The 54,669-nt window shown below is 48.7% G+C and carries 64 protein-coding genes and 1 pseudogene (2 of these 65 cut by a window edge); 30 read left to right on the top strand and 35 right to left on the bottom strand.

Annotated features, from left to right (window positions below):
* The 3 genes in view from AC3ARB_RS10470 to AC3ARB_RS10480 are tightly spaced (at most 13 nt apart) and all read left to right on the top strand, a layout consistent with a single transcriptional unit that may run on beyond the window.
* On the top strand, positions 1–207 hold the 3' end of the coding sequence (locus tag AC3ARB_RS10470) for an N-acetyldiaminopimelate deacetylase (protein WP_488320482.1). 930 nt of this gene lie to the left of the window's left edge; 207 of the gene's 1,137 nt are visible here — the last part of the coding sequence; the start codon falls outside the window, past its left edge; it ends in the stop codon at positions 205–207.
* A complete protein-coding gene (gene pcp / locus AC3ARB_RS10475) occupies positions 204–851 on the top strand; it encodes a pyroglutamyl-peptidase I (protein ID WP_488320483.1) in 648 nt (215 codons plus the stop codon). The genes AC3ARB_RS10470 and pcp overlap by 4 nt, the downstream gene beginning before the upstream one ends.
* 13 nt (positions 852–864) lie before the next feature.
* Complete coding sequence (locus tag AC3ARB_RS10480) at positions 865–1,554, top strand: NAD(P)H-dependent oxidoreductase (RefSeq protein ID WP_488320484.1); 690 nt, start codon at positions 865–867, stop codon at positions 1,552–1,554.
* 471 nt (positions 1,555–2,025) lie between these two features.
* Here AC3ARB_RS10480 and AC3ARB_RS10485 read toward each other — a convergent pair whose 3' ends face one another.
* The 3 genes from AC3ARB_RS10485 to AC3ARB_RS10495 all read right to left on the bottom strand — a co-directional run bounded on the left by AC3ARB_RS10485 (position 2,026) and on the right by AC3ARB_RS10495 (position 5,438).
* Entirely contained in the window at positions 2,026–3,300 is a 1,275-nt protein-coding gene (locus AC3ARB_RS10485; RefSeq protein ID WP_488320485.1) for a uracil-xanthine permease family protein, read from the bottom strand.
* A gap of 358 nt (positions 3,301–3,658) precedes the next feature.
* The gene (locus tag AC3ARB_RS10490) at positions 3,659–4,903 is read right to left on the bottom strand and encodes a hypothetical protein (RefSeq protein ID WP_488320486.1); all 1,245 of its coding nucleotides are present in this window, start codon (positions 4,901–4,903) and stop codon (positions 3,659–3,661) included.
* Between the two features lie 160 nt (positions 4,904–5,063).
* Positions 5,064–5,438: a branched-chain amino acid transport system II carrier protein gene (locus AC3ARB_RS10495; RefSeq protein ID WP_488320487.1), complete on the bottom strand. Its 375-nt coding sequence runs from the start codon at positions 5,436–5,438 to the stop codon at positions 5,064–5,066.
* Between AC3ARB_RS10495 and AC3ARB_RS10500 the strand changes: the two are divergent.
* From AC3ARB_RS10500 to AC3ARB_RS10515, 4 genes and pseudogenes are all read left to right on the top strand, one after another.
* Positions 5,410–5,565, top strand: a pseudogene (locus AC3ARB_RS10500) (ISAs1 family transposase); the annotation flags it as partial. The gene AC3ARB_RS10495 and the pseudogene AC3ARB_RS10500 sit on opposite strands and share 29 nt — an antisense overlap.
* Positions 5,566–6,040: 475 nt before the next feature.
* On the top strand, positions 6,041–6,325 hold the full coding sequence (locus AC3ARB_RS10505) for a hypothetical protein (protein WP_488320488.1): 285 nt from the start codon (positions 6,041–6,043) through the stop codon (positions 6,323–6,325).
* Positions 6,318–6,875, top strand: a complete 558-nt coding sequence (locus tag AC3ARB_RS10510) for a DUF6036 family nucleotidyltransferase (RefSeq protein WP_488320489.1) — start codon at positions 6,318–6,320, stop codon at positions 6,873–6,875. Before AC3ARB_RS10505 ends, AC3ARB_RS10510 begins: the two co-directional genes overlap by 8 nt.
* Before the next feature lie 12 nt (positions 6,876–6,887).
* Positions 6,888–7,172 (top strand): type III toxin-antitoxin system ToxN/AbiQ family toxin, encoded by a 285-nt coding sequence (locus tag AC3ARB_RS10515; RefSeq protein ID WP_488320490.1) that lies wholly within the window; start codon positions 6,888–6,890, stop codon positions 7,170–7,172.
* Between the two features lie 130 nt (positions 7,173–7,302).
* Here AC3ARB_RS10515 and brnQ read toward each other — a convergent pair whose 3' ends face one another.
* Complete coding sequence (brnQ, locus tag AC3ARB_RS10520) at positions 7,303–8,628, bottom strand: branched-chain amino acid transport system II carrier protein (protein ID WP_488320491.1); 1,326 nt, start codon at positions 8,626–8,628, stop codon at positions 7,303–7,305.
* Positions 8,629–9,140: 512 nt separating this feature from the next.
* Between brnQ and AC3ARB_RS10525 the strand changes: the two genes are divergently transcribed.
* Complete coding sequence (locus AC3ARB_RS10525) at positions 9,141–9,320, top strand: hypothetical protein (protein WP_488320492.1); 180 nt, start codon at positions 9,141–9,143, stop codon at positions 9,318–9,320.
* Positions 9,321–9,431: 111 nt separating this feature from the next.
* On the opposite strand, the gene adhE is transcribed toward AC3ARB_RS10525, so the two are convergent.
* The 12 genes from adhE to AC3ARB_RS10585 form a co-directional block, all read right to left on the bottom strand.
* Complete coding sequence (gene adhE / locus AC3ARB_RS10530) at positions 9,432–12,080, bottom strand: bifunctional acetaldehyde-CoA/alcohol dehydrogenase (RefSeq protein ID WP_488320493.1); 2,649 nt, start codon at positions 12,078–12,080, stop codon at positions 9,432–9,434.
* A 254-nt stretch (positions 12,081–12,334) separates the two neighbouring features.
* Entirely contained in the window at positions 12,335–14,122 is a 1,788-nt protein-coding gene (locus AC3ARB_RS10535; RefSeq protein ID WP_488320494.1) for an acyltransferase family protein, read from the bottom strand.
* A complete protein-coding gene (locus tag AC3ARB_RS10540) occupies positions 14,119–14,517 on the bottom strand; it encodes a hypothetical protein (protein ID WP_488320495.1) in 399 nt (132 codons plus the stop codon). The genes AC3ARB_RS10535 and AC3ARB_RS10540 overlap by 4 nt, the downstream gene beginning before the upstream one ends.
* Positions 14,484–14,921: a low molecular weight protein-tyrosine-phosphatase gene (locus tag AC3ARB_RS10545; RefSeq protein WP_488320496.1), complete on the bottom strand. Its 438-nt coding sequence runs from the start codon at positions 14,919–14,921 to the stop codon at positions 14,484–14,486. The genes AC3ARB_RS10540 and AC3ARB_RS10545 overlap by 34 nt, the downstream gene beginning before the upstream one ends.
* A 21-nt stretch (positions 14,922–14,942) precedes the next feature.
* Entirely contained in the window at positions 14,943–15,764 is an 822-nt protein-coding gene (purR, locus tag AC3ARB_RS10550) for a pur operon repressor (RefSeq protein ID WP_488320497.1), read from the bottom strand.
* 94 nt (positions 15,765–15,858) lie between these two features.
* The gene (locus AC3ARB_RS10555; protein WP_488320498.1) at positions 15,859–16,806 is read right to left on the bottom strand and encodes a 3'-5' exoribonuclease YhaM family protein; all 948 of its coding nucleotides are present in this window, start codon (positions 16,804–16,806) and stop codon (positions 15,859–15,861) included.
* Entirely contained in the window at positions 16,793–18,067 is a 1,275-nt protein-coding gene (locus tag AC3ARB_RS10560; RefSeq protein ID WP_488320499.1) for a DNA recombination protein RmuC, read from the bottom strand. Before AC3ARB_RS10560 ends, AC3ARB_RS10555 begins: the two co-directional genes overlap by 14 nt.
* Before the next feature lie 2 nt (positions 18,068–18,069).
* Positions 18,070–18,702 (bottom strand): thiamine diphosphokinase, encoded by a 633-nt coding sequence (locus AC3ARB_RS10565; RefSeq protein ID WP_488320500.1) that lies wholly within the window; start codon positions 18,700–18,702, stop codon positions 18,070–18,072.
* Positions 18,695–19,354 (bottom strand): ribulose-phosphate 3-epimerase, encoded by a 660-nt coding sequence (gene rpe / locus AC3ARB_RS10570; protein WP_488320501.1) that lies wholly within the window; start codon positions 19,352–19,354, stop codon positions 18,695–18,697. Before rpe ends, AC3ARB_RS10565 begins: the two co-directional genes overlap by 8 nt.
* Positions 19,355–19,457: 103 nt before the next feature.
* A complete protein-coding gene (locus tag AC3ARB_RS10575) occupies positions 19,458–19,598 on the bottom strand; it encodes a hypothetical protein (protein WP_488320502.1) in 141 nt (46 codons plus the stop codon).
* Positions 19,599–19,609: 11 nt separating this feature from the next.
* Positions 19,610–20,482, bottom strand: coding sequence for a ribosome small subunit-dependent GTPase A (rsgA, locus tag AC3ARB_RS10580; protein WP_488320503.1), 873 nt, complete (start codon positions 20,480–20,482; stop codon positions 19,610–19,612).
* Positions 20,483–20,639: 157 nt separating this feature from the next.
* A complete protein-coding gene (locus AC3ARB_RS10585) occupies positions 20,640–21,008 on the bottom strand; it encodes a hypothetical protein (protein WP_488320504.1) in 369 nt (122 codons plus the stop codon).
* Positions 21,009–21,337: 329 nt separating this feature from the next.
* Here AC3ARB_RS10585 and rpsD point away from each other — a divergent pair, with 329 nt between their 5' ends.
* On the top strand, positions 21,338–21,949 hold the full coding sequence (rpsD, locus tag AC3ARB_RS10590) for a 30S ribosomal protein S4 (protein WP_488320505.1): 612 nt from the start codon (positions 21,338–21,340) through the stop codon (positions 21,947–21,949).
* 155 nt (positions 21,950–22,104) lie between these two features.
* Here rpsD and AC3ARB_RS10595 read toward each other — a convergent pair whose 3' ends face one another.
* Positions 22,105–23,271 (bottom strand): tyrosine-type recombinase/integrase, encoded by a 1,167-nt coding sequence (locus AC3ARB_RS10595; RefSeq protein WP_488320506.1) that lies wholly within the window; start codon positions 23,269–23,271, stop codon positions 22,105–22,107.
* Positions 23,272–24,200: 929 nt separating this feature from the next.
* Positions 24,201–24,962: a LexA family transcriptional regulator gene (locus AC3ARB_RS10600; RefSeq protein WP_488320507.1), complete on the bottom strand. Its 762-nt coding sequence runs from the start codon at positions 24,960–24,962 to the stop codon at positions 24,201–24,203.
* A 176-nt stretch (positions 24,963–25,138) separates the two neighbouring features.
* Between AC3ARB_RS10600 and AC3ARB_RS10605 the strand changes: the two genes are divergently transcribed.
* The 15 genes from AC3ARB_RS10605 to AC3ARB_RS10675 all read left to right on the top strand — a co-directional run bounded on the left by AC3ARB_RS10605 (position 25,139) and on the right by AC3ARB_RS10675 (position 33,859).
* Positions 25,139–25,336 (top strand): helix-turn-helix transcriptional regulator, encoded by a 198-nt coding sequence (locus tag AC3ARB_RS10605; RefSeq protein ID WP_488320508.1) that lies wholly within the window; start codon positions 25,139–25,141, stop codon positions 25,334–25,336.
* A 158-nt stretch (positions 25,337–25,494) separates the two neighbouring features.
* The gene (locus AC3ARB_RS10610; protein ID WP_488320509.1) at positions 25,495–25,974 is read left to right on the top strand and encodes a hypothetical protein; all 480 of its coding nucleotides are present in this window, start codon (positions 25,495–25,497) and stop codon (positions 25,972–25,974) included.
* A gap of 237 nt (positions 25,975–26,211) precedes the next feature.
* Positions 26,212–26,652 (top strand): hypothetical protein, encoded by a 441-nt coding sequence (locus AC3ARB_RS10615; RefSeq protein ID WP_488320510.1) that lies wholly within the window; start codon positions 26,212–26,214, stop codon positions 26,650–26,652.
* Between the two features lie 2 nt (positions 26,653–26,654).
* Positions 26,655–26,831, top strand: a complete 177-nt coding sequence (locus tag AC3ARB_RS10620; RefSeq protein ID WP_488320511.1) for a hypothetical protein — start codon at positions 26,655–26,657, stop codon at positions 26,829–26,831.
* Positions 26,819–27,142: a DNA-binding protein gene (locus AC3ARB_RS10625; RefSeq protein WP_488319963.1), complete on the top strand. Its 324-nt coding sequence runs from the start codon at positions 26,819–26,821 to the stop codon at positions 27,140–27,142. Before AC3ARB_RS10620 ends, AC3ARB_RS10625 begins: the two co-directional genes overlap by 13 nt.
* Before the next feature lie 3 nt (positions 27,143–27,145).
* The gene (locus tag AC3ARB_RS10630) at positions 27,146–27,418 is read left to right on the top strand and encodes a hypothetical protein (RefSeq protein ID WP_488320512.1); all 273 of its coding nucleotides are present in this window, start codon (positions 27,146–27,148) and stop codon (positions 27,416–27,418) included.
* 145 nt (positions 27,419–27,563) lie between these two features.
* Positions 27,564–27,716, top strand: a complete 153-nt coding sequence (locus tag AC3ARB_RS10635) for a hypothetical protein (RefSeq protein WP_488320513.1) — start codon at positions 27,564–27,566, stop codon at positions 27,714–27,716.
* Positions 27,713–28,222: a hypothetical protein gene (locus tag AC3ARB_RS10640; RefSeq protein ID WP_488320514.1), complete on the top strand. Its 510-nt coding sequence runs from the start codon at positions 27,713–27,715 to the stop codon at positions 28,220–28,222. Before AC3ARB_RS10635 ends, AC3ARB_RS10640 begins: the two co-directional genes overlap by 4 nt.
* A complete protein-coding gene (locus AC3ARB_RS10645) occupies positions 28,219–29,889 on the top strand; it encodes a DNA primase family protein (protein ID WP_488320515.1) in 1,671 nt (556 codons plus the stop codon). The genes AC3ARB_RS10640 and AC3ARB_RS10645 overlap by 4 nt, the downstream gene beginning before the upstream one ends.
* A gap of 225 nt (positions 29,890–30,114) precedes the next feature.
* Positions 30,115–30,633 (top strand): hypothetical protein, encoded by a 519-nt coding sequence (locus AC3ARB_RS10650; protein ID WP_488320516.1) that lies wholly within the window; start codon positions 30,115–30,117, stop codon positions 30,631–30,633.
* An 11-nt stretch (positions 30,634–30,644) separates the two neighbouring features.
* On the top strand, positions 30,645–31,088 hold the full coding sequence (locus tag AC3ARB_RS10655) for a hypothetical protein (protein ID WP_488320517.1): 444 nt from the start codon (positions 30,645–30,647) through the stop codon (positions 31,086–31,088).
* On the top strand, positions 31,085–31,300 hold the full coding sequence (locus tag AC3ARB_RS10660) for a hypothetical protein (protein WP_488320518.1): 216 nt from the start codon (positions 31,085–31,087) through the stop codon (positions 31,298–31,300). The genes AC3ARB_RS10655 and AC3ARB_RS10660 overlap by 4 nt, the downstream gene beginning before the upstream one ends.
* A gap of 1,061 nt (positions 31,301–32,361) precedes the next feature.
* A complete protein-coding gene (locus AC3ARB_RS10665; protein WP_488320519.1) occupies positions 32,362–32,724 on the top strand; it encodes a DUF1492 domain-containing protein in 363 nt (120 codons plus the stop codon).
* A 489-nt stretch (positions 32,725–33,213) separates the two neighbouring features.
* A complete protein-coding gene (locus AC3ARB_RS10670; protein WP_488320520.1) occupies positions 33,214–33,402 on the top strand; it encodes a type II toxin-antitoxin system HicA family toxin in 189 nt (62 codons plus the stop codon).
* A gap of 52 nt (positions 33,403–33,454) precedes the next feature.
* Positions 33,455–33,859 (top strand): type II toxin-antitoxin system HicB family antitoxin, encoded by a 405-nt coding sequence (locus AC3ARB_RS10675; protein WP_373658575.1) that lies wholly within the window; start codon positions 33,455–33,457, stop codon positions 33,857–33,859.
* Positions 33,860–34,428: 569 nt separating this feature from the next.
* On the opposite strand, the gene AC3ARB_RS10680 is transcribed toward AC3ARB_RS10675, so the two are convergent.
* From AC3ARB_RS10680 to AC3ARB_RS10695, 4 genes are all read right to left on the bottom strand, one after another.
* Positions 34,429–34,686, bottom strand: a complete 258-nt coding sequence (locus AC3ARB_RS10680; RefSeq protein ID WP_488320521.1) for a Veg family protein — start codon at positions 34,684–34,686, stop codon at positions 34,429–34,431.
* 12 nt (positions 34,687–34,698) lie between these two features.
* Positions 34,699–36,051 (bottom strand): replicative DNA helicase, encoded by a 1,353-nt coding sequence (dnaB, locus tag AC3ARB_RS10685; RefSeq protein WP_488321561.1) that lies wholly within the window; start codon positions 36,049–36,051, stop codon positions 34,699–34,701.
* 117 nt (positions 36,052–36,168) lie between these two features.
* Positions 36,169–36,621 (bottom strand): 50S ribosomal protein L9, encoded by a 453-nt coding sequence (gene rplI / locus AC3ARB_RS10690; protein WP_488320522.1) that lies wholly within the window; start codon positions 36,619–36,621, stop codon positions 36,169–36,171.
* Position 36,622: 1 nt separating this feature from the next.
* The gene (locus AC3ARB_RS10695) at positions 36,623–38,590 is read right to left on the bottom strand and encodes a GGDEF domain-containing protein (RefSeq protein WP_488321562.1); all 1,968 of its coding nucleotides are present in this window, start codon (positions 38,588–38,590) and stop codon (positions 36,623–36,625) included.
* A 158-nt stretch (positions 38,591–38,748) separates the two neighbouring features.
* Here AC3ARB_RS10695 and AC3ARB_RS10700 point away from each other — a divergent pair, with 158 nt between their 5' ends.
* The gene (locus AC3ARB_RS10700; protein ID WP_488321563.1) at positions 38,749–39,195 is read left to right on the top strand and encodes a hypothetical protein; all 447 of its coding nucleotides are present in this window, start codon (positions 38,749–38,751) and stop codon (positions 39,193–39,195) included.
* Between the two features lie 25 nt (positions 39,196–39,220).
* Here AC3ARB_RS10700 and mnmG read toward each other — a convergent pair whose 3' ends face one another.
* The 6 genes from mnmG to AC3ARB_RS10730 form a co-directional block, all read right to left on the bottom strand.
* Positions 39,221–41,122 (bottom strand): tRNA uridine-5-carboxymethylaminomethyl(34) synthesis enzyme MnmG, encoded by a 1,902-nt coding sequence (gene mnmG, locus AC3ARB_RS10705; protein ID WP_488320523.1) that lies wholly within the window; start codon positions 41,120–41,122, stop codon positions 39,221–39,223.
* A 48-nt stretch (positions 41,123–41,170) separates the two neighbouring features.
* Positions 41,171–41,623 (bottom strand): NUDIX hydrolase, encoded by a 453-nt coding sequence (locus AC3ARB_RS10710; RefSeq protein WP_488320524.1) that lies wholly within the window; start codon positions 41,621–41,623, stop codon positions 41,171–41,173.
* A gap of 125 nt (positions 41,624–41,748) precedes the next feature.
* The gene (locus AC3ARB_RS10715) at positions 41,749–42,120 is read right to left on the bottom strand and encodes an HIT family protein (RefSeq protein WP_488320525.1); all 372 of its coding nucleotides are present in this window, start codon (positions 42,118–42,120) and stop codon (positions 41,749–41,751) included.
* 9 nt (positions 42,121–42,129) lie between these two features.
* Positions 42,130–43,251 carry a tRNA 2-thiouridine(34) synthase MnmA gene (gene mnmA, locus AC3ARB_RS10720; RefSeq protein WP_488320526.1) on the bottom strand — a complete coding sequence of 374 codons (1,122 nt, stop codon included), beginning with the start codon at positions 43,249–43,251 and terminating at the stop codon, positions 42,130–42,132.
* A gap of 249 nt (positions 43,252–43,500) precedes the next feature.
* Complete coding sequence (locus AC3ARB_RS10725; RefSeq protein ID WP_488320527.1) at positions 43,501–43,689, bottom strand: TetR/AcrR family transcriptional regulator C-terminal domain-containing protein; 189 nt, start codon at positions 43,687–43,689, stop codon at positions 43,501–43,503.
* A 21-nt stretch (positions 43,690–43,710) separates the two neighbouring features.
* Entirely contained in the window at positions 43,711–44,007 is a 297-nt protein-coding gene (locus tag AC3ARB_RS10730; RefSeq protein ID WP_488320528.1) for a TetR/AcrR family transcriptional regulator, read from the bottom strand.
* Positions 44,008–44,141: 134 nt separating this feature from the next.
* On the opposite strand from AC3ARB_RS10730, the gene AC3ARB_RS10735 reads away from it, so the two are divergent.
* Entirely contained in the window at positions 44,142–45,284 is a 1,143-nt protein-coding gene (locus tag AC3ARB_RS10735) for a pectin acetylesterase-family hydrolase (protein ID WP_488320529.1), read from the top strand.
* Between the two features lie 14 nt (positions 45,285–45,298).
* Positions 45,299–46,357, top strand: a complete 1,059-nt coding sequence (locus AC3ARB_RS10740; RefSeq protein WP_488320530.1) for an alpha/beta hydrolase — start codon at positions 45,299–45,301, stop codon at positions 46,355–46,357.
* Between the two features lie 100 nt (positions 46,358–46,457).
* Here the strand turns inward: AC3ARB_RS10740 and AC3ARB_RS10745 are convergent, their stop codons facing one another.
* Entirely contained in the window at positions 46,458–46,838 is a 381-nt protein-coding gene (locus tag AC3ARB_RS10745) for a MerR family DNA-binding transcriptional regulator (RefSeq protein WP_488320531.1), read from the bottom strand.
* A gap of 76 nt (positions 46,839–46,914) precedes the next feature.
* Between AC3ARB_RS10745 and AC3ARB_RS10750 the strand changes: the two genes are divergently transcribed.
* The gene (locus tag AC3ARB_RS10750; RefSeq protein ID WP_488320532.1) at positions 46,915–47,535 is read left to right on the top strand and encodes an alpha/beta hydrolase fold domain-containing protein; all 621 of its coding nucleotides are present in this window, start codon (positions 46,915–46,917) and stop codon (positions 47,533–47,535) included.
* A 122-nt stretch (positions 47,536–47,657) separates the two neighbouring features.
* Here the strand turns inward: AC3ARB_RS10750 and AC3ARB_RS10755 are convergent, their stop codons facing one another.
* Entirely contained in the window at positions 47,658–49,307 is a 1,650-nt protein-coding gene (locus tag AC3ARB_RS10755; RefSeq protein ID WP_488320533.1) for a hypothetical protein, read from the bottom strand.
* A gap of 68 nt (positions 49,308–49,375) precedes the next feature.
* Positions 49,376–50,005: an endonuclease III gene (gene nth, locus AC3ARB_RS10760; protein ID WP_488320534.1), complete on the bottom strand. Its 630-nt coding sequence runs from the start codon at positions 50,003–50,005 to the stop codon at positions 49,376–49,378.
* Between the two features lie 152 nt (positions 50,006–50,157).
* On the opposite strand from nth, the gene sdaAB reads away from it, so the two are divergent.
* Both sdaAB and sdaAA read left to right on the top strand, forming a co-directional pair.
* On the top strand, positions 50,158–50,829 hold the full coding sequence (gene sdaAB, locus AC3ARB_RS10765; protein ID WP_488320535.1) for an L-serine ammonia-lyase, iron-sulfur-dependent subunit beta: 672 nt from the start codon (positions 50,158–50,160) through the stop codon (positions 50,827–50,829).
* Positions 50,830–50,865: 36 nt separating this feature from the next.
* Positions 50,866–51,738, top strand: a complete 873-nt coding sequence (gene sdaAA, locus AC3ARB_RS10770) for an L-serine ammonia-lyase, iron-sulfur-dependent, subunit alpha (RefSeq protein WP_488320536.1) — start codon at positions 50,866–50,868, stop codon at positions 51,736–51,738.
* A gap of 268 nt (positions 51,739–52,006) precedes the next feature.
* Here sdaAA and AC3ARB_RS10775 read toward each other — a convergent pair whose 3' ends face one another.
* The 4 genes from AC3ARB_RS10775 to AC3ARB_RS10790 all read right to left on the bottom strand — a co-directional run.
* Entirely contained in the window at positions 52,007–52,708 is a 702-nt protein-coding gene (locus AC3ARB_RS10775) for a transglycosylase SLT domain-containing protein (RefSeq protein WP_488320537.1), read from the bottom strand.
* Positions 52,709–52,897: 189 nt separating this feature from the next.
* Positions 52,898–53,692, bottom strand: a complete 795-nt coding sequence (locus tag AC3ARB_RS10780) for an energy-coupling factor transporter transmembrane component T family protein (protein WP_488320538.1) — start codon at positions 53,690–53,692, stop codon at positions 52,898–52,900.
* A complete protein-coding gene (locus tag AC3ARB_RS10785; protein ID WP_488320539.1) occupies positions 53,685–54,527 on the bottom strand; it encodes an energy-coupling factor transporter ATPase in 843 nt (280 codons plus the stop codon). The genes AC3ARB_RS10780 and AC3ARB_RS10785 overlap by 8 nt, the downstream gene beginning before the upstream one ends.
* Positions 54,503–54,669: the 3' end of an energy-coupling factor transporter ATPase gene (locus AC3ARB_RS10790; RefSeq protein WP_488320540.1), read on the bottom strand. 664 nt of this gene lie beyond the right edge of the window; 167 of the gene's 831 nt are visible here — the last part of the coding sequence; its start codon lies beyond the right edge, outside the window — the gene reads right to left on this strand; its stop codon occupies positions 54,503–54,505. The genes AC3ARB_RS10785 and AC3ARB_RS10790 overlap by 25 nt, the downstream gene beginning before the upstream one ends.

Genomic DNA, 54,669 nt, shown 5'->3' on the forward strand with positions numbered 1-54,669 from the left:
GTGGATATGCTGGCCTGCCCGCCTGCCATGACAGGAGAGGATTTTGGTTACCTGCTGCAACAAGTTCCCGGTGTCATGTTCTGGTTAGGGGTTGACACCCCTTACCCCCTTCACCACCCGCAAATGAGCCCTGATGAGGCCGCCATCCCCCTGGCTGTATCTGCCGTTGGTGACTTTTTGTTGAGCCGTTTAGGAGGTCAAGCATGAAGATTTTAGTCACGGGTTTTGAACCCTTTGGCGGTGAAAACCGCAACCCAGCCCTGGAAGTGATTCGACGCTTGCCGTCCAGCCTGGCTGGAGCTGAGATAAAATGTCTGGAAGTCCCTGTGACCTTCCATCAGTCGGCTACGGTAGTGGCTGAGACCATGGCGGACTACCAGCCTGATGTGGTTCTCTGTATCGGCCAGGCAGGCGGTCGTTTCGGCCTGACCCCTGAACGGGTAGCCATCAACCAAGACGATGCTAGTATCCCTGACAATGACGGTCAGCAACCCATCGATGTGACCATTCAGGCGGACGGGCCTGCTGCCTATTTTTCTACCCTGCCCATCAAGGCCATGGTGGCAGCCATTCGGGCAGCTGGCCTGCCCGCCTCGGTGTCAAATTCGGCTGGGACTTACGTCTGCAACCACCTCATGTATCAGGTCCTCTACCTGGCTGACAAATTCTATCCTGACACTCGAGCAGGTTTTCTCCACATTCCCTTCCTGCCAGAACAGGTGGTGGACAAGCCCAACACGGCTTCCATGGCCCTAGAGGACATCTGTCGAGGGGTCGAGATTGCTCTAGAAACCATCGTTACCCACAAGGGACAGGACGATAAGCACTTGGTTGCAGGAACAACCCACTAAAAGGAGGACAGACATGACAACACCCACCATCACCCAACTCTTGCAGAAAGCCAGTGCCTTTCGGACGGCCGTTCGGGTCTATGATGACCGCCAGGTGGCCCGTGAGGATATGGAACTGTTGCTAGACTTGGCCCATCAAAGCCCATCATCAGTTGGGCTTGAGGGTTGGCGATTCCTAGTGGCCGATAACAAGGCTTTGGATGCCCAGCTTAAAGCCGACCTCAAGGCGGTTTCTTGGGGTGCTCAGCCCCAGTTTGACACGGCTAGCCACATGATTTTCTTGGTGGCTGAGAAAAACGCCCGCTACGATAGCCAGAGCATCCACCAGAGCTTGATTCGCCGTGGCCTGACGTCGGAGGAAGATCTGGCCAGCCGCCTAAGCCTCTATCAAGCCTTTCAGGAGCGAGATATGGCCATAGCTGACAACCCGCGGGCTCTCCTGGACTGGACAGCCAAGCAAACCTACATCGCCATGGGAACCATGATGACTGCTGCTGCCCTGATGGGGCTGGATACCTGCCCAATCGAGGGCTTCCACTTTGACCGGCTCAACGCCATCATGGCCGAGGCAGGTTACATCGACCCAGCCAAGGAGGCGGTGGTCTGCCTGCTGTCAGTCGGTTACCGCCTGCGAGACCCCAAGCACCCAAAAACCCGCAAACCTCGCTCAGAGGTGGTCGCCTGGCTCACAGATCAGGCCTAGAAAGTGGCAATCCCTCCTCTGAACATAGACAACGATGGAAAAATAGCACACACAGCTTGTTAACCTCACCCTGCATCAACTCTTAAAACTGCTGAATTTATAGCGTTTTTAAGGGTTTTTCTGTTTTTTACAACAGAAAAAAGAGTGAAGAAAATGTCTATTTTGGACAATTTTCTTCAATCGCAGGAGCAAGCACTCCTTTTTTCTTTTGGTCATCGCTAAGCAGAGAAACAAGCTCAGCCTGATGAAACCAGCTCCTGTTGCTCTGCCATTTCCCAAAAGAAAACCCCAGCAAGGCTGGGGCAAATGTTAGAACCTGTATTCACAATCGAAGTATTTGATTGACTAGGCTAGTTTTGGTGCAATCGAGAAACATTTTTGCAGAAATACTGTCCGTATTGCCAAAAAATGTGACAAAGAGTGAGCCAAAACTAGCCTGTCAGGTGAAGGCTGAGATCTGAATACAGGTTCTTAATCTTCTTTGGGCAGGACCAGGTTGAGGAGGACACCCACCAGGGCGGACAGGGCAGTCCCTGAAATCACCAGGCTAGAGCCCAGCTGGAGGACGGCACCACCCAGACCAAGCACCAGCATGGCTGACGCGATAACCAGGTTGCGGGAAGCACCGAAGTTAACCTTAGACTTAATCAGAACCTTGAGGCCGTTGCTGGCGATAACCCCGTAGAGGAGGATGGACATGCCACCCAGAACCGCTGTCGGAATGGTCGAAATCAAAGCCGTGAACTTGGCACAGAAACTGAGGCCAATGGCGATAAAGGCCGCGTTGCGAATCACCGACACGCTGGCGATGCGGGTCATGCCGATAACACCCGTGTTCTCACCGTAGGTGGTGTTGGCAGGGCCACCGATAAAGGCCGACACGGCCGTCGCCACCCCGTCACCCACCAGGGTCCTGTTCAAACCTGGCGTTTTGAGGAAGTTGCGACCCGTAATCTCGCCCAGCACCATGTGGTCGCCGATGTGCTCAGCGATGGTGACGATGGCGATTGGGAGAATGGCTAGCGCTTCTGGACCCAAGTAGAGCTTGTACTGACCCCAACCTGCAACCCCAGTCGCAAAGGGCAGGCTGATGGTCGGCAGGGCGAACCAGGCCGCTTCCTTAACTGGCGTGAAGTCAACCAGGCCCAAGAGAGCCGCGACCACATAACCGCCCGCAATGGCAATCAGGAAGGGAATAACCTTGGCAAAGCCCTTGCCCTTGGTCTGAACCAGGACCGCAATCATAAAGCTGACCCCAGCCACCAGCATGTTACGCCAGTCGCCGTCCTTGACAAAACCAGCACTGTTAACCGCTGTGCCTGCCAGACCCAGACCGATAACGATGATCATGGGACCAATCACCACAGGTGGCAGGAGCCGGTCAATCCAGGCCGTCCCCACCTTGCCCACCAAGAGGGCCACCAAAACATAAATCAAACCAACCAGGATAATCCCTGTCTGAGCTGCCGAGATGTCACCGCCCATCTGCTCCTTGGCAAAGCCCATGGCTGAGATGTAGGCAAAGGACGAGCCCAGGTAAACTGGCACGCTAAAGCGAGTGGACACCATGTAAATCAGGGTGCCGATACCCGATGCTAAGAGGGCGGTCGATACCGACATGCCCAAGAGCAAGGGCACCAGGATGGTCGCCCCGAACATGGCAAAGACGTGCTGAACACTCAGCAACAGGCCTTTGCCCAGCTCTGGGCTCTCGTGAATATCAAACAACAATGTTTTTTCTGCCATACGGCCTCCTTTTGTCAACGGGCTCTTTTTGCAAAAAAAGAGCCTCGGTAATCTGAAACGAGACTCTGGATATTCGAGCGTGCGGAAAAACACCTTTTCCTGTTTGCCGACTTGTTCAGCTTACCTTGTGGCCATCGCCACTAGTAGGCTGGACAAATCCCTGTCGAAGTCCCTTGGAAAGCTCTCTGTCTCTCCTTAAAAGTCCTTATTTCTTGACCATTATACACAGTTTTTAGAAAAATGGCAAGGGGTTTTTGAAAAAAAGTTTGTTTTTTCCAAAAACCAAGCCACAAAAAAACCAGCTGTCCAAGGACAGCTGGATTCTTTCTCGTTAATGAGTGAAAGTCACTAGACGTGATTATTTCAATGAAGTTACGTAGTAAGCGTGACCTTCGTTGTTCCAACCTTTAGCAACAAGACCAGCAGCTTCTTCTGCATTAGCAGTAAAGTGGTGGTTACCAGTGTTAGGGTTGTAAAGACGTTTAACAGATACACCTTCTGAAGCAGTGTAGAATACAATCTCGCCTTTAGTCCAGCCTTTAGCTACAAGACCATTGATTTCTTCCATGTTGGCAGTGAAGTGGTTGTAACCTGAAGGGCTAGTTACAGCGTAAACAGGAGTACCAGTTGCAGGAGTTACGAATGCAACACCTTCAAGGTTCCAGCCAGAAGAACGCAGGCTTGATGCACGACCTGCATCTGTAGTGAACCAGTGGAAACCAGTTGATGGGTTGTAAAGACGAGTAACAGAAACTGTTTCAGCTTTTACTTCAGCTTGAGCTTGGTCAACCAATTTCTTGATTTGGTCGTTAGTCAAACCGTTTTTGATCAAAGCCAAACGAGCATCTTCAAGTTCTGCTTTCAACTGAGCTTCAGCAGTTGTCCAGTCAGCAAGAGCAGCCTTAGCATCTGCAACTTTCTTAGCAGCAGCAGCTACAGCGTCTTGAGCTGTTTTGATTTTAGCATCTTCTTCAGCAGCTGTTTTAGCCAAAGCTTCAGCTTTAGCTACTTTTGCATCTTCCAAAGCTGTGTTAGCAGTCGCCAAAGCTGTGTTGTAGGCAGCAATTTTAGCGTTAGCAGTGGCGATGTCAGCATCCAAAGCTTCGATTTGTGCACCACGTTCAACACTGTTAATACCAGAGTTCAAGTTCAAAAGACGTTTAGCATCTTCAAACTTCGCAATAGCGTCTTGCTCAGCTTTAATAGCGTCAGTAATAGTTTTTACATTAGCTTCTTTAGCTGCAATATTAGCATCTTCAGTTTCAGTTGTTGTTTTAAGTGCTTTTGTTTTAGCTTCACCAGCTGCAGTCAAGGCAGTGTTAGCAGTTTCCAAAGCAGCTTCTTCTTTTGTAAGAGCTTTTTTAGCACCAGCAACACCAAGGACATCTTGACCGTTGTTGTTAGTACCACCGTTTGCTGCCAATTTGTAAGCAGCGTCAGCTTCAACAAAGTTTTTGTTCAATACGAAAGCAGTGCTAGGTGTTTTTGGAACAACAACACTTTTCGCAAGTTCAACGTTGCTAGCTGCGTCAGCAGCAACAATCTGAGCACCAGCTGCAACAAGTGTAGCTACTGTCGCAAGAGTGATGAAAGATTTTTTCATGAAAGTTCTCCTCTATATAGAAAATATTCTGTATTATACTGCCTAAGCAATACTTACGTTTTAATTGTATCATTATCAGTTTTTGATGTCAAGAATTTTTATCACAATTTCTTGATATTTTCTTAAATTAACTGATTTTAAGGGCAAAAACTGCTCATTTTCAACTTACTTCTCGCTTAGTCATCACCAAACCGACCAAGAGACCCAGACCTGCTGGCAAGAGCCAGCCCATGCCTAGACCTGAGAAGGGCAAAAGGCCGTGACCAAAGCTGACCAGACCAGCAACCGCTGGCAGGCTAGCCCAAGGCGAGGCTGCCAGACCGTCCAAGAGGGCTGGCAGGAGGGTAAAGGCCGTCACCCAGAAGTAAATGCCCTGACGACCCACCAGAAACTTGTCACAGAGACCTAGAAGCACCAAGACGATGGCCAGCGGGTAGATGAACATGAGGACTGGGATGGAGTAGGCGATGATGTTGGTCAGGCCCACATTGGCAAAGAGGGCTGGGAAGAGGATGGCCTTTAATCTCAATGCCATTCGGAAAATCTGTCTCTATTGTTTAAAGGTCATGGCATATTCCAAGAAAGAGCTCAGTTACCGTCGCAAACAAGGCTATATTGCTGTCCATTTGGAGGATTATTTGCCCCAATTATTTGGAAAATAGAGCTTAACGAATGGACAGGCGGTATTCTCCACTTTTCAAAAATTCTTTTAGGGCTCAAAAAAGAACAGAGAAACTTTTCATGCGTACGGCGTGGATAAGTCTGGCAACTCCTTGACCTCTGGCTTTTTTTAAGGTATAATATCACTATCGAGGTGATTCACTACCTATATCCCAAATGTGAGCCTTAACTGAGGTGATTCACTGCCTATATCCCAAATGTGAGCCTTAAGGTTGGGTTCTCCAACCTTTTTCTGTTTAAGGAGTTAAGATGAACTTTTTTTACGATGACATTCGTTTTTATGAAATGAATTCAATACCTTCTTTTATAAAAAGTTTCAGTTCCGAATGCCTGAGATTCCGTTTTAGAAAGATGAGTTAGAGTTTTCCAATTTTGATTTGAAACTACAACAAGCACTAAATTATAATCCTAAAGAATATAAGAAATTAAGAAAAAGAAGGAATTGAGGAGAGCAATATGGACTGGTATGACTATATGATAAATGCATCAAAACAATCACGTTTTAATGCTAGTCACTGGTTTCGCTATTTGCGAAAAGTTATTTTTGAAGACCATTCTTATTTGACGGACGAAGATGTCGAAAAGTTATTAGCTTCTAAAGAACTAACAGATTTTCAAAAGGTTAGTTTGAAATATGCTATACAAGAGCATACACCAACTCATGAATATGTGGTTTCCTTAAATAAACCAGCCAAATTAACCAATGTTCAAAAATTGATGGAGAAATACAGACATGGATAAAATGAAACCTGTTTTTGAAGCCTTGAACCAAGAGTTGTCTCAAGCCAATCTTCATTTATCCATTATTTGTGTTGGTGGTTATGTTTTAGAGTATCATGGTTTGCGAGCTACACAAGATGTAGATGCTTTTTATGAAGAAAGTCAGAAAATCAACGAAATTATTGCTCGTGTAGGGCAACGCTTTAATTTGAATACTGACCAAGAACTATGGCTCAATAATAATGTGGCAAACATGAACAGACAGCCACCATTACATTTGTGTGAGACCCTATATTCATTCGAAAACTTAACTGTTTTAGTTGCTCCAATTGAATACGTCTTGGGTATGAAGATGGTCAGCACAAGAGAGCAGGATTTGAAAGATATTGGAGCAATCATCAAATATAAACACTTCCATTCGCCATTTAATACCTTTGATGGCTTGAAGAAAATGGGATTTGATAGCATTGATTTCTCCGTTCTCCTAGAAGGTTTCAGTTATGCCTATGGTCTGGACTGGCTAGAAGAGTTTTTCAAAGAAAATCAGGATAAACTGAGAAGATATTATTGATGGTTAGAGCAGATGAAAAGGCGATTTCCTAGTTTGGAAGTCGCCTTTTTTGATGTTGTCGAAATACTACATCTTGTGGTTAGTGTAAACAGATATATAGTTCCCATAAATTTTAGTGAATTGAACCTCAATTATCAGTTTCTTTTTTATAAACAACATCAATTTTGTAAATCTCATCAAGATAGAATTCGAAAAAACGCTGAAAGAGTTTATACCAGCACTGTCCGTAAAGGATCTAAAATTTCTCAATTTCATTGTGATTATGTTTTATTGGAGAAAGAGATGCACACCTTATAAAAGGACTTGTGAGACAAGAAGTGACAGACTTTTAAGGCCAAAGCCCTCATTAGGATGATAAACCTAGTGAGGGCTTTGGTGTTAATGGTGATATTTCCTAGGTAAAGACAAGGTCATCAAGAGGGCTGACCTAGCCTTTCTTAGTCATCGCCAAACCGACCAAGAGACCCAGACCTGCTGGCAAGAGCCAGCCCATGCCTAGACCTGAGAAGGGCAAAAGGCCGTGACCAAAGCTGACCAGACCAGCAACCGCTGGCAGGCTGGCCCAAGGCGAGGCTGCCAGGCCGTCCAAGAGGGCTGGCAGGAGGGTAAAGGCCGTCACCCAGAAATAAATGCCCTGACGACCCGCCAGAAACTTGTCACAGAGACCCAGCAGCACCAAGACGATGGCCAGCGGGTAGATGAACATGAGGACTGGGATGGAGTAGGCGATGATGTTGGTCAGACCCACATTGGCAAAGAGGGCTGGGAAGAGGGTGGCCACCGCCAGGAAGGTTTTGTAGGACACGCTTGGAAACATCTCCGCAAAGGTTTCCGCAAAGGCCGTCAAGAGACCGACAGCCGTCTTGAAACAGCCAAAGAAAACGATTAAAGCCAAAAGGACATTACCCGCTGTGCCTAGATAGTGACCAGCGATTTGAGCCAGGGCGATACCACCGTTGGCACTGAGCTCAAACTGACCCAGGCTGGTCGCCCCTGCGTAGGCCAGGAGGGCATAGATGACCGCCATAATGACCATACTGATGAGACCTGATTTGACCATGTCCTTGGCCATCTGTCGAGGCTCGGTCACACCCAAACTCTTGAGAGCTGAGATGACCAGGATGGCAAAGGCCAAGGCTGCCAGAACATCCAGGGTGTTGTAGCCCTCCAAGACCCCCTTGGCAAAGGCATTGGTGGCGTAGGCCTCTTGCACCATGCCAGCTCCGCTATTTCCCATAGGGCTAAAAACCGTAAAGGCCAAGAGGACCCCTAGGACCGTCAGGAAAATCGGGTTGAGGACCTTACCCACATAGCCCAAGAGCTTCTCAGCCTTTTGGGACAGGAGCCAGGCCAGGGCAAAGAAGGCCAGGGAGTAGAGGGCCAAGGCCAGGGTTTGCTGGCTCTCAGGCACGAAAGGCACCAGACCAATCTGAAAGGACGTGGTCGCCAGGCGTGGGATGGCGAAAAAGGGGCCAATCACCAGATAGAGCAGGACGGTGAAGAGCTTGCCGTAGCCAGGGTTAACCTTGGCAGCCAGCTGGTAAACGCTCTTGCTCTCGGACAGGGCCATAGCCACGATACCCAGGAAGGGCAGGCCGATGGCTGAGACTAAGAAGCCCAAGGTGGCTGGCCAGAGCTGGCTCCCCGCCTCCTGACCCATGTGGACAGGGAAAATCAGGTTGCCCGCCCCAAACATGATGCCGAAAAGCATGGACCCGATGGTCAAATAATCTTTTTTCTGTAAGGTTTTCATATGTTTCTCCTTTCCTATCAACCTCAAACAGATTTACCATAAGAAAAGAGCCACCCACGAGAATGGGTAGCTCACGTTCTTGTCTGTCCCATTCTCAACATGCACGAATAGGACTCTACGAAAATCGTATAGCCCTAACTTAGATGACGATGACCACCACGTGCATGTTGATTGGTTTCATGGGACGCTCCTTGCTCATAGTGTTATTATTATACCTCAAAACCAGCCCGCTGACAAGACTTTTTGTGATTTTTTTGGTTATTGTTCGGGAAATGGCAGAGCAGAACCCCTGAACCATCTTGGCCAGCTCAACCACCAAGCCAACAAGGAGCTCACACCTCCGCTGATGACCTCCGCACTATGGCCGTTAGCTAGTCCCTATTCCCTATATCATCTGATAAAAAACAGCTGCACTCAGCAATGAATCCAACCGCTAACACCGCTTTTTCTTTGATTAAAGCGATTAAATTAGCTATAATAAAATCGCAAATCAAAAAAGGGAGGTCACACTCATGAAAAAAATTAAAGTCGTCCTAGGCCTGGTTCTGGCAGAATTTCTGCTCTACTTTGCAGACATCTACCAGACCTTTGCCACCCCAGAAAACCGCCTCACGCTCCTCTTCAAGGCAGGCTTTGCCCTTCTGGGCTTTATCATCATCTTTAACTACTATTTTTTCAGGGATGGTGAGTAGCGACAGCTCATTCTGAACACGCCAGCTGAGCGTCAACTCTACACAAGCAAAAAAGCAACTGGAACACGTCCAGTTGCTTTTGCTTATCAATCAAAGGGAGACTAGTCTAAATTACTTGCGACGGCCTGGACGCTCTTTGTAGCCATAGTAGGCGTCTTCGATGATTTCTTGCATGTGGTCAACCATGGCCAAGCGTGGGTTGGCTGGGGTACATTGATCCTCGTAGGCAAGAAGGGCCAATTCACGAGAGTATTCTTTGAGTTCTTTCTCATCAACACCTTGGTCTTTGAGGCTCATCTTGATACCGATGCGTTCACCCAATTCGTAAACGGCTTTAGCGTAAGACTCAACCGCTTCTTCTGGGGTTGACGCTGGCAAGCCCAGCATGCGAGCGATGTCTTGGTACTTCTCATCTGCACGGTAGTAGTTGTACTTAGGCCATGTTGAAGTCTTGGCTGGACGGGTACCGTTGTAACGGATAACGTATGGCAAGAGGATGGCGTTGGTACGGCCGTGAACGGTGTGGAAGCGACCACCAATCTTGTGGGCCATTGAGTGGGAAATACCCAGGAAGGCGTTAGCGAAGGCCATACCAGCGATGGTTGAGGCGTTGTGCATTTTCTCGCGTGACTCAAAGTCAGCTTCTTTCACAGAACGCTCCAGGTATTCAAAGACAATCTTGATGGCTTGAAGAGCCAAACCGTCGGTGTAGTCGTTGGCAACGGTTGACACATAGGCTTCTGTCGCGTGAGTCAAGACGTCCATACCCGTATCGGCAGTAACAAAGTCTGGAACAGTCAGTACCAAAGCTGGGTCAACGATGGCCACAGTTGGGGTCAAAGCGTAGTCAGCGATTGGGTACTTGCGGTTGTTTTTCTTGTCAGAGATAACCGCGAATGGTGTCACCTCTGAACCAGTACCAGATGTGGTTGGGATGGCGATGAACTTAGCCTTGTCACCCAATGATGGGAATTTGAAGGCACGTTTGCGGATGTCAAGGAATTTCTGAACCAGGTCACGGAAGTCGATGTCTGGACGCTCATACATGAGCCACATGATTTTGGCCGCATCCATTGGTGACCCACCACCGAGGGCAATGATGGTGTCTGGCTTGAATTCACGCATCAGGCTGGCACCGCGTTCAACAGTTGTGATGTCTGGATCTGGCTCAACGTCTGAGAAGATTGAGTAGAGCACCTTGTTGCTCCGCAATTCCAATTGCTCAATGATGCGTTGAACAAAGCCAAGGCGAACCATTGCTTCGTCGGTAACGATCATGACACGCTCAACGTCACGGCATTTTTGCAGGTACTGGATAGAGTCACGCTCGAAGTAGATTTTTGATGGTACTTTGAACCATTGCATATTGTTTCTCCGTCTTCCTACTTTTTTGATGTTCAAGAGGTTCACTGCACTCACGTTGTCACCAACAGAGTTGCGACCGTAAGAACCACAGCCCAGGGTCAATGATGGCAGGAAGGAGTTGTAAACGTCACCGATACCACCGAAAGTTGATGGTGAGTTCCAGATCACACGGATGGCTTTAACACGAGTACCGAACTCTTTAGCCAGCTCAGTATTGTTGGTGTGGATGGCTGCAGAGTGACCAAGACCGTGGAATTCAACCATTTGGCGGGCAGCTTCGAGACCAGCTTCGGTGTCTTCAACCTTGAGCACCGCAATAACTGGTGAGAGTTTTTCGCGAGTGAGTGGCTCTTTTTCACCAATTTCAGACACTTCAGCCGCCAAGATGTTGGTGCCTTCTGGCACGCTGAAACCAGCTTGCTCAGCAATCCAGGCTGCTGGACGACCAACGATGTCGGCATTGAGCTTGCCTTCTGCACAGTTCTTGCTGTTAGCTTTTACGCCAAAGCAGAATTCTTCCAAGAGGGCTTTTTCTTTCTTGTTAACAAAGTAAGTGTGGTAGCTCTTGAGTTCTGACACAAACTCGTCGTAAACTTCCTTGTCAACGATGGCAGCTTGCTCAGAAGCACAGACCATCCCGTTGTCAAAGGATTTAGACATGACGATGTCATGAGCTGCCTGACGGATGTTAGCTGTTTTTTCCACATAGGCTGGCACGTTACCAGCACCTACACCCAGAGCTGGCTTACCGCATGAGTAGGCCGCACGCACCATGGCGTTACCACCGGTCGCCAAGATAGTGGCGATACCATCGTGCTTCATGAGTTCGTTGGTTGCTTCCATAGATGGTTTGGTAATCCACTGCACACAGTTTTCAGGAGCACCAGCAGCGACGGCTGCATCACGAACGATACGAGCAGCATGAGCTGATGACTCTTGGGCTGATGGGTGGAAGGCAAAAACGATTGGGTTACGGGTTTTGAGGGAAATCAAAGCCTTAAAGATGGCTGTTGATGTTGGGTTGGTTGTTGGGGTAACACCACAAACCACACCAACTGGCTCGGCGATATAGGTCAAACCAGCGACTTCATCATCTTCGATAATACCAACGGTCTTAGTGTGACGCATGTTGTTAACCACGTGCTCACAGGCAAAGAGGTTTTTAGTTGCCTTGTCTTCAAAGACACCACGTTTGGTTTCATCAACCGCGTGCTGGGCCAAGATACCGTGTGCGTCCAGGGCTGCAACTGAAGCCTTGGCCACAATGTAGTCCACCTGCTCTTGGTTGAGCTTTCTGAACTCTTCAAGAGCCACTAAACCTTTTTGCACCAACTCATCAACATGAGCACGGGCTTCGAGCAATTTGTCTTCTGGTTTAACTGATTTTTCAGCCATATTATCCTCCTATGTGCCATTAACAAGATTTGTTAATTTTTTCACAATTTTTATTACATTCTCATTATAGACTAATTTTTTGTATTTGTAAATAGTTTCACAAGAAATTTTTTACATTTTTTTCAAAAAATTTTAATCCATTCAGAAAACGGTTGCAAATCTATTTTACACCAGATGAGCAGTTTTTGCAAGAGGAATTTCAAAAAAATAAACATTTTCAAACAAGGAAACGTTAGGACTGCTGCCCTAACGTTCTAGTTTTTATCCCCTTTAGCAGGTTTTTTAGCCACTGCAACAATGGCTTCTCGAATAGTTTTGGCATAGAGCTCTGCACCCTTAGTATTGCTACTTGAGAAGTGAACGCCGTCTGTGCCAGCCCAAATCTCAGGTGTATCTGCTGCTGCACGGTACCAGTCAGCAACCTTGAGATAGGGGTAAGATTTTTCCAAACTGAGTTCATAGTCCCGCATACCAGGAACACGGCTGTCAGCTGTATTATAGGGAGTCACGATAACCAAGCGATGACCGTTTGGAAGGTCATCAATAAAAGGTTGAATTTCAGCTTCATAATTATAGACCGAATTGACCCCAACTGCTAGCACGACCGTCTTAGCCAGTGCGTCATTGTCAAGACGGTTTTGGAAGGTCTCAAAGGCAGTGATAAAGTTCCGACTAATGGCAGCATCCAATTCCGCTTCTGGTAAAAGAGTTCCCAGGGCCTGGCTCGAATTGAGGGTCACCGAATCCCCTAAAATCAAAACACTATTCACCGCATCAACATCACCGACCAAGAGATTATGGGTCTGGGTGATGCTACGATTGGCCTGATGGAGACCATTGACAAGGAGGGTTGTCTCAAATGGACTGAGACGAGGAGCCGTCACCGAAATGCCCAAGGTGATGGCAAGTAAGGTTCCTAAAATCCCAAAGGACACCCGTTTGTCCCTTGGAGCTGGCAGAACCAGCCCAAAAACTGTTGCCGTCCCTTTTTTCAACCAAGGTTCGATGAGGTAAAATGACACCGCCGCCAAAAGAACTGACAGAAAAAGGGTTAGCCCGACCGCAAGTGACTTGGGCATGAGAGGGGTAAAAATAACAAACAGGGGCCAATGAAAGAGGTAGATTCCATAACTCAAATCAGCTAGGTGACCGATGAGGGCTGGTTCACCAACCCCTGGCAGTTTATCGTGCAGAACACGCAGGCTGTAAATGAGCAAGCCTGTGAACAAACTGGTCAAAGCAAAGCCAAACAGGTAGGTCACTAACTGATCAAAAGCTAGGGACAAGGCCAGAAAGACCAGCAAACTCACACTGAGACCGAGAGTAGCTAAAACCTGTCTGAGCGGCCATTGCTGAACATTTTTCCTGAATCGCTTGACCGTGTATTCAACCCCTGTCAAGGTAGCAAAGAAACTGCCTAAAAAGAGAGAGGAACTTCTGAAAAAGCTGGAGAAGTAGAGGCTGGAATAATTAGTCGTGAAAAAAGATGTCACGAATAGACCCAAAAAGGTCAAGCCAAACAAGACCGCTGAGAGGAAAAAGATGAGGCCCCGAAACTGCCCAACGTTCAGGGGTTTCCGAGAAAAGAAGGACAACACTAGCCCCCAAACCAGGTAAAACTGCACCTCAATGGCCAAACTCCAGGTATGCAAGAACAGATGAGGGATAAACTGGCTTTCGTAGTTTCCTCCTGTCAGCAGTTCGTAGATATTAGTCGTAAAGCCGAAAACAGCGGCAATCTGATGACCAATATCCGCTACAAAATCACGTTTGACCAAGAGGGTCAGCGGCATTACCAAAAGAACCATCAAAACCAGGGGCGGTAAAATACGATAAAGACGGCGTCTAGCAAAGCTCAGCAAGTCAATCTGACCAGTTCTAGCGTATTCGTCAATAAAGAGGGCAGTCACTAGATACCCTGAAAAGGTGAAGAAAATATCAACCCCGATAAAACCACCTGGTAGGGAGGTTTTATAAAAATGGTAACACAAGACCAAGGCTAGGCCAAAGAGCCTGATTAAAGAAAACCATTTTATCTTCATTCTTGATAGACTCCTTGCTTAAATGTCCCTTGGTAGACCACCTGATTGGTTGTCACCAGTTTCCCAGTCCCATGCGGTTTACCGTCCTTGAAGTCCCCCTCATAACGCCAACCTTGATGAGAGGTAAAGGTCCCTTGACCATTGAAAACCCCGTTGACAAAGTCACCTTCATAGCGGTCACCATTGTCATAGACCAACTGGCCACGGCCCGTCATGCGGTTGCTCTTGACCGCACCTTTATAAACTAACTTACCACCATCATAGCTCAGCTGTTTGTCCTGTGGCAAAGCCACCCCAATGACGGATACCGCCAATAAGGCTACTACCGCACCAGACAAGAGTTCCAGCTGCCACCGTTCCTTTAATAAAAACGGCTGCCAATCTCGTTTAGCCACTCGTCACACCCCCTTGTTACTATCTGGTAGGTTTCTTCAAAATCCCCAGTGTACCACGGGTCGGGCACACCCCCCTCACAAAAGAGGTGGATTTTATCATCGTAACGGCCAGCAGACAGGGCTTTAAGGTCCTTGACATTCTGCTGGTCCATGCCGATAATCAGGTCAAAATCAGCCAGCTCATCGAGCTTAATCTGTTGAGAGGTTTTTGCCCCATCATAGGCCAGGCCATATTGCTTTAAGATAGCCTGAGTGCCATGATGGATTGGGTTGCCATGTTCCCAGTTTGAGGTCGCTCGGCTAACCACCTCCAGATCTTGATCCTTGGCCAAATGCCTCATGACAACCTCAGCCATTGGACTGCGGCATATGTTGCCCAAACAGACAAAAGCGATTTTAGCCATAGACTTGCCTACACTTTCTTGTTAATCTTCAAAAATATTTCCCAACTCAACCGTCACTCGGTTGGTTGCCACGTCAATCTCTGAGACATTCAAAAGGGATTTGTACTCAAAACTAGCCCGTTTGGGTTCTTGACTATTGTTGGCAAAGACAGCCACACCAACCAGGGTCGAATCAAATTCCTGCAAAAGGCTGGCCATACCAGAAATGGTGCCACCACCTTTTAAGAAGTCGTCCACAATCAGAACACGGCTGTTTGGGGCCAAGCTCCGTTTAGACAAGAACATTTTTTCGATGCGGTCACCGCTAGAACCACTGGCATAGTTGACGCTGACGGTTGATCCTTCAGTAATCTTGAGGTCACGACGAACGATGACAAAAGGCACATTAAGGACGTTGGCGACAGCATTGGCCAGAGGCACTCCCTTGGTCGCCACGGTCATGACCGCATCAATTTTCTCACCCTTGAAGGCGTGAGCGATAATCCGTCCCACGTTCTTCAACATGCGAGGGGTGCTAAGGAGGTCAGACAGGTAGAGGTAACCCCCTGGCAAAATCCGATTGCTCTCAGACAGGCGTTCGCAAAGTTCTGTCGCTGTTGCCAAGGATTCCTCTTTGGAAATGGTCGGAGTGAAAATCACGCCACCAGCTGCACCTGTTACGGTTTCAACCTCACCAACACCGCTGCTCTCAAAGGCCCGTTTGATGATGGAAATGTCCTCTGAAATAGACGATTTGGCCGCTTGGTATTGCTCAGCAAAGGTGTTAAGCCCTGTCAGCTTATAAGGGTTGTTGAGGAGGTAGTTGGAAATAACTACCATGCGTTCACTACGTTTAAGTTTCATGTGTTTACCACCTTCTTATTCTTTTCTATCATTATAGCACAGACCCAAGAAAAAAACGAACATTTATACTTAAAAAATGCTCGTTTCGCTGATTTTATTGATTAAATTTTGGCTTGTAGAAGGAACGGTTGTCCATGGCAAAGATTTTAGCTGTCATCTCGCCAGGGGCTACGCGATTGAGGGCCGTGGTCATCATCATCATCTCGGCATCAATGTTGTCAATCATGTGGAGGATTTCCGCCTCCATGATTTTGGGACGGACAGGGCTGCCATACTCCAGCTGGCCGTGGTGGCTGAGGAGGACGTGGCGGAGGACGATGACGTCTTCCTTGGTCTCGTCGATGTTGAGTTCGCTGATGATTTTAGTGATTTCTTCATTGACCAGGGCAATGTGGCCAATCAGGTTGCCTCGGATGGTGTATTCGGTGTTGTCAGGGCCTGTCAGCTCGATGACCTTGGCCAGGTCGTGCAACATGACACCCGCATAGAGCAGGCTCTTGTTGAGCTCTGGGTAAATGTCCCCAATGGCGTCAGCCAATTTCACCATAGTCGCCGTATGGTAGGCCAGGCCAGCCTCGAAGGCGTGGTGGTTGGTCTTGGCGGCCGGGAAGGTGAAGAACTCCTTGTTGTACTTGCGGTAGAGGGCTCGGACAATCCGCTGCCAGGTGGCGTTCTCAATCTTGAAGAGCATCTGCTCCAGATAGTCCTTGACGTCCGCCGCATCAACAGGCGGCTTCTCCTTGAAGTCGGCCGGGTCGTTGGGCTCCCCCTCCTGGGGTAGCCGCATGACCAGCTGGTTGACCTGGGGCGTGCCGTTGTAAACCTCACGACGACCCTTAGCCTTGACCACTCGGCCTGCGATAAAGGTCTCGATGTTATGGGGCTGGGCATCCCAGAGGTTGCCGCTGATTTCTCCCGTATCGTCTTGCAGGGTTAGGGCAATATAATCCTTGCCTGCTCTGGTTTTGCGGACTTCGGCAGATTTAAGCAGGTAAAAGCCTGCAAAAATCTCGTCCTTCTTCATTTGGTTAATCTTGGTCATGGGTGTCCTCGTCTTCTAAGGGCAAATTGAGCAGGAGCTGGGTGTCCTGGTCTTGGTAGTTTTCGATGGTTGACAGGGCTCGAACAATGGCATTGGTCCTGGTGGTCAGAACACTGTCCAGGGTTCGACTAGCCGTGTTGAGCTGCTTCTGGGCCTTGCTGAGCAGGCCAGAGAACTTGCCAAACTCGGTCTTGACATTGCCTAAAACCTTGCTGATGTCATCCGCATTTTTCTGGATGTTGAGGGTCTTAAAGCCCACCGATAGGGAATTGAGCAGGGCAGACAGGGTTGATGGCCCAGCCACCAAGACCTGTTCATCTCGCCTCAGTCCATCAAAGAAGGCTGGCTGGCGAACCACTTCAGCGTAGAGTCCTTCCGTCGGCAGGAAGAGAATCCCAAACTGGGTGGTCTCAGGCGGGTTGAGGTACTTGGTCTGAATGTCCTTGGCAAAGCGTTTGACGCTGGCCAAGAGTGCCTTGCGGTAGCGGTCAATGGCCTCTCGGTCTCCCAGCTCGTAGGCCTCCTCCAAGCGATAATAATCATCCAGCGGAAACTTGGAATCGACAGGCAGGTAGACTGGCTGGTCGGAGCTGGCTCCTGGTAGCTTGATGGCGTACTCCACCCGCTCGCTGGAGCCTGACACGGTGGCGAATTCCCGCTCATATTGGCTAGGGGCCAGCATGTCCTCGACAATCTGCCCCAGCTGCAATTCGCCCAGAATGCCTCGGGTCTTGCTGGCTGACAGGACACGGTTGAGGCTGCCCACATCACGGGCCACGGATTTCATCTCGCCAAGGCCCTGGTTGACACTCTCCAGCTGCTTAGACACCGTCTCAAAGGAGGTCTGCAAGCGTTGGTTGAGGGTCTGGTCTAATTTTTCAGCCACGGTCTGTCGCATGTCTTCCAGGCGTTTTTCATTGGAGGCCTGCATATCCTTGACGGCTGCAGCCAGGCTGCCCTGCACCGCCTCCAAGCGTTGGTCGGTCTGGTGACGGTTGGCGGTCAGGTTCTCATAAAGGACATCCCGCAGGTCGCTGGACTGGTTGTAAAACTCGGTCTGCAAACGGCTGACTTGCTCTTGCAAAGCCAGCGACTGGTTCTTACCCGCCACCTCCATCAGGTAGGTCAGCTGGTCGGATAGGGCATCAGCCTGGTCTTCCAAAGCTTGATTGAGCCTGGCCTCCTGCTGACCCTGCCGCCACAAGAGGACGACCAAGAGCACCAGACAGGCCAGAACCAACATTAAGATAAGAATCTCCATGCTTACCTCCCGTCTCTGGATTGGATGACCACCGCATAGCCCTCAGACAGGCTAAAGCTAATGGTCTGGCCCACAAACTCATTGCTGGAGTAGATTTTCTTTTGGAAAAAATTGCTGCGCGTCAAAGGGTATTTGGCGTCCAAGATGGTCAACTCCCCCTGGTCTGACGGCATAAAGGCGATATAGGTCATACCAGCTTCCTGACTGACCAGATGAGTTCCTGCTGGGAAGAATTGAACCAGGTTGGTCTCATCTCGCAGAACAAATTGGCTCATGTAGGGAGCCAGGTCTGGGTCACTAGGCAGGAAAACGTTGGACAGCTGGTGGTCTAGTCGGCCACCGAAACCGCCGTAGATGGTCACTTGGGCCTCTGGCCACCGCTCAAAAATCAATTTGAGGGCCAATTCGGCATCCGTGTCGTTCTTTTCTGGCTGGGCTTGGTGAAAGGCGCCAGCCCGGTCTCTGATGGTCGCCAGCTCCTCTGGGCTAACGGAGTCAAAATCCCCAACTGCCATGTCCAGCGCCAGCCCATGGTCCAAAAGGAAAAGGCAAGCACGGTCTACGCCCACATAATGGTCGTAGGCAGTCGCAAAGGGTTTGAGATCGCCGCCCAGGCAGACGGCCACCCTAGGCATGGAGGGCCTCACGCAGGCGGGCAACCCGCTCGGTCAGGTCTCCCTTGAAGAGGTAGGAGCCAGCCACGAAGACATTGGCCCCAGCGGCCTTGGCCTGGCCGATAGTGGTGTCGTCGATGCCCCCGTCCACCTGAATGTCGAAGGTCAAGCCACGGCGGTCCCGCTCCTGGGCCACGGCGGTCACCTTGGTCAGGGTCTCAGGGATAAAGGCCTGGCCACCGAAACCTGGGTTAACGGTCATGATCAAGACCTGGTCCACCAGCTCCAGAACAGGGTAGAGGGCCTCGACAGGGGTTCCTGGGTTGATGACCACGCCAGCCTTGAGGCCAGCGGCCTTGATTTTTTGCAGGGCCCCGTGGATGTGGGGGGTGCTCTCGGTGTGGATGGTCATCATGTCCGCCCCAGCTTGGGCATAGGCCTCCACGTACCGCTCAGGGTTAACAACCATGAGGTGGACGTCAAAGACCAGCTTGCTGTGCTTACGCAAGCTAGCCACCACATCCGCACCAAAACTGATGTTGGGCACAAACTGGCCGTCCATGATGTCAATGTGGACATACTCGGCGTCAGTCGCTTCAATCCGCTTGAGTTCGGCAGCAAAATTGGCGTAGTCAGCAGCCAGAATAGATGGAGCAATCTTATCTTGGAACATGGGGAACCTCTTTCTATAACTATTTTGTGATAAGTAGTGGCTCGCCAATGGCGGAGCGGGCAAGGTGATTTGTTTTTGATTTTCGGAAAAATTTCTGAAAAAACTAACTCAAAAAGTAATAAACAGCATAGGCTAAAACAAGCACCAGAGCCGTTTTGACAACACATCCGATGGTTTTGAAGATGGCCCTGACGGCCAATAAAGCTACTAGAGCCAACAGGATAAGCATGATATTTTCAGACATGATCAAACCTCCTATTTCTTCTTGGCCACTTTTTTATAGGTTTCTCGGCGGTTTTCGATTTCGCTGAGCAACTGCAGGTAGTTGTCATAACGGCTAGTCCAAATCTCACCCGTTTCAACAGCTGGTTTGACCGCACAGGCTGGTTCGTGAGTGTGGGTGCAGGTTCGGAACTTGCAACCTTGGCTGATCTCGGCCAATTCTGGGAAGGCCTTGTTGAGGTCTTCGCTGGTGGTGACTTGGTAGTCCAGAGATGAGAAACCTGGGGTGTCGGCAATCTTGCCGCCTTCCAGCTGGTAGAAACTGACCGCACGGGTGGTATGGCGGCCTCGGCCCAGGCTATCAGAAATCTCGCCCGTTTCCAGTTGCAGGTCCGGGGCGATTTTATTGAGCAGGGTGGACTTGCCGACCCCTGTCTGACCCATGAAAACCGTGACCTTGTCGGCTAAGAGCGGCAGCAATTCGTCCAAATCATAACAAACCTCGTAGCCGATAGCCTCGTAATGGCGACGGGTCCTGTCCATGGCCGTCCGGTCCTCCAAGAGGTCCAGCTTGCTGATGTAGATGACGGGGTGGATACTCTTGTGCTCCAAGAGGACCAGGAAGCGGTCCAGGAGGTTGGGGTTGAAATCAGGCTCCTTGGCCGACATGATGACGACAGCCTGGTCGATGTTGACGATGGGCGGCCGCACCAGGGCGTTGGTCCGCTCCTCGATGGCTAGGATGTAGCCCTCCGACTGCTCCTCAGCCGAAAACTCAACCCAGTCGCCCACATAGGGGGTCTGGCCCTTCTGACGAAAATTGCCTCTTGCCCTGGTCTGGTAAACCTGGCCGTCAGCCTCCACATAGTAAAATCCGGCCAAAGCCTTGATAATTCTGCCTCGCAAATGAACTCCTTCGGGGTGTTTTTAAGGCTATTATAGCAAAAAACGGCTCAAAAAGCCATGTTTACTTGAGAAAAGAAAGAGGTGAAGAGCAAACACCCCCCTTCTAAACAGGCTTCAGCTAAAAGCCAGCCACACAAGGCGGCTGGCTGAGCTGAAATTAGTAACCAATAAAGCTCCATTGGCTGGTCCCATAAGCATGGATTAGTCGGTCGAGCTCCTGGAGAAGTTCCTGGTCCTCTGGGCTGTAAAGGTCATAAAAACCCTGAACACGCAAGCGGGCAACTAAGTCCCGACAAACGTTTTTCACTTCGATACCCTGACAACTCGGAGCTGTTAGGTCAACGACCGCCCTATCAAGGAGGGGCAGCAAGTTTGGCTGATCTGGAAGCTTGTCCTTGAGTTTTTCCAAGCCTAAAATCAATTCCGCCTTGAGGGCATCTTCTGGCAGAAGCCCATCCTTAGATTTGAGGCCAAGCAGGTTTCGCAACCAGGCAAACACTGACAAGTTTTTTTCATCGAATGACATGACGAACCTTTATTTTTACAATAATATTCTATATTTTCAAGGATAAAAAGCCAAGTAAAACCTATACTGCTAAACTAGATTCAAATAAGCTATCCAGCTCTGCTATTTTCCAAGAAACCAGTCGGCTATTTCCCAAGAAAAAAACCTTGCCAAATCAAGATGGGCGTGCTATAATGGGGTTTGTGTGAAATAAGAGCAGGGCAAAATAAAGCTCGTCAACAGGCTGTCGCAACACCAGTAGCCTTAGCTGTTTGGGCGAAGGCAGTCTGCACGAATTAGGTTTGCTCAGAATTATTTCCATAAATATTATTTTTATGGAGGACATTGATATGTCACGTTATACAGGACCATCTTGGAAACAAGCCCGTCGCTTGGGTCTTTCACTTACAGGTACAGGTAAAGAGCTTGCTCGCCGTAACTACGTTCCAGGCCAACACGGCCCTAACAACCGTTCTAAACTTTCTGAGTACGGTTTGCAGTTGGCTGAAAAGCAAAAACTGCGTTTCACTTACGGTATGGGTGAGAAGCAATTCCGTAACCTCTTTGTACAAGCAACTAAAATCAAACAAGGTACCGTTGGTTTCAACTTCATGCTCTTGCTTGAGCGTCGTTTGGACAACGTTGTTTACCGCCTTGGTTTGGCGACTACTCGTCGTCAGGCTCGTCAGTTCGTCAACCACGGCCACATCTTGGTTGATGGCAAACGTGTTGACATCCCATCATTCCGCGTTGAAGTTGGTCAAGTGATCTCAGTTCGTGAGAAATCATTGAAAGTTCCAGCGATTTTGGAAGCTGTTGAAGCCACTCTTGGCCGTCCAGCTTTCGTGTCATTCGACGCTGAAAAATTGGAAGGTTCACTCACTCGCTTGCCAGAGCGTGATGAAATCCACCCAGAAATCAACGAAGCCCTTATCGTTGAATTCTACAACAAAATGTTGTAATACTTTTTTGGAAGTATGGGGCAGAAATGCCTTTATATCAAGCACTTTGGGGCTCTATCCCAAGGTGCTTTTTGGTTTTACTACCCTTTTTACTACCCCTGGGAGAAATTGGGTTAAGTAAGAGGGTGGCCCCAAATCGGGGCACCCTTGTTTTTTTATAGATTGCTGATAGCTACCTCAAAGATTGAGACGGCTTTTTTAGCCCCCTCTTGGGTGGCGTGGACATAGGTGTTTAAGGTCATGGCTATATTAGAATGACCCAGCCTATATTGGAGGTCTTTAGGCTCAATCCCAGCGTATAGCATGATAGTGGCGTGGGTATGGCGGAAACCATGGAAACCAATATCAGGAACGTTAGCCGCTTTGAAATGGTCCTGAAGCCGTCGCCTCAAATTGCAAGCATAGGCGTACTCGGTCGTGAATGGGCTAAAGACTACTGTTTCAGTTCGTCCCAGTTGCCAGCTTTGAACTTGCTGGCGGTTTTTGTACTGCTGGAGCAGTAGGACCGTGGCCCTGTCTATCTCAATATCACGCACCCCAGCTTTCGATTTTGGGGTGTTGGTCTCTTGGTATCGGTTGAGGGTCTTGGTCACTTTAACAGTCCCAGCTTCCAGGTCAATATCTGACCAGGTAAGGGCTAAAGCCTCACCGATACGGCAACCAGTAGCCAGTAGGAACTTGTATAGAGTGACCTCGTACAAGTAGCGGTAGCGGGTCAGGTCAAGAGTGCCTAGATAGTCTAAAAAGGTCTTTAGCTGGTCATTTTCCCAGTGCTTGACGGTTTGGCGGTCAGCCTTGGCCGTGTTGCGTGGCAGGATAACCTCACGAGCTGGGTTATAAGGCAGGGCTTGCAAGATGACCCCATACTGTAAAATCCGCTTGTTGAGGCCGTGGATTTTGTCATAGTGGAGATAAGCCCCCGGCTGGCCCTCGTTGGCCGCCTTGGCTATCTTGTTGATAATACCCTGGATAAGTGGAGGGGTCAGCTTAGCGAGCTTATAAGACCCAAATGCTGGCAAAACATGGTTATCAAGTAGCTTTCTAACGTTATCTTGCGTGTTTGATTTGACCGTATGCTGGTAGCTTTCCCACCAGAGTTCGGCCAGTTCCCGATAGGTGGCGACTGTCCCGCCTTGTTGACGGGTTGAACCGCTTTGTCTGAACTGATTTTCGGCCTGTTTGGCTTTTAGTCTAACCTCTTTCTTGGTGCGTGCTGACACGGTGGTCTTGACTTGTTTGCCTGTTACGCTGTCAATGCCTAGATAGACTTTGCAGCGATAAACGATAGTACCATCTTGTTTCTTGTGTTCTGTAATTGTCATGTTCTAACCTCTTTCCTAACTATCAGCAGGCAAGCCGTTATCAAAGGTTATTAGATTGAGTTAGTTCATGAAATGGGGTATAATAGATTTAGCAAACATACCCAAGGAGTCAGCGGCAGCTGGCTTTTTTTGGTATAATAGTATCGAGGGCGTGGCTAGTCCTCAAAAAATAAAAATTAGAAAATATGGTATAATAGTTTTTATTTTGAGGCCTGACCGTTAGCCAGCGGTGAAGTCTTTTCTTTTTGCCTAGAATGCTCCCAGAATTGATGAGACCGCCCCTATTTTCGCTTGTTTTGAGGCAGTCGGCAAAATCATAGGGCAAGGGCTAAAAGCTCGCTATGGGGCTTTTACGGGCTTTTATCACGCACCCCACAAGCGGACCTATACAAGTCCGTTTTTTCTTTTGGATTTGTGGTAGGTATGAACAAGTATGAACATATCCCGCCTCTTAATCATGGATATGGCCCAGCGTTGGGTCTGAAAAGTTCCTATATCATTGGCTAGTATAGACAAATATAGATAAAAGTAGATACTTTTCTGACTTATAGGTATGAGAAAGTATGAGGATATCCCGCCTAGTTAGTATGGAAAAGTATGTACATATCCGCTTATTGGTACCGAAAAGTACCGACATATTCCGTATATAGGGAAAAGTAGGAAAAAGTAGGTAAAAGTAGGTAGAACCAAGATGGCTAATAACGCCTAGAATAGCCTTTTATCCATGTTAATAGAGCGTGATTACTAAGAAATCCTAAGGTAAAAACCTATATAGGGCAACCGTCAGCTATTAGTTGATAGTTGGTGAATGTTAACCCACCAAGCCTATATAGACAGGCTGGCGGTGCGTGATGGCTATGATTTGCTAAGGTTATGGGCTTATAGGTACTTGAAAAAACTTGAAAAAATCTTTTATATGGCAGAGTGGCCTAGTTTTCCACAACCTGGGCAGACCCAACGACTGAAAAAATCTTGATATGGGTATCGCCTGAGGGTGGGAAGTCAATAAACCTATCTGGGTAAGCTGGGTTTATGCTGACCAGTCGCAGGCCGTTAGGTTCGGTATAGACTTTCTTGATAAAGGTTTCATCATCAACGACAACGGCACAGACCTGGCCAGAAAAGCGAGAGAAACCACGGTCAACCAAATAGACCACGTTGCCATGCTCATAGTCTGGGGTCATACTATCGCCCTCTACAAGGCTTGCCACGTCATGCCGTGGGGGTTCGTCCTCAACATAGACGGTTTTTGTGTCGTGATCATCGTAGCCATAGCCAAAGCCAGCAGCAAGGCGAGACACGGCCCGCACATCGTAGAGGGCTTGAGGCTCTTCTACGGTGGGTTGGGATTGCTGGTCTAGCAGGTTGATAGCATAGCTTTCTACTTTTTGGCGGTTACTGTCTGTTAGTTTGTCAATGGTGGCCGTTAATTCGTCATTTTTTGAGGGGTCGGCTGGGGTAGGTTGGCTTTGGGGTCGGTATTCTTCTACCAGGTCGGATTTTGACACGTTGAAGAAGTTGGCCATCAGTTCGATTTTATCTATACGGGGGTAGGTTTTTGCATTTACCCAGTCAAGGACGGTAGTATATTTGAAATCTAATTGTAAAGCCATTTGTCGGGGATTTAACCCTTTTTGTTCTAACAGTCTCCTGATGTTGTTGGCCATTATCTCTTTGTTTCCAAGTGACATAATCGGACCACCTTTCTGCTTTGTTTCTTAATTCAATTATACGGTTAAAACATACAAAAGGCAAGTAAAACGAAAAAAAAGCAAAAAATAATTAAAAAGGGGTTGGCATGAACGGTATAACCGTGTAGAATAAAGGTACGGTTAAGCCGTACACGACAAAAAAAGGAGGTAACTAGATGAACCGTTACACGCTAAAGGCGTTAAGAGCTAACGCTAACTTGAAGCAGTCCGAGGCTGCTCAAAAAGTGGGGGTTTCTACGACAACGTGGAGCAAATGGGAAAACCAGAAACGTTTCCCAACTGTAAAACAAGTAGAAAAAATCTCCGAGGTTTTTGGGGTATCTTACAACGATATTATTTTTTTACCAGAATAGACGGTTTAACCGCTTAGGGATAGACAGGAGGCCACACCATCGGACTACTTACGGCACTTTTACACTTGCTAGGCTGGGCATTTGGTAGCCCAACGGTAGAGCAAGATGACGACTAAAAAAGCACCCGATGGGGTGCGTGATACAGGAGACTAGAAACAATGAACAAACGACCAAAGAAAACACCTTTTACTCTTGAGGGGCTGAAAGAGTTACACCAGAGCAAGGACAGGTTAGACATCGCCACCTTGAGAGAGCACTTGCCAGACTGGAGCAGGGAAGACATTGTTTACCGTTTGGGGAAATGGCGGTATAAAGGCAATATCCGCTTTAAGCTGGTAGATGATGACCTAGTAGAGTTTGAGATTATTAGGATAGGGCGTAGAAGCCACCAGCCACAGACCAGCCCAGAGGAAACGGCACAGCTAACCCAGCTAAGAACATGGTTAGCCGTTGAAAACTTGTACGAGCTACGCCAGCTTATCAAGAGCGGAACGCTCAAGGACAAGGAAAAGTTAGAAGCTATCAAGGAGCTTGGCAGGATTGAGCGAGGGCTGACCAGTCCCAAGGCTACCGACTACGCCAAACAGATTGAAAGCCAGCTAGGGGTTATCAACCTATGGCAGGACATCACAGACTAAACAAAAAAGCCTGAAGCAAACGACCAAATCCGCTAGGCTTTCGCTAAAAAAACTAAAACACAATAACAAGCAGGCAAGCCGTTATCAAGGGTTTTAGTAAGTTTTCTAGCTAGATTATATCATAATCGGCTAGGATTGACCAGACGGAGAGCGGGAACTCTTAAAACTAGCCCCTTCCCCGACCATCAAAAGCAGGGGCAACCTGTATAGTAAAGACAAACCAAGAGAGGTAAAAACATGGAACAATTTTTTAAAGATTTTGAAGCAAAGTTACAAGTGACTGATGCAAAGCTGGATATTCTGAGCGAGTGGCATATAGCAAAGGGGCATGCTGGAGCTACTGAAATCGCCGAAGAATGCAGAACAGCTATAACGTCTTTATGGATTGAATTTTACAGGCTATCAGAGACTTATAAACAGCGTGAAGCCAGCCATGAGGCGTTTTATCAAGCTAATGTAGAAACAGTGATCAATGAACTACGCCAACAGGACGAGCGAGAAGCAAGGGTTAACAGATTGGTGGATAGAAACCGTCCGAACTGTTTACTTTTTGATTTACTAGCAAAAGAGATGGAAACTTTTAGAACGGAAGGCCAAGGAGAAGTGTCCTCATATTCTATCTGGTACTATCTACGCCGTCTAGTCAAAAAAGATTTAAAAGCAAGGGGAGTTATCTAATCATGAATGAACTTGACTTTACCATGCCCCAGCTTTTGGTTTTCATAGCTATCATGCTCCCCCTGGTGGCCGTTTTATGGGGCGAATTGCTGACGGTAAGGCCAGAGGAGAGACAAGCCTTATGTGAGCTATTAGAGGCCCTAGAACGAGGGCAGGAGGAAACAGAATGGAACACTTAGAAAAAAGGGTCTTGGAATTGATACCCACAGGCCGACAACGCCCCAAACCAGCCAAGGAGATAGCCCAGGCGGTGAGTATCTCAGAACGGTCAGTTATGGACATCATCGCCCGACTGATAAGCAAGTACCGAGTTCCCATTATTGGGGAGCGTGGCGATAATCACGGCTACTATATCCCAGCCGATGAGACAGAACGTTTGGAGGGGTTGCAGGCTCTACGCAACCAAACCACAGAGCAGACCAACCGCTTGAACGTGGTTACCTATTGCAGTTTGACCGAGTGGCGGACATTACTAGAAAGCGAGGGTTAGGCTATGGCGTTATTATCACAGGAGGCGGAGCGTGAGCTTTTGGGCATTGTTGACCGCCGTTTCAGCGAGTTGGTGGCTTTCCAGCAGGCTAACGCTGACCCATTGGATTTAATCCCCCGTGAGGTTTTGCTGGAGAAGTTGGAAATATCCAGCCAAACCTTGAGGAATTGGGAAAAGCTGGGAGGCTTGCAGCGTTACCAGCCACCGCTGGAGGATAGCAAGAAAATCTATTACCGTAAGACTGACATTTACAAGTTTTTGGCGGTGGGTCTATGAGTAAGTTTAGCACGCACCCAGCAGAGCAAAAGCTCAAAAATCAGCGAGACTATACCACCAAAGACCGTCAAACACCACTAGAGGAGTTGAACCGTCAAAGGCTGGCCAAGAAACTCAAAAAGAAACGACAGCGAGGAGGGAAATGATGACCTATTTTGACACCTACCCACCAAGGGACAAGAAACGGCTGGGCAGGGAGGACAGGACAAAAGACCGCCAGCTATCCCAAGCCGAGGTAGAGCGGAGACAACGGCAGAAACGGCTTAAAAAACTAAGAAAGAGAGGGGGTAAGTCATGAGGTATCTGACCCTAACCATGCACAAGGATTTTTTAGGGCTATTCTCTTTCCTAGAGACTAACCCCACACGAGCCGAACGCAAGGGCGATTATTACCGCTTTATCTATCGTGAGCCACTAAGCCACTACCTAACACCTTTTAGGCTTAACAAGCTATGGCTGGAGGTCAGCGAGGACAAGCCCAAACCGTGGGAACTGGTGCGTGACCATATCCCAGCCTATGCAGGGGAAAAGTTACTGGCTGAACTGACTGACCTAGAGCAGCATAGCTTGACCCAGCAACGCCAAGGGGTGGGTCTGGTCTTAACCGATTGGCTTTTAGAGGCGGTTTGCTATGGCATTGCCACCAAGCAGGACACGGCTAGGCTGGTGCGTGCTATGTTTGTGACCGGCTACGATATGGAGCAGGTTATAGGGGTATTTTCAACCCTTACCCAACGGCTGGACCTATCTGGCTACTTTTTACAGGAGCTAGGGCGATTTTATGGGAAGGAGGTGGCCGCTTGAGCGAGTTGACAGATAAGATTTTAGAAGATGACCGCAAGGCTACGGGAGCGGAACAACCAGCACCCAAACCACGACCGCCAAAGGTTGATAAAAAGCACGCACCCAAACCTAAAGACCGCTTTTTCATGACCTTTTTAGGGGTTAAGGGTCAGCTAGCTCATGAGTGCCAACTCATTAGACAAGAGGCCTACGACAAGAAAAAGGCAGAGCTAGAGGCAACCATGAACTGGAGCGATGACCCAGAGACAAGGGAGAAGCAAGAGCAGGGGATAGAGGACAAAGCACGCACCGCTTACGCCCAGGCTATCCCAGAAAAGCCCCTGGCAGTCTCAAAAATCCTTTACGAGCGTATCCATTTTGTGAGGGTCAAGCCAGCAGGTAACAACCAAAAAGCCCCACTATACTTTTACAATCCAGATAAAGGGGTTTATGTTGAGAACACCGAGTTCTTGCAAGATTTAATCTTTATCATTGCCCCCAACTTTACCGAGCGACAAGCCCAGGACACCATCTATAAAGTCGCTAGACAAAGCCCAGAACGTGACAATCAACCCCACTATACGGCATTAGGCAACCAGCTTTACAACGCCAAGACAGGCAAGCTAGAAGACTTTACGCCTAAGGTGGTGACTATCAGGAAAATCAACACCGAATACAACCCAACCGCTAAAGAGCCAAACATCAAGGGCTGGAGGGTGACCGAGTGGCTGCGTGAGTTGTTTGGTGGTGATGATGAACTGTATAGGCTAGCTATCCAGATTATTAGGGCGTGCGTGACCGGGCAGAGCCTGGAAAAACTATTCTGGCTTTATGGCCGAGGCGGTACAGGTAAAGGGACTTTTCAGCAGTTGATTATTAACTTGGTTGGCCTTGATAACGTGGCGAGTTTGCGGATAACAGGGCTAGGTAAAAGCCAGTTTACCACCTCTATTCTGCTAGGTAAGTCCGTTGTCATCGGTGACGACGTGCAGGCTGGGGCAGTCATCAAGGACACATCGGACCTTTTTAGCCTGGTTACTGGCGACCTCTTGACCATCGAGGAAAAGGGCAAGAAACCTTATAGCTTGACCCTATCCATGACCGTTATACAATCATCAAACGGCTTGCCCACAATGGAGGGCGATAGTGAGGCCATCGGCAGGCGTTTCCGCATTCTCCCCTTTACTGGGGAATTTGTGGGGAGACCAGACAAAGCCATCAAGCAAGACTATATCCACCGTTCCGAGGTGCTGGAGTTTTTGCTTAAACTGGCCCTAGAAACGCCCCTGGAGGACATCAACCCCAAAGCCAGCCAAGAGGAGCTGGCCAAGTATCAAGCGGACATTAACCCCGTCTTGGCGTTTGTGGAAGACTTTTTCACCGATGACTTGGAAAGTGAGTTCTTACCTAACTCGTTTGTCTGGTGGGTTTGGCGTGACTACCTAGACTATACTGGTCACACAAGCCCCTTGAAAGACAACGCCTTTCACAGGGAAGTAGGTAAGCACTTGCCCCCTAACTTCTCAAAGGGGGAGAAAGTGACCCCAGCAGGCAGACATCTCGCCCCAGGGTTTAACCCAAAGGCGGATTTACCCCACTATGCAAGGAGCTATTACACCAACGGCAGGGAGACCCCAGAGAAGCAAGCAAAGAAGACCAGAGACAGAGGATATATTAAAAATCGCTAAATTTTCCACGGTTATTGATTAACTTTCCACAGTTAAAAAAATAACCGTTCCCAATTTAGCCCAGTCATATCAAGGGGTTTCCACAGATACTACAGTTTCCACAGTTATTTTAGAAGTAGATATAAAAAGGCCTCTAAAGCTCCTGTTAGCTCTTATAAAAAAGCAACATCAGAGAGGAAAAACCGTGGAAACCGTGGAAAGCCTTGTGGCTCTAAGAGAAAAACCGTGGAAATAACCGTATCCTATCCGTGGAAACCGTGGAACATTGACACGACAAAAGAAAGGCATATCATGACCAAGAACAACATCGCAGACAACACCCAAGACATCAAAGAGCTAGACCTTGACCAGTGCTATATCATCGGCGAACATGGCGAACAAGTCACGTTTCAGCAGTTAACCGACTTTTACCGTGGCACGGCCGAGATTTTGAACTGGTGGCGTGCTGACAACATTGGCAGCAACCTGGCTACCTTACACATCGCAAACGGCTTTTTTAACATTTTTGAGCGACCAAGCGACCCTGGGGAGGAAACAGACAAGCAGACCGACACCGTGGCGGAGCGTGAACCGTTTGACCTGGGCGACTGGTTGGCTGACCAACACCACAAAGCCCAGCTACTGGCTGACAGTATCGATGAGGGAGACACCGAGGAAACGGCGGCCCTCTTGGAGCAACAAGCCCAAGCCTGGGTTATGTTGCAAGAAATGGCCCAGAGCGGTGAGCTAGTACATCAGAGCTAGGAGGTGAGACGATGACAGAGACAGATTTTTTTGACCAAGAGCTGGAGAACATGAAACGCCATCGGCTCATTTATATGGCCGACGACACCCCAGTTACTGATGAGGATATTCCCAAACTGTTAGAGATTGGGGCAAAGTTGCGAGAGGCAGACCCCAGCTTAAACGTGTATGAACTTTATAAGCACCCAGAGGCCAGGGCCAAACTCTTTGCCCAAATTACTGAGGCTTGCTATATGGCTTTAGGCAAAACACCGACACAAGCCCAGCGGTTAATCTTTGGTGAGTACCTGGAGGGGCAATTTAAGACAACTATGCAGAAACTCATCAACCAAACCGATACCCAAGCCCTAGGTGAGCTTATCGAAGTTCTGGAACTTGACGGGACCCAGCGGGAACAGTTTGCAAAAGATATGGCGGTAAGTGGGCTATTAGCTAGAAATGAGGTGGACGAATGACCCAGCAAACCTTTAGCTATACCTTTGCCTATCGCCCTGACATGCTGGCCTTTAAGAATGGCCTGGTTGGCTATTTTGTGGGCAGTCACGAGGGTCTGGCCTATGCCATTGACTACGGCAAGGGTACAGTATCGGCGACCTATGAGCATGACCAAGACCTATCAAGCGACCTGGAGCGAATTGCCAAGGCTTTTGATAGCAAGCAGAAGTAACCCAGCACAGGGTGCGTGATGAAGTGGTCACGCACCTTTTGGCGTGTCTTATCCGAGCGTTTGGGGATTTTTCAAAACGACGAATAGGCGAGCGTTTGTAGTATTTTGTAGTACTTTTTGGATTTTACAAAACAAACAAATCCGCTCCGATGGAATAAAGGGAGGAGGTAAAACCCTTGATATAACGGACTTTTAAGGAGTTCTTGACTGCACCCCTTTAGCACTTTTAGGGTGCAAAATACGGAGCGTTTTAGGTTTTTACAAAACCGACAAATAGCCCGACCAAACCATAAGGTAACCATAAGGTGGCCAAGTTTTGCTACCCTAAGATTACCCTAAGATTACCCTAAGATTACCCTAAGGTGGGAGACCTAAGAAGTATAAGGTTAGTACAAGGTGGGGGCAGTAAAACCACCCCAAGGTTACCACAAGGTAAGGGCTGAAAAATACTAAGGTTTTAGGCTTTTTGGTACGGTAAGGTTACGGTAAGGTAGGCCAACTTTTTAGGTGGCCAAAGTAGCAAGGTTTTAGCAAGGTTAGAGTGTAAAGGTTATGTAAAGGTTAGGCAGTTCTGATAATGACAAAACGGCAAGATTAGGGCTAGGTATCAATACCGAAAAGTAGTAAGGTTTTAGTAAGGTACAAGGGGGAGATTAGGGGGAGGTTTAGGGGAGGTGGTGCGTGTTGGATTGAGTACTTGAACTCCGAGCGAACTCCGAGAAATGACACATGAACAGAGAGCGAACAGAGAAGATTTTATAGTTTGAACCTAGAGCGAACCAAGAGACTTTACTTAATCGAACAACGGGCGAACAACGAAAAAAACTATTTGAACACAGAAGATTTTATAGCTTGAAGCTAGAGCGAAGCTAGAGAATTTACCCCATCGAACAAAAGATGAACAAAAGAACACGCACCAAAATAGGCCGCCATCGAGACACAAAAAAAGCCCCACGGTTTGGCCGTGAGACTTTGACCTGGTTTGCCCAAGCCCTGAATGGAAATACCGCTGAAATGGTATTGTGGTAGTATCAAAGACATTATACCACAGGAGGTAAAACATGACCGTCAAGGAGCAACTAAACGAGCTGAAAGACCTAGCCCCACTTATCCAAAGCCTAGAGGAGGAGCTGGAGCATGACCGCCCCCTATACGCCCGTTTTCCTGATAGGCTGGCAGAGTGGGAGAAGCAGACCCTAGACAGTATCAACCAGCTCAAAGCTAAGAGGCAGGCCGTGCTTGACCTTATTGGCCGACTAGATGACCCTTTACACCGTGAAATTTTGCTTGTTAGGTATAGAGACGGCACAAAGTGGAAAGACATACCCCAGCGTTTCCAACAGTCACAGGCCAACACTTATAGGCTGCATAAGCAGGCCATCGAGGAACTGGAGAGGGTGGAGCGTGACCTTAAAAAGGGCTAAGATTAGGCTAAGGTTACCACAGGCCACACAGACTAACGAGAACAGGGCAAATCAGGCGACTAGCTACCCAGTCAGAGAAATAGGCACGCACCGCCTAAAATCGCTCTACGGCCTTTATATGGCGTTTGAGAGGGTGGCGGATTTTAGGGAAATTTTTCCCCTTGATTTTTTGCGACCTTTTGCGAATGATTAGGCAGGAGGTACTAAAGGCATGACCCTAGATGATTTTTTAGACTGGATAGCAAAGCACCCCAAAGAATGGGCAGAGTATCAAGAAAAAAACTGGTGGCTATTCTGACTTATGCTATAATGGTCTTACAGCTGGAGGCTGGCATAGTCTGGCCGATTAAGGGAGGGCATGACCCACGAACAGGAGGGGGAGCTTTCCCTTTTTTGTATAAAAACATTTGTAAAAAACAAGTGTTTTATATTGACAAGTGTTCCAAACAAGTGTATAATGGTATTAAAGATAAGGAAAGGAGGTAGCCGATGACCACACGACGAGAACTTGAGAAACTAGCCAAGGCCAAGGGGTTCTATCCCACGGATAAAGGCAAGGGGTCTCATACGCTTTGGGAGCATGACGACGGCAGAACAGTCTTAATCAGTAACCCAAAGCAGAAAGACTATAAGCCCAAGACCCTAAACAATGTTTTGAAAGTCTTAAACGAGAAATAGGGGTAAGCTCTACCCCTTGCCCTTTTGGGCGGTCATCGGCTAACCAAAGATTATGAAGTACACTTATTTAGCTATTTTTGAGGCAGACCACGAAAACGGCGGTTATACCATCACGTTCCCAGACTTTCCAGGGGCGATTAGTGAGGCAGACACCTTGAGCGAGGCGGTTTATAATGCCCGTGAGGTGCTGGAGATTTACGCCCTTATGTTTGAAGATGAGGGCAAGGAGTTCCCAGCGGTATCATCTTTCAAAGCTCTTGCGGATAAGCTGACCAGCGATGATGACATTATCCAAGCGGTAACGGTGGATAGTGAGCTGGTGCGTGAACGTGAGCGGTCAAAAATCGTCAATAAGACAGTAACCTTGCCTAGCTGGTTGGTCGAGATTGGCAAAGAAAGAAAGGTCAATTTTTCCCAGCTCTTGCAAAAGGCCATCCGTGAGGAATTGCAAGTATAAGCCTAGCCCCTAGCTGGGCTCTTCTGCTGCTCTCAAGCAACCCATGAGGCGATACTATCAGGATACACTAGGAAACAGTAAAACACAGTAGCAAGCGGTGCGTGATATGGTATAATAGGGCAAAAGAAAAGGCACGGCTGACCGTGCTTTCCCTTGCCTGCTGAACTCGTGAAAAATGTTCCCTCATTTGTTCCCTATCGGTTTTGGGGAACTTTGCTATTTGGGGGTGTTAAGCCAATGAATATCACATTTTTTAGCGTGTTTTAGGCTGATTTTGCGTGTATTTTCGCTTAAAATTACCTTACAACAAAATGCTTTAATCTGATATTGAAGTTCTTGAAAAGCCCGTAGTTGCGGGCTTTTTGTTTTATAAGAAATTCTCTTATTTTCCTAGTTCAGTCAGCAAGAGGCTGGGACAAAAAGATTTTGAGTTTTCGAAGTCTCATACAATCCCCCCTGATGAAACCAAAAGGCTGAAAAAAAAGCGAACAAAGAAAGGTTCTGGTTTTCAGAAATTCTTCTTTGTTCGTTTTTAATATTGAGGTTTGGACTTTTGTCCCAGCCTCTGACTAATCCAAGTAACGGATCAGGGTTTTCTCGGTCAAAATGTCCGAGTAGGTATAGGATTCCACATAGGTCTGGCCGTTCATCTCATTGGTAAATTCGATGATGAAGAGGGATTGGTAAACCTCGATCAAGCGTCCCTGCTTGTTGTTCTCCCGTTTGCGGCCATTTTCCAGGGTCAATTCGACAATCTGGCCCTCATGGGCTTTGATGTCCTCTTTGATTTTCTTCATCTTGGCCACATCGGTAAATGCGTCACTCATAGTCCTTCCTTTCTATCTGCCCTCTTCAAAAGGGGCAATGCTTGAAAACTTGTTGTATTCCTTCTGGAAAATCAGCTGGACAGTCCCTCTGGCACCGGCCCTGTTCTTCTCCAAAATCACTTCGATAATGTTATTGGGCAATTTCTCATTGCCGTCCTCGTCCTTGTTATCCCGGTCATAGTAGTCATCCCGATAGAGGAAGGCCACGATGTCCGCGTCCTGCTCAATGGACCCCGATTCTCGAATATCCGAGAGTACTGGCCGCTTATCCTGACGCTGCTCGACCCCACGGGAGAGCTGACTGAGGGCGATAACGGGGACTTTCAGCTCCTTGGCCAGGATTTTCAGCTGGCGGGAGATGTCTGAGACCTCCTGCTGGCGGTTTTCGGGTCGGGTACCTGTAATCAACTGCAGGTAGTCAATCACAATCAGGCCCAAATCCTCACCCAGCTCCTTGGCCAGTTTTCGCGACCGAGCCCGAATCTCGGTAATCTTGATGCCCGGCGTGTCATCGATAAAAATCGGTGCCTTGGCCAGATTTCCCATAGCAATGGTCACATTCTGCCAGTCCTGGTCGGTCAACTGCCCCGTCCGCAGGCGGTGGCTATCCACCACGCCCTCAGCAGCCACCATCCTGTCCACCAAACTCTCCGCCCCCATCTCCAAGCTGAAGATGGCCACCGGTCGCCCTTGCTTGGTGCCGACATTCTGGGCGATGTTGAGGACAAAGGCGGTCTTACCGACCGCCGGCCGAGCTGCCAAGATGATGAGCTGGTCAGGGTGCAGGCCTGTCGTGATCTTATCCAGTTCACGGAAACCTGTCGGTAGCCCTGTCACATCCGTTGTCTGACTGGCTCGAACTTCCAAATTGGCATAGTTTTCAGATAAAACATCCGCAATCCGCTTGAAGCCGCTGCGGTGGCTGTTTTCGCCCACATCGACCAGGGACTTTTCAGCCCGAGCCAAAATCTCATCCGCAGACAGGCTGCCCTCGTAGGCCTGGTTGACCGATTCGGTCAAACGGTTAATGAGCTGCCGCAACATGGCCTTCTCAGCCACGATTTGAGCATAGTACTCCGCATTGGCCGAGGTTGGCACGCTGTTGACCAGCTCCGCCAGGTAGCTCAGCCCTCCCACCTGTTGCAGGTCGCCCTGGCTGTCCAGAATAGACCGAATGGTGGTCGCATCAATGGCCTCATTGCGGTCAGACAAATCCACCATGGCCTTGAAAATGATGCGGTGAGCATGCTTGTAAAAGTCCTCAGGGCTGATAAACTCCCGAACGCTGATTAGCTTGTCTGGAGCGATAAAGACCGACCCCAAGACAGATTGCTCTGCCAGAAGGTCTTGGGGTTGAACCCGCATTTCTTGAAATTCTGTCAATCTATGCTCCTTTCTTGGGGCTAAACAGGCCAGACAAGCCACTCCCTGGTTTCACATGAAACCAGCTGACCTGCTCTGCCATGGTCCAAAACCAAAAAACTAGGCTTCTTTGACTTGCAACTTGATTTGGCCGTCAACTTCCTTATGGAGCTTGATAGGCACTTCAATGAGGCCGATGGCACGAATCGGATGGTCCAGCTGGATGCCTCGTTTGTCAACAACGAGACCAAACTGCTTTTTGAGTTCTTCGGCGATTTTCTTGCCGGTGATGGAGCCAAAGGTCCGACCATCTGGACCAACCTTCTCGACAAACTGGACGCGGTGTTCTTCCTTGGCCAGCTCTTCTTTGAGGCGTTTGGCTTCCGCCAAAACTTCAGCAGCGTGTTTGGCTTCAGATTTTTGCTTACCAGCCAACTCACCGATGGCTTGACTGGTCGCTTCCTTGGCCAGGCCCTTCTTGATCAAAAAGTTTTGAGCGTAGCCTGTCGGCACTTCCTTAACTTCGCCTTTTTTACCCTTACCCTTAACGTCTTGCAAAAAAATAACTTTCATCTTACGACTCCTTTGTTGGTTTGATTTCTTCTCGGATAGCCTCTAGCAACAGGTTTCTCACCTCCTCAACTGAGGAGAGGTCTAGCTGTGTAGCGGCTAAGTTAAAGTGGCCACCGCCACCCAAACGTTCCATAATTCGTTGGACATTGATGGTCTGACGACTTCTAGCAGAGATGGCAATCCGTCCCTTAGCCGTCTTGATGATGACAAAGCTGGCTTCAACGCCTGCCATATCCAGCAGGGTATCCGCAGCCTTACTGGCCACAACGTGGCTATAAATCTGATTATCTGGCCCCATCACCACCATCACCTGGTCTTCCAAGGCTTGGGCAGTGACCACTAGGCTATTAACCTGACGGTAGTCCTCAAAATTCTGGGCCGACATGGCTTTGATTTCCAGGTTATCACTCCCTTGACGGCGGAGATAAGAGGCCACATCAAAGGTTCTGCTGGTAACACGAGTGGAGAATTGATTGGTGTCCAGCATAATGCCCGCCATCAGGACACTGGCCTGCAAACGGCTGATTCGTTTTTTAGCATTTTGGAATTGAAGCAATTCCGTCACCAGCTCACTGGCAGAACTAGCCCCACTTTCGATAAAACTCAGGCTGGCGTTAGCTGGAAAATCATCATCCCTACGGTGATGGTCAACGATGATAACCTCGTCAAATTGACTATAAAACGGTTCAGACAAGGTCAGGGCCAATTTGGAGTGATCCACCATGATTAAGAGGGATTTGGGCGTCACCAACTGCCTAGCCTCAGGCAAGGAAGTTAGGGGACTTTGTCCCTCTTCCAAGAGGCGACCGATTGCCCTCGTCACATCCTCTGTCATGCTGGTCATATCATAAACCGCATGAGCTTGTGCACCCACTTGTTGGGCAAAGAAAGCCATACCGATGCTAGACGCCAAAGCGTCCATATCGGTCATCTTGTGTCCAACCACAAAGACCCGATCCGCCAGCTTGATTTTCTCCGAAATAGCCGACATCATGGCTCTGGTACGGGTCCGAGACCGTTTGACCGTTGAGGTTGAACCGCCCCCAAAGTACTGGTAAGGCTTGTTGGGATCAATTTCCCTAAGCACCAGCTGATCTCCCCCACGCACCAGGGCCAAGTTCAAGTTGGATTGGGCCACACGGCCAATTTCCTCATGGTCGTGACTGCCGTAGGAAACCCCAATACTCAAGGTTAAGCTCAACTCACGTTCCTTGGCCGCCTGACGAAAGGCATCTAGGACTGAAAACTTATCCGACAGGAGTTGACCCAAAACAAAGTAATCCGTAAACAGGTAGAAACGATCCATGGCCGTTCGTCGATAAAAAATCTTCTTGGTTCGGGCAAAATCCGCAATAAAATTAGCCACAAAACCGTTAATATCAGAGACCTCCGCATCGGGCAGACTATCCGTAATGTCATCGTAGTTATCCACCGACACCACCATAATAACAGGACTAAAATCCGTCAAGCCCTGCAATTCCCTCACAAAAGAATGGGTATCCCAAAAGTAAAGCAGTTCCTTTTTGCGGTCCACCGACACCGTCAACTTGAGGTTACCGATGGTCAAAAAATTGCTCGTGACCGTCTCCTGACTATCTGCCACGACCCCAAGAACTCGTGAGGCATCGAACTCACCATCTTCCTTGGTCAATAGCAGAGCAGCATAGGGATTGTACCAGATCACCGCTTTTTTAGCTAAGCTAAACTGAACCACTCCCACAGGCATGTGTTCTAAAACATGGGCCAGGTTATGTTCTGTTTTTTGGGTCAACTGAGCCAACTCCTCGGCCTGAGCCGACCTCGTCGCCGTCAGTTCGTGATAGACTAAAAAGACCCACCCCACCAAGATAAAACCAGCTAAAAGCATATAAAGGGGAGCAGGAAAGAGCCAGTAGCCCAACATCAGAGTAACTAGACTAATCGCTCCCAGAAGAATCAACTGATTCTTCTCCAATCGAAATACGTTCATCATTTAACCTCTTATCAAGCCATTATACCATAAAAAAGCTCCAAAGGATAGGCTTTTAGAGCTTTTGTCACGCCGTACGCATGAAAAGTTTCTCTGTTTCTTTTTGAGCCCTAAAAGAATTTTTTAAAAGTTGAGAATACCGCCTGCAGTTTGAGACAATCCTTGGCATGAAACAGACAACCAAGCTCTCTGTCCTGATTGACATCGCCAGCCAGTTTGGACTTGACCCCCAGGAATTTGAAACCACCTACCATAGCCAAGCAGCCAAACAAGCTCTGGAAAAGGATTGGCAAGAGTTGACCAGCCTAAACAGCCGAGGCCTGCCCCTCTACCGCTTGACCTACAAGGAAAAGAGGGTCGCGTTTAGTGGGGTTCTCAATACCGCACAGTTTCTAAACCTCATCGACCAGCTAACAACTGGCGACCTAAAACCTCAGCCAGTCTCAGCTAGCCTAGACCACCTTAACCAACTTATCCAAAAACACCCCCTCATCTCACCCCAAGAACTCATGGCCGTCTATGACCTCGCTCATCCAGCTGATGTCCAAACATTCATCCAGATAAAACCAGTTTACCACGGCTGGTTCATTGAAAAAACAAGTTGACAGCTGCCGTCAACTTGTTTTTGGTTTATTTATGCTTCGCAATCGACCGTCCCTTGCCCTCGATGTAAACCATGAGGATAGAGATGTCGGCTGGGTTAACCCCTGAAATCCGGCTGGCTTGTCCGATGGTTTCAGGGCTGATTTTCTTGAATTTCTGGCGGGCCTCTGTGGCGATGCTGTCAATGTCATCCCAGTCGATGTCAGCTGGAATCCGTTTTTCTTCCATCCGTTTCATCTTGGCCACCTGGTCAAGGGCCTTGGCGATGTAACCCTCATACTTGATTTCCGTCTCGATCAGCTCGATGACCTTGCTGTCCAGGTCTTGGTCAGCTGGGCCGATGATGTTGATGACATCGGCGTAGCTGACTTCTGGCCGTCGCATGAATTCCTTGGCGGTCATGGCATCAGCCAAAGGTTTGAAGCCCAGAGCTTGAACCTGGTCGTTGGTTTCCTTGATTGGTTTGAGCTTGATGCCTTCCAAACGAGCCATTTCCTGGTCGAACTGGGCTTTCTTGGCGGTGAAAACCTCCCAGCGGTGGTCGTCAACCAAGCCCACTCGACGGCCGATGTCGGTCAGGCGCATGTCAGCATTGTCATGGCGGAGGATGAGGCGGTACTCGGCACGAGAAGTCAGGAGACGATAAGGTTCAAGTGTCCCCTTGGTCACCAGGTCATCAATCATCACCCCGATGTAGCCATCACTCCGTCCCAAAATCAATTCAGGCTTGCCTTGGACTTTGAGGGCTGCGTTGATACCAGCCACCAAGCCTTGAGCGGCCGCTTCTTCGTAACCTGAAGTACCATTGGTCTGACCAGCGGTAAAGAGGCCAGAAATGGACTTGGTTTCCAGAGTGGCACGGAGCTGGTGAGGCAGGACGATGTCGTACTCGATGGCATAGCCTGTCCGCATGAGTTCAGCCTTTTCCAGACCCTTGATGGAGTGCAGGAGCTCTTTCTGAACGTCTTCTGGCAGGCTGGTTGACAGGCCTTGGACATAGATTTCCTCGGTGTGGCGACCTTCTGGCTCCAAGAAGAGCTGGTGGCGGTCCTTGTCGGCAAAGCGGACAATCTTATCTTCAATTGACGGGCAGTAGCGTGGGCCGACCCCCTTGACAATCCCAGAGAACATGGGTGCTCGGTGGAGGTTGTCGTTGATGATTTGGTGGCTGCTTTCGTTGGTGTAGGTCAACCAGCAAGGGATTTGGTCGGTCAAGTAGTCCTCGTCCTTGGACAGGAAGGAGAAGTGGTTGGGCTTCTCGTCACCTGGCTGGATTTCGGTCACCGAGTAGTCAATGGAGCTGGCCTTGATGCGAGGCGGTGTTCCTGTTTTGAAACGACCGATTTCCAGACCTAACTCTTTCAAATTATCTGCTAGCTTGACCGAGGCCAGGCTATTATTTGGTCCAGAGGAGTACTTGAGCTCACCCAGGATAATCTCTCCCCGCAAGGCTGTCCCCGTTGTCACAACGACGGCTGCTGCCGAAAAGGCCTGACCTGTAGCTGTTTTGACACCAATCACTCGCCCATTGTCCACCAAAACCTCATCAATCATGGACTGACGCAGGGTCAGGTTGTCCTGACGCTCCACGGTTTGCTTCATGGTGCGGGCGTAGAGGTCCTTGTCGGCCTGGGCACGGAGGGCACGGACCGCCGGCCCCTTGCCGGTGTTGAGCATCTTCATCTGGATGTAGGACTTGTCGATGTTGACGCCCATCTCGCCGCCCAGAGCGTCAATCTCGCGGACCACGATGCCCTTGGCCGAACCGCCAACCGACGGGTTGCAGGGCATAAAGGCCAGCATGTCGATGTTGATAGTGGCAAGCAGAGTCTTGGCCCCCATGCGGCTGGCAGCCAGGGCAGCCTCAACGCCAGCATGCCCCGCCCCGATAACGATAATGTCGTAGTGTTCTGTGAAATTATGGGTCATTTTTTTTGAAAATAGCAGAGCTGCTATCTTGTTCCTTTCTCTATGTTGTTAGTTTTCGATGTTCACGATATGCTTGATCTGCCCATCCCAATCTCTCAAAGCAGTTTTGAGAAAAGGTGGGTTGAGATTGAGGTTTGGTAGGTGATCAATCGAAACCCACTCGCAGGTTCGGGTCCGACCGCCCTCAACCATGACTGCTTGTGGCTCAGTTACTGGTGTGACCAGGTAATGAAATTCCATTTGGTGGTATTTCGTGCCGTAAAGCTCAAACTGATTTTCCACCACAAAGACTAGCTGGTCAACGGTCACGTCGCAACCGACTTCCTCACGCACCTCACGCTGGACAGCATCCTCAGTCGCCTCACCGACGGCAATAGCTCCGCCGATGCAATAATACTTGTCTTCAGGTGATTTGGCCAGATAAATCTTATCGTCTCGAACCATCAAAGCCGTCGCCCGAACGCCAAACATCTGATTATCAATCTTGGTTCTAAAGTCCATCTCTCCTCCTCAGGTCACAAAAAAGCCAAAACTCCCAGAATTGCACGTCAAAAAACGCACAAGACAATGAGCTTTGACTTTCATCGTGTTGTTAAGGCTATTTTATCAGAAAAAAGTGACTGCTGTCAACTCTCATAAGCTTGCTTGTCAGGAATAACACCTCGAACACCACCTGTGGGGTTTGAAACATCACCTTTGTAGCGAGGGATAAGATGAAGATGGCAATGAAAGATGGTCTGCCCAGCGACTTGTCCGCAATTAGCACCAATGTTATAGGCATCTGGTTGGTAGCGGCCATCTAATAACTGCTTCCCCGCAACCAATAAGTCATCAATCGCCTCTTTTTCTTCTGCTGTCAATCCAAAATAATCAGGCACATGCCGTTTGGGGATGATCAGCAAGTGACCTTGGCTAACAGGATTTTTGTCGTAAAAAGCTCGGGCCAGATGGTTTTCCAGTACCGTTGGTAAATCGCTGCAAAATAAACAGGTTTCCATATGATTCCCCTAAATATACTGACAAACTTCTCCATCCCGATAAGCCTGGTCAATCATACCGCCGCCCAGACACTCATCGCCGTTGTAGAAAACAACTGCCTGACCTGGGGTGATGGCCCTCTGAAGCTCATCAAAGACAACCTCAGCCTTATCGCCCTTGACATGGACGGTCACCTTGCTATCAGGCTGGCGGTAGCGGAACTTGGCCGTGCATTCCAGAGTAAACTCCTCTGGCCGCTCAGTCGTAAAGTGGACCTGACTGGCTGTCAAACGGTCTGACATGAGGCTGTCGTGATAGAAGCCTTGCCCCACATAGAGGATGTTCTGGCTCAGGTCCTTGCCGACCACAAACCAAGGCTCGTTATCGCCGCCGATTTGGCCGCCGATGCCAAGCCCCCCCCGCTGACCGATGGTGTAGTACATAAGCCCCGCATGTGGCCCCATGTCTCGCCCATCCACCGTCATCATGCGACCCGGCGTCGCTGGCAGGTAGTTGCTGAGAAACTCCTTGAAATTCTTCTCGCCGATAAAGCAAATCCCCGTCGAGTCCTTCTTCTTGGCCGTCGCAAGCCCTGCCTTCTCGGCTAGCTCACGCACCTCTTTCTTTTGTAAATGGCCGAGCGGAAAGAGGGTTTTGCTCAGCTGTTCTTGACTCAGCTGGCTGAGGAAGTAGGTCTGGTCCTTGCCATTGTCCGCCCCGCGGAGCATATGGGAAATCCCATTCTCATCACGCACCACCTGGGCGTAGTGACCAGTCGCCACATAATCTGCGCCCAGGCTCAGGGCGTAGTCCAAGAAAGCCTTGAACTTGATTTCCTTGTTGCACATGACATCAGGGTTGGGTGTCCGACCCGCCCGGTATTCTGCCAAAAAATACTCGAACACCCGGTCCCAGTACTCTTTTTCAAAGTTAACCGAGTAATAAGGAATGCCCAGCTGGTCAGCCACCGCAGCCACGTCCTTGTAGTCCTCGGTTGCCGTGCAGACCCCGAACTCGTCGGTGTCATCCCAGTTCTTCATAAAAATGCCGACAACGTCATAGCCCTGCTCCTTGAGCAAAAGAGCCGTTACAGACGAGTCAACGCCACCACTCATGCCGACAACGACACGTGTTTTTGAATTATCCGTCATGATAATCCTCCCATCAAATAGTTTCTAACATAGACTTGAAGGGTCTAGTTTGTCAACGGTCGATTTGAAGGTCGATGTTGAGCCTCTATTATAGCAAGAAAGCTGATTTTCAACAAGAAAAGAGGGCGATACCCCTCCAATAATGACGCTTGAATGAAACAATAAGGAACAAAGGGGTATATCAAAGGGGGCTCATACCTAGATTGTGTGTTATGACAATAAACTGATTCGTTTACCTTGACAAACCGATTAACTTTTCAGTAACGCCATAATCTCATCAGGGCTCTCCTGACACCCCTTGGCCACCCAAGTCCGTAGGACCCTGAAAAAGCCACCGACAATAAATTGCAGGTGAAAATCATCCGTCAGATGGCCTAGCCGTTCTTGAAAATACCGATTTAATTCTTCTTCCAGCAAGTAATCCAAGCGATTGGCCATGAGCAAGCGAATCGGCTCCTGCTACCCGTACCAAAAATCAAAAAACTGCTGCAGGGCCAGCATCAAATGGGCATCCGACCAATCCGACAAATCTATCTCCCGCCTTGCCAACCAGGCCTGCATCTCCTGATGAAGGGAGCGGGCCAGCACCTCCTCCTTACTGGCAAAATTACGGTAAAAGGTCACTCGCCCCACACCAGCCCGTGCCACCAGTTCGGACACGCTAATCTTCTCAAAGGGCTTGACCGCAAGTAGCTCCCACATCGCCCCAATCACGCTCTCCACAAACAGCGATTCCTGCCGCTTAACCTTGTCCATGCGAAACACTTCCTTTCGTTTGTTTCCTTTTGGAGCAATAGCAGAGCTAGCACTAGTTTTCCAGCCCGTCATCTGCTATACTAGCAAAACAGAAACACTTGTTTCTAAAATTATACCATAAGAGGAACTCATCAGTGACCAAACAACCCTTCTACAAGAAAAAATTTTTTAAAGTTTTTACAGTTATCCTAGCTAGCCTTGCCTTAATTGGTTTCGTCGTCTACAAACAGACCTTTGGCTGGTCAGCCCCTGAACTCAGACAAGAAAGACCTGATGTGGGGAAATGGTACCGCCTCAGTCCGGAGGGAGTGGTTGATTCGACTGGTCAACCAGCCCACGGTTTGCTGAGGATTGGTAAGGACAAAAACAAGGTCATGGTCTATTTCTTTGGCGGTGGTGCCAGTATCAATGCTGAAACAGCTGCAGCTGGTAAGGCCTTCTACGCCACCTCAACCAAGCAACAAGATTTTGTCGCCACTTGGGGGATCGCTAGTTCCCAGGAAGATAACCCTTTTAAGGACTGGACCATTCTAGCCCTGCCTTACAGTACCGGTGATTTTCATGCTGGGACAGGCGAATTTGCCTACACCGACAAAAACGGCCAACAAAAAATCCTCCATCACAAGGGTTACCAGAACCTGATGGCTCTGATGGCTGAAGCCAAAACCTATATGGGCAATCCTGATACCCTTCTGGTCACAGGCTTTTCAGCTGGTGGCTTTGCCACATCCCTCCTTGCTGATGATGTGATTGACCAGTTTCCAACCGCAAAAAATATCACTGTGGCAGTTGATAGCTCCCTCTTGTTGCATGAGGATTGGAAGGGCATTGCCGAAAAGGTTTGGCAAACGCCTGACCATATCAGCAACCGCCTGACCTCTAACAATCTGGTCCTGGATAGCCTGGTCGCCCTCCATGATAAGCGAGGCGATACCGTCAAAATCCTCTTTGACAGCTCCTATCGTGACGGCATTCTCCAACAATACCAAAATTATATCGACAAGGGACAACTGGCTGACCCGACACCTGAGACTAGCCAGCAATTTCAAGCCGAGCTGAAAACCATGGTTGACAGCCTGCAAAGCCGTATCGACGGCGTTGGTATCTATGTCTGGAACCACGGTCAAGATGACAAGACAACCGCTACTCAACACACAACCATCAACTACAAAACCTTTTTCACTCCCATGAGCGATGATAAAAGCATTGCCGACTGGATGGCTGATGCCGTCAATGGCGACGTGAAGAGCTACGGCTTAGACTTATTGGACAAATAGAAAGGACATCCCTAATGACACAGAAGAAAAAATCAAAACAACTCTGGAAGATTTTAGGGCTTACCCTAGCCAGTCTAATCGGCCTATTTATCCTCCTAGCGGGAGCTATTGCCCTCAAACCTCAACTCGTCATTAGCGTCATTCAGTCAGCTATGTATCCGAATGGCAAGGCCATTAATCCGACAGAACCGCTCAATCCCCCTTCACAACAGGTCAAGGAGAACGGGATTTATTACCGCAATGATATTCAATATGGGACAACCTATCCCAACTCTTTCTTGGATATTTCCTATCCGTCTGAGGATACCAGTGTTGATAGGCCAACTATTATCTATTTCCATGGTGGGGGATTTTTCGGTGGCGACAAGGCCATGGGGGACCCTTTAGCTGCCAACGACGATAGCAACTACCTCTTTGACAAGCTGGTCCAGGAAGGCTATAATCTGGTCAATGTCAACTATGTTCTCGTGCCTGACTACCACTTCCCAGATCCCATCATTCAGATGAACGAGGCGGTCAACTATCTGGTGGACCATCAAAAAGAGCTTGGCCTCAACATGAACAAGGTCATTTTCTTTGGTCAATCGGCTGGCGCTATCATGGTTGGTCAGTACGGCACCATTCTGTCAAACCCTGACTACCGAGCCCTCTACGAGCTGACCCAAGAGCCCAAACTCACCAGCTCTCAAGTCCAAGCCATGGTCATTGATGATGCACCCTTTCAAATCCCCAGCAGCAATCTGGCACTAGACCTGATGATATCAAACTATCTGGATGATAACCTTTTATGGAGAAAATCCAACCTCCTAGAACAGTATAACCCCATCCCTTACCTGACAGCTGACTACCCACCTTCAATCATGCTGGCAGGCACAGCTGACGGTTTCCCAGAAGATATGAGAGCCTTCAGCGACAAACTCAGTCAGCTTGGGGTGACCAATACTTACTTTCACACGGACGAGGAGACCTATGGCTTAACTGCCCACGGCTACCTGTCCAACCTCAAATACGATAAAACCGGAGCAGCTCAGGCTGCTTATGAGATGATTTTAGACTTTATCAGTCAACCATAGTGTTTATGTAGCTTCTCTAACCAATCATAAAACAGCTGCTCCTTTAGCTAGCCTGAGCTTGAGGAACAGCTGTTTTTGTTTTTTCAACTTGGCTAAGAAGTCACAACTGGTCCTGCAAGGCTGCCAGCAGGGAAACTAGTTCACTCTGGGATTCAAGCAGATCAGATAAAATAGCTTTGAGCTGACCCAGTTGCTCAATCTGCTGGTCAATTTCCAGCAGGCGGTCACGCAGGTTGGCCTTGGCCACGTCGGTCAGGTCGTGTTTCTGTTGTAGGTCTTCTAAAAAGACCCCGATGTCCTTGAGGGAAAAGCCACTCAAGCTCATGTCCTTGATAAATCGGGCAAGGATGAGGTGCCGCTCTTCGTAAGAGCGGTAGTTGTTATTCCCACGGACAGGGACTGGCAGGAGGCCGATTTTTTCATAATAACGGACGGTGGAAATGGCCAGACCACTACGGGCGACAAATTCTTTGCTGTTCATGGAACGTTCTCCTTGACTATAAAGTTACTTCATAGTTTATACTAAATAAGTCCAAAACACAAGAAGGAGAAAAACCATGACAAAACACCTGAAACGAGCAGGCCTGGTCCTACTCACCATCACCGCTCTGCTATGGGGCTATGCCCGCCTCATCCAACAACGGTCTCTAGCCAGCTGGGTGGTGGAAGGCTACTTTTGGTTGAACGGCACCAAGAAGGGGCTAGAGGAGCAGCCAGAAGAGCAATTTGAAGCCTTTCTGGCTGAGCAGCAGGCCATCAGCGACCAGCCCTTTGCCAAACCCAAGCTTTCCCAAGAGGTAACAGAAACCAGGGTGGACGGCATGCAGGTCTTCACCTGGAACGACAAGCAGGACCCCAACCAAAAGGTGCTCTTTTACATCCACGGCGGTGCCTATGTGGCCCAACCAACCCCCTTCCATTTTCCAGCCCTGGATAACCTCTCAAAGGCCTTGGACGCCAAGGTGGTCTTCCCCATCTACCCCAAGGCGCCTGCCTACACCCATGAGGACGCCTTCCCCAAGATGGAGGCTCTCTACAAGCAGATCCTTGCAGAGACGGCAAACCCGCTCAACATCACCCTTATGGGCGACTCGGCTGGCGGTGGCTTTAGCCTGGGCTTTGCCATGTACGCCCGCGACCACAAGCTCCGCATGACTATTTCTTATAGTATATCATGAAAGGCCTTGAAAAAACTAAAAAGACCGCAATTTTAGCGGTCTTTACACAATCTTTACAATCCTGTCAAGTTATTTATCAGTTCTAACTCAAGCATCAAAGTCAGAGAGAGCACCCCTGTTCATCAATTCGCTGACTTTTCTGGAACGGCTAATTGAATTGGTGTCATTTTCCCATCTTTGACAAAGATGACCACGTTGTTTAAAGTAGCCAAGTGCAAACTTGTCGGGTCCGTAATGCGATAAGGACCTGTCATAAGATTTCTCACATCGCTGGTAGAGATAAGATAGCCCCTATCATAAACTTCATCACGGAAAGTAACATCACCTTTTTCGAATGCCGCTTGCGAAATCTGGAGAACAGTTAGGAGGTTGGCTTTTTTACCAGCTGTCAAGAGCTTAAAGAGCTGCTCCAAGGTTTCCTCTTCCTCAATCTCTAGTATGGTGTCATAATAATAATACGGAACAGGCAAGATTTTACTATCATAACCAATCACTTCTTTAGGATTGTCTATCAGTTCCGTATAGGTTGTCAAATCAGAACGACCAATAAGTAAGTCTTCATAATAGTGTCGCCCCTTTCTCTCCATCTGGATAGCCTTAAAAATAGCGAAATCAAAGTAGTCATCATTGATAATGTATAGACTGTCTCTATCCGCCAAGTCAATCGTAAACACAGAGTTATCTAGAAGATTGATCCCCAGCGGAAAACGCGAAGACTTTTCATCCTGTAAAATGGCCCGAACATCTTCTCTGGCCAAAAAATCAGCCATTGGTAGTTCTTGACGGTGGTACACATAACGATTGTAGTCCTCAAAGGATTTGAGCACATGAGCTTGATTATCGAGGGTGACGACCCTCCTAAAGTAGCCATCCCCATTCAAGTTGCCCTGACTAGGGTCGGCTAGCAAGCCATCCATAAAATTAGCCTGCTCCTTGCGTTTCAACAAATCCAAGAACTGGTGGCTCTGCTCCAAGGTCCAGTCCATGTCTTCATCCCCCCAAAACCTAATATCTTGATTTACTGATACGAGATGAGGGTAGCGTTCTCCCAAGGTCAGATGAGGAAGCACGTCCTCGTCAATAGACACCATAAAACGACGACCTGGAGAAAGCCCTTCAATAGGTAAGCCAGAGCGTCCTAAAATGGTTGACCAGTAAGTAGGGGTTCGTTCCCGCCAACCACCATCTTTAGTTGAACTAGCCCAATCCAAATCGCTAAAATTAGGTTTGGAGTCATCAGACAGGAGTTTCTTTGCTTCCAAATCATAGAAGTAGGACTTAAATGTTGAGGCATCAGATTTCTTATCACTATCGTGTCTAACATTTATCTCAACATAGGATTTATCCCGATTTGAATCTTTATACAAGTCAGTCCAGATATACTTAGGGCGATCTCGTCTTAATTGTTTCTCAGACAGAAGGTCGAAGAGGTCAACCACCTCAGGTTCTTTTTCTGGCGACTGGCGATCAAAAATATACAGCTGATAATATTCTTTTTTAGGATTTTTCAAACGATAAAAATCCGAGTGCACCAAAAAGTTAACCCCCATAATATAGTCGTCAGTATACCAAAGGTCTGCCCCTAATGGACTAGCAAAATAATCTGGAAACACTTGAATACTATCGGGATTAAAGCGTTCAAAACCATCATAGTAGACACGACTCTCGCTATCAGTATAAGGCATATAAAACCGTGTGTAATACTCTACCGTCATGAAAATTGCCAAAGAAAGTAGCAAAATCAACAGAAGCTTATTCTTAAAAACTTTCATCCATTCTTCTCCGTTGTCTTATTCTAAAAACCAGGCACACTACAAGTTTAATTGACTCTCCTGTCAGCCTAGTCCTCAAAGGTGTAAAGTTGTGGGTACTGGTCACAGTCTGGGTTCTTGGGATGACAGATGGCCCGGCCAAAGTAAATCATGGCCTGGTGAGCTGGTAGCCAGAGTTCGGGCGGTAAAACGTCCATGACGCGTTTTTCGATTTCTAGCGGAGTGGCCGTGCTCTTGGCAATCTTGTGATGCTTGCAAATGCGTGACACATGGGTATCAACAGCAAAGGCTGGTATACCAAAACCGACAGACAAGACAACATTGGCAGTCTTGCGGCCTATGCCTGGCAGGCTCTCCAGTTCTTCTCTGGTCTGGGGCACCTGGCCGTCAAAGCGTTCAAGAAGCTGGATGGACAACTCATGCATAAACTTGGCCTTGTTGCGGTAGAGGCCCAGCCGAGCGATGTAGGGAGCAATCTCATCAGGTGTCGCCAGAGCCGCCTCCTGAGGGGTCGGAAATCGCTCAAAAAGGGCTGGGGTGGCCTTGTTGACGGCCGCATCGGTGGTCTGGGCAGACAGCATGACGGCAATCAGGAGCTCGTAGTGGTTGCGGAAGTCCAGACTGGGCTGGGCATCTGGAAAGAGGGCAATGATTTCTTCAATGACCTTGCGGGCTTTTTTCTTGGATAAGAGGGGCATAGCGGAGCCTTTCTAGGGAAAATCAAGTGCTTCTATGATACCAAAAATTAGCTGAAAAATCTCCTGGTCAGCTCTGCTATTGGCCAAAAAAAAGAGGAGAAAAAGTTCGGAAATCGTGTTATAATAAAAGGACAAGTAATAAGGAGCGAGCCATGAAAACACTTCGATTTCAGTCTGTTTTTGATATTATTGGGCCGGTCATGATTGGCCCCTCGTCCAGCCATACGGCGGGGGCTGTGCGGATTGGCAAGATTGTCCATTCCATTTTTGGAGAAGTGCCTGATGAGGTAACCTTCCACCTCCACAACTCCTTTGCCAAGACCTACAAGGGCCACGGGACCGACCTGGCTCTGGTCGCAGGCATCTTGGGCATGGACACGGACAATCCTGACATTAAAAACTCCCTGGAAATCGCCCACCAGCAAGGGGTGCGGATCTACTGGAACATCATCAAGGACAGCAATGCCCCCCACCCCAACACGGCCAAAATCACGGTCAAAAAGGGCGATAAGAACATGAGCATCACAGGCATTTCTATCGGTGGGGGCAATATCGAGGTGACCGAGCTCAACGGCTTCTCGGTCTCCCTCAAGATGAACACGCCGACCTTTATCATCGTCCACCAGGACATTCCTGGCATGATTGCCAAGGTGACCAATATCCTGTCCAACTATGGCATCAACATTTCCCAGATGACCGTGACCCGTGAGAGTGCTGGCGAAAAAGCCATCATGATTATTGAGGTAGATTCCCGCAACTGTCAAGAAGCTGTCAAGGAGATTATCAACATCCCGCATCTCCATAATGTCAATTTCTTTGACTAGGTTGACAAAACTGTAAACCTTTAGAAAGGACCCGCCATGTTTTACACCATTAAAGAACTTGTTGAACAGGCCGACCATGATTTTGGGGGCAATGTGGCCAAGCTCATGCTGGCCACCGAGACTGAATTAACTGGCCGAACCGAGGACGAAAGCCGCTTTATCATGCAGCGAAACCTGGAAGTCATGAAATCTTCCGTTGTCAACGGCCTGACCGAAAGCAAGTCCATCAGCGGCTTGACGGGTGGCGATGCCGTCCTCATGGACAAGTACATCGCCGCAGGCAAGACCCTGGCTGACAGTAGCGTCCTCTACGCTGTCCGCAACGCCATGGCTGTCAACGAGCTCAACGCCAAGATGGGCCTGGTCTGTGCCACACCGACCGCTGGGTCAGCTGGCTGTCTCCCTGCCGTCCTTAATGTCGCCATTGACAAGCTAGGTCTGGACAATGACCAGCAGCTGGACTTTCTCTTTACCGCAGGGGCTTTTGGCCTGGTCATCGCCAACAACGCCTCCATTTCAGGAGCGGAGGGTGGCTGTCAAGCAGAGGTTGGCTCAGCCTCTGCCATGTCCGCAGCTGCCCTAGTCATGGCCTCAGGCGGCACAGCCTTTCAGGCCAGCCAGGCCGTGGCCTTCGTCATCAAAAACATGCTAGGCCTGATTTGTGACCCCGTGGCTGGCCTGGTTGAGGTCCCTTGCGTTAAGCGGAATGCCCTGGGGGCTTCCTTCGCCATGATTGCGGCTGACATGGCCCTGGCTGGCATCCGATCCCAGATTCCTGTAGACGAGGTGGTTGACGCCATGTACCAGGTCGGCAAGGCCATGCCGACAGCCTTCAAGGAAACTGCTGAGGGTGGTCTCGCTGCCACACCGACTGGTAAATTTTACAGTAAGGAGATTTTTGGAGAATAGCTGAGCTCCTAAGCCAGTACCAGGTTGACAAATCTGTCAACCCAAATAAGTTGTATTCAAATTTTAACAAGGAAGAAAGCTCCTGAAAAAGCCAAAAAGATTACTAGGCTCCCGTAAGCTGTCAACTTGAACAAGGAATTGATTGACAAGTCATTGACAGATTAAGCTCTCTGTTTTGAGCTCTATCAGCTCAATCCTAGACGATAAGCTGATTGCTCTGCCATTCTCATGACAAGAAAAAAGGAACTCACTCGAGTTCCTTTTACAATTAAAAACCCCAAGCTGCCAAACCTTGGTTATTATAGGCGTTAAGAGCAGCATCAATTTGGTCATCAACAGTTGCTGTCGATCCCCATCCTGGCATAGTCTGGAAAAGACCTGAGGCTCCTGATGAGTTAGCAACATTAGGATCTCCATTAGATTCACGAGCGATGATGTACTCCCAAGTTTCCTGAGGAACACCAGTAGCCGCAGCCATACGGGCTGCCGCTTCTGTCCCAATAGCACCTGCTGTGTTACCATTTGACAAGACCACTGGATAAGAGGTCGTCGCGGGAGCTGACGTCTGGGTATAAACAACCGTTTCTTCTACAACTGGCTCAGTGTAATAAGCGACAGCTTCCTCTACGTGAACGACTTCTTCCATGACTGGTTCCGTTTTTTCCACTTGTTGAGAAACTGAGGCAGCCTGCTCTGAGCCAGATGGTTCTTGAATTTGACGAGAAGAACTAGGTACTGACTCAGAAGTCTCAATCTTCGCTGAAAGGTTAACCACTTCAATCGGTGAAGAAGATGGTAGAGTTGAGGATTGACTGGTTACTTGAGTATCAGCGACAGCAACGTCCTGAACTGACCCTTGACCAAACCATTTCAAACCAAGAACACTAATAATGGTCACCAAAACCAAAGCCAAAAGTGACTTGTAATGATTGAGTCGTTTTACCCGTCGTGACCGACTTCTTTTTAACATATTAAGTTATTTCCTTTTCTTTAGTACACCTTATTCTAGCTTGGAAATGTTACAAAATTGTTAATATTTCATGTCTAATTATTGTGGCTAGATGAAGAAAAGGTAAAACTAACGAAAATTCATCATATTTAAGCCCTAAACAAACCAATCTCCCATGATATCAGTCATCATAGGAGATTGATTTTACCATTAAACTTGCCTCAAGAAAAAGAGAGCTAGAGCTAGACCAAGCATGACCACCATTGCCAGACTATCCTTAAACGACCAGATGAGGCGGCGGAACTTGGTCCGCCCATCTCCTCCCTGATAGCCTCGAGCTTCCATAGCAATAGCTAGATTCTCAGCCCGCTTAAAACTAGCTGCAAAGAGGGGAATCAAGATTGGAATGACCGACTTAATCTTTTGCAAGATATTGCCCTCATCAAAATCCACCCCTCGGGCTCGTTGAGCCGTCATGATCCGAGTGGTATCGTCCATCAAAGTCGGCACAAACCGCAGGCTCAAGGACAACATGAGCCCAATTTCATGGGCAGGCACCTTGAGCGGCTTTAGGGGCCGAAGCAGGGCCTCTACGGCATCCGACAGGCTCAAGGGCGTGGTCGTCAGCGTCAAGAGGGTGGAGAAGATGATGATGAAGAAAAAGCGGGCGCAAATAATCAGGGCCTGACTGAGCCCCCTATCTGTAACCTGCAGGAACCAGAGCTTGACCAGAGGCTCCCCAGGAGTAAAGAAGAGCTGAAAACTGGTCGTGAACAGAATCAATCCCAGCATGGGTAAAATCCCTTGAATAAAGTAAGTCAAGCGAATCTGAGACAGAATCACTAAACTCACCACAAAAACCAGGACCAAGAGGTTGGTCACCAGGTTGTTGGCCCAAAAGATGACCATGATAAAAGCAAACATGGCCAAGAGTTTGGCTCTGGGATCCAAACGATGCAAAAGGGACTCCCCAGGCACATAACGCCCTAAAATTAACTTATCCATGGACCAGTTTCTCCCTTAATTCTTCCATTGTAATGGGCAGGCGGTCAAAGACCATGCCCCGTTGGGCCAGCCGATGGGCAAAAGCTGTCGCCTTAGGCAAGCCCAGTTGCTTGTCCCTTAAAAAGTCAACGTCTTGAAAAACATCGCTAGGCTGGCCAGCCCTCACCACGCGACCAGCCTCTAAAACATAAACCTGATCAGCGTAGTTAGCCACATCATCCATCAGGTGGGTCACCAAGACAACCGTCAAACCCAGTTGATGGAGCTGCTCAAAGAGGGTCATCAATTGGCGGCGGCCCTTGGGATCCAGGCCTGCGGTCGGTTCATCCAAAACCAGAACTTTAGGTTCCATGGCCAAAATTCCCGCAATGGCCACCCGACGCATCTGACCGCCAGATAGTTCAAAGGGATTCTTGTCAAACAGGTCCTCAGCAATCCCGACAAGGGCCAATTTTTCTCTGGCCAATGCCTGGGCTTCTTCAGGAGACTTGCCAAAATTTTGCGGGCCAAAGGCCACATCTTTAAGAACAGTTTCCTCAAAGAGCTGGCTTTCAGGAAACTGGAAAACCAGTCCAACTTTTTGCCGCAGGTGCTTGATGTCCTTAGTTTTGCTGGTTGAGCTAATGACCCAATCATCAATCGCTACCTGACCCTTGGCAGGCAGGTGCAGACCGTTGAGCAGCTGCATGATGGTTGACTTGCCGCTACCGGTATGGCCGATAACCGCTGTGTAGGAGCCCTTGGCAATGCTCAAATTGATATCAAAAAGGGCTCGCCCTTCAAAGGGCGTTCCCTTCTGATAGGTATAATCTACTGCTGTGAGTGTAATTCCCATAGGTAGTCCTCTAATTCATCTTCTGATAGGTAGCCTTCTGGTAAGGCCAAACCTGCTGCCCGTAACTGTTCAGCCAGCTGGCTGGAGAAGGGCTGGTCCAAACCCAATTGAAGCAGATCTGGACCCTTGGCAAAAAGCTCCC

The sequence above is a fragment of the Streptococcus sp. ZY171113 genome (genome assembly GCF_057748235.1).

Bases quoted from the DNA above. Each gene is read 5' to 3' on its own strand.
- AC3ARB_RS10695 (WP_488321562.1), bottom strand. From the start codon at position 38,590: ATGAACGTATTTCGATTGGAGAAGAATCAGTTGATTCTTCTGGGAGCG.
- purR (WP_488320497.1), bottom strand. From the start codon at position 15,764: ATGAAACTTAAACGTAGTGAACGCATGGTAGTTATTTCCAACTACCTC.
- adhE (WP_488320493.1), bottom strand. From the start codon at position 12,080: ATGGCTGAAAAATCAGTTAAACCAGAAGACAAATTGCTCGAAGCCCGT.
- AC3ARB_RS10715 (WP_488320525.1), bottom strand. From the start codon at position 42,120: ATGGAAACCTGTTTATTTTGCAGCGATTTACCAACGGTACTGGAAAAC.
- AC3ARB_RS10565 (WP_488320500.1), bottom strand. From the start codon at position 18,702: ATGCCTAGGGTGGCCGTCTGCCTGGGCGGCGATCTCAAACCCTTTGCG.
- AC3ARB_RS10660 (WP_488320518.1), top strand. From the start codon at position 31,085: ATGACCCAGCAAACCTTTAGCTATACCTTTGCCTATCGCCCTGACATG.
- mnmG (WP_488320523.1), bottom strand. From the start codon at position 41,122: ATGACCCATAATTTCACAGAACACTACGACATTATCGTTATCGGGGCG.
- AC3ARB_RS10625 (WP_488319963.1), top strand. From the start codon at position 26,819: ATGGAACACTTAGAAAAAAGGGTCTTGGAATTGATACCCACAGGCCGA.
- AC3ARB_RS10585 (WP_488320504.1), bottom strand. From the start codon at position 21,008: ATGTCATTCGATGAAAAAAACTTGTCAGTGTTTGCCTGGTTGCGAAAC.
- mnmA (WP_488320526.1), bottom strand. From the start codon at position 43,251: ATGACGGATAATTCAAAAACACGTGTCGTTGTCGGCATGAGTGGTGGC.
- rpsD (WP_488320505.1), top strand. From the start codon at position 21,338: ATGTCACGTTATACAGGACCATCTTGGAAACAAGCCCGTCGCTTGGGT.
- AC3ARB_RS10620 (WP_488320511.1), top strand. From the start codon at position 26,655: ATGAATGAACTTGACTTTACCATGCCCCAGCTTTTGGTTTTCATAGCT.
- AC3ARB_RS10480 (WP_488320484.1), top strand. From the start codon at position 865: ATGACAACACCCACCATCACCCAACTCTTGCAGAAAGCCAGTGCCTTT.
- AC3ARB_RS10555 (WP_488320498.1), bottom strand. From the start codon at position 16,806: ATGACCAAGATTAACCAAATGAAGAAGGACGAGATTTTTGCAGGCTTT.
- AC3ARB_RS10725 (WP_488320527.1), bottom strand. From the start codon at position 43,689: ATGGCCAATCGCTTGGATTACTTGCTGGAAGAAGAATTAAATCGGTAT.
- AC3ARB_RS10490 (WP_488320486.1), bottom strand. From the start codon at position 4,903: ATGAAAAAATCTTTCATCACTCTTGCGACAGTAGCTACACTTGTTGCA.
- AC3ARB_RS10485 (WP_488320485.1), bottom strand. From the start codon at position 3,300: ATGGCAGAAAAAACATTGTTGTTTGATATTCACGAGAGCCCAGAGCTG.
- dnaB (WP_488321561.1), bottom strand. From the start codon at position 36,051: ATGCGGGTTCAACCCCAAGACCTTCTGGCAGAGCAATCTGTCTTGGGG.
- AC3ARB_RS10755 (WP_488320533.1), bottom strand. From the start codon at position 49,307: ATGAAAGTTTTTAAGAATAAGCTTCTGTTGATTTTGCTACTTTCTTTG.
- AC3ARB_RS10750 (WP_488320532.1), top strand. From the start codon at position 46,915: ATGACAAAACACCTGAAACGAGCAGGCCTGGTCCTACTCACCATCACC.
- AC3ARB_RS10605 (WP_488320508.1), top strand. From the start codon at position 25,139: ATGAACCGTTACACGCTAAAGGCGTTAAGAGCTAACGCTAACTTGAAG.
- AC3ARB_RS10675 (WP_373658575.1), top strand. From the start codon at position 33,455: ATGAAGTACACTTATTTAGCTATTTTTGAGGCAGACCACGAAAACGGC.
- AC3ARB_RS10535 (WP_488320494.1), bottom strand. From the start codon at position 14,122: ATGAAGATAAAATGGTTTTCTTTAATCAGGCTCTTTGGCCTAGCCTTG.
- AC3ARB_RS10610 (WP_488320509.1), top strand. From the start codon at position 25,495: ATGAACAAACGACCAAAGAAAACACCTTTTACTCTTGAGGGGCTGAAA.
- AC3ARB_RS10545 (WP_488320496.1), bottom strand. From the start codon at position 14,921: ATGGCTAAAATCGCTTTTGTCTGTTTGGGCAACATATGCCGCAGTCCA.
- AC3ARB_RS10740 (WP_488320530.1), top strand. From the start codon at position 45,299: ATGACACAGAAGAAAAAATCAAAACAACTCTGGAAGATTTTAGGGCTT.
- AC3ARB_RS10785 (WP_488320539.1), bottom strand. From the start codon at position 54,527: ATGGGAATTACACTCACAGCAGTAGATTATACCTATCAGAAGGGAACG.
- AC3ARB_RS10595 (WP_488320506.1), bottom strand. From the start codon at position 23,271: ATGACAATTACAGAACACAAGAAACAAGATGGTACTATCGTTTATCGC.
- AC3ARB_RS10575 (WP_488320502.1), bottom strand. From the start codon at position 19,598: ATGTCTGAAAATATCATGCTTATCCTGTTGGCTCTAGTAGCTTTATTG.
- sdaAB (WP_488320535.1), top strand. From the start codon at position 50,158: ATGAAAACACTTCGATTTCAGTCTGTTTTTGATATTATTGGGCCGGTC.
- AC3ARB_RS10600 (WP_488320507.1), bottom strand. From the start codon at position 24,962: ATGTCACTTGGAAACAAAGAGATAATGGCCAACAACATCAGGAGACTG.
- AC3ARB_RS10630 (WP_488320512.1), top strand. From the start codon at position 27,146: ATGGCGTTATTATCACAGGAGGCGGAGCGTGAGCTTTTGGGCATTGTT.
- AC3ARB_RS10525 (WP_488320492.1), top strand. From the start codon at position 9,141: ATGAAAAAAATTAAAGTCGTCCTAGGCCTGGTTCTGGCAGAATTTCTG.
- AC3ARB_RS10775 (WP_488320537.1), bottom strand. From the start codon at position 52,708: ATGTTAAAAAGAAGTCGGTCACGACGGGTAAAACGACTCAATCATTAC.
- AC3ARB_RS10710 (WP_488320524.1), bottom strand. From the start codon at position 41,623: ATGGACTTTAGAACCAAGATTGATAATCAGATGTTTGGCGTTCGGGCG.
- AC3ARB_RS10635 (WP_488320513.1), top strand. From the start codon at position 27,564: ATGACCTATTTTGACACCTACCCACCAAGGGACAAGAAACGGCTGGGC.
- AC3ARB_RS10505 (WP_488320488.1), top strand. From the start codon at position 6,041: ATGGACTGGTATGACTATATGATAAATGCATCAAAACAATCACGTTTT.
- pcp (WP_488320483.1), top strand. From the start codon at position 204: ATGAAGATTTTAGTCACGGGTTTTGAACCCTTTGGCGGTGAAAACCGC.
- AC3ARB_RS10495 (WP_488320487.1), bottom strand. From the start codon at position 5,438: ATGGCATTGAGATTAAAGGCCATCCTCTTCCCAGCCCTCTTTGCCAAT.
- sdaAA (WP_488320536.1), top strand. From the start codon at position 50,866: ATGTTTTACACCATTAAAGAACTTGTTGAACAGGCCGACCATGATTTT.
- AC3ARB_RS10655 (WP_488320517.1), top strand. From the start codon at position 30,645: ATGACAGAGACAGATTTTTTTGACCAAGAGCTGGAGAACATGAAACGC.
- AC3ARB_RS10640 (WP_488320514.1), top strand. From the start codon at position 27,713: ATGAGGTATCTGACCCTAACCATGCACAAGGATTTTTTAGGGCTATTC.
- AC3ARB_RS10670 (WP_488320520.1), top strand. From the start codon at position 33,214: ATGACCACACGACGAGAACTTGAGAAACTAGCCAAGGCCAAGGGGTTC.
- AC3ARB_RS10560 (WP_488320499.1), bottom strand. From the start codon at position 18,067: ATGGAGATTCTTATCTTAATGTTGGTTCTGGCCTGTCTGGTGCTCTTG.
- AC3ARB_RS10745 (WP_488320531.1), bottom strand. From the start codon at position 46,838: ATGAACAGCAAAGAATTTGTCGCCCGTAGTGGTCTGGCCATTTCCACC.
- AC3ARB_RS10615 (WP_488320510.1), top strand. From the start codon at position 26,212: ATGGAACAATTTTTTAAAGATTTTGAAGCAAAGTTACAAGTGACTGAT.
- AC3ARB_RS10680 (WP_488320521.1), bottom strand. From the start codon at position 34,686: ATGAGTGACGCATTTACCGATGTGGCCAAGATGAAGAAAATCAAAGAG.
- rplI (WP_488320522.1), bottom strand. From the start codon at position 36,621: ATGAAAGTTATTTTTTTGCAAGACGTTAAGGGTAAGGGTAAAAAAGGC.
- AC3ARB_RS10515 (WP_488320490.1), top strand. From the start codon at position 6,888: ATGAAAAGGCGATTTCCTAGTTTGGAAGTCGCCTTTTTTGATGTTGTC.
- rpe (WP_488320501.1), bottom strand. From the start codon at position 19,354: ATGTTCCAAGATAAGATTGCTCCATCTATTCTGGCTGCTGACTACGCC.
- AC3ARB_RS10780 (WP_488320538.1), bottom strand. From the start codon at position 53,692: ATGGATAAGTTAATTTTAGGGCGTTATGTGCCTGGGGAGTCCCTTTTG.
- AC3ARB_RS10730 (WP_488320528.1), bottom strand. From the start codon at position 44,007: ATGGACAAGGTTAAGCGGCAGGAATCGCTGTTTGTGGAGAGCGTGATT.
- AC3ARB_RS10510 (WP_488320489.1), top strand. From the start codon at position 6,318: ATGGATAAAATGAAACCTGTTTTTGAAGCCTTGAACCAAGAGTTGTCT.
- nth (WP_488320534.1), bottom strand. From the start codon at position 50,005: ATGCCCCTCTTATCCAAGAAAAAAGCCCGCAAGGTCATTGAAGAAATC.
- AC3ARB_RS10665 (WP_488320519.1), top strand. From the start codon at position 32,362: ATGACCGTCAAGGAGCAACTAAACGAGCTGAAAGACCTAGCCCCACTT.
- brnQ (WP_488320491.1), bottom strand. From the start codon at position 8,628: ATGAAAACCTTACAGAAAAAAGATTATTTGACCATCGGGTCCATGCTT.